Source organism: Agrococcus sp. SGAir0287 (genome assembly GCF_005484985.1).
Taxonomy (GTDB): domain Bacteria; phylum Actinomycetota; class Actinomycetes; order Actinomycetales; family Microbacteriaceae; genus Agrococcus.
This window is the reverse complement of sequence record NZ_CP027942.1, coordinates 617,756-675,426: the sequence shown is the minus strand read 5'-3', so window position 1 is coordinate 675,426 and position 57,671 is coordinate 617,756. Positions and strand designations below refer to the sequence as shown.

Annotated in this window: 42 protein-coding genes, 2 tRNA genes, 1 other RNA gene and 1 pseudogene (2 of these 46 running past the window's edge); 16 read left to right on the top strand and 30 right to left on the bottom strand. The window is 72.5% G+C overall.

The window, feature by feature from the left end; genetic code table 11:
- Both C1N71_RS03130 and C1N71_RS03125 read left to right on the top strand, forming a co-directional pair.
- Positions 1-243 carry the final stretch of a metallophosphoesterase gene (locus tag C1N71_RS03130; protein WP_254678076.1) on the top strand. 654 nt of this gene lie to the left of the window's left edge, so the window shows 243 of its 897 coding nt (coding positions 655-897); its start codon lies beyond the left edge, outside the window; the stop codon is at positions 241-243.
- 31 nt (positions 244-274) lie between these two features.
- Positions 275-351 (top strand) — tRNA-Pro (locus C1N71_RS03125).
- 73 nt (positions 352-424) lie between these two features.
- On the opposite strand, the gene C1N71_RS03120 is transcribed toward C1N71_RS03125, so the two are convergent.
- The 5 genes from C1N71_RS03120 to C1N71_RS03100 form a co-directional block, all read right to left on the bottom strand.
- Positions 425-1,024, bottom strand: a complete 600-nt coding sequence (locus C1N71_RS03120; protein ID WP_137755078.1) for a thymidine kinase — start codon at positions 1,022-1,024, stop codon at positions 425-427.
- An 11-nt stretch (positions 1,025-1,035) separates the two neighbouring features.
- Entirely contained in the window at positions 1,036-1,668 is a 633-nt protein-coding gene (locus C1N71_RS03115) for a sigma factor-like helix-turn-helix DNA-binding protein (RefSeq protein ID WP_137755077.1), read from the bottom strand.
- Between the two features lie 138 nt (positions 1,669-1,806).
- Positions 1,807-3,327 (bottom strand): malate:quinone oxidoreductase, encoded by a 1,521-nt coding sequence (locus C1N71_RS03110; RefSeq protein WP_137755076.1) that lies wholly within the window; start codon positions 3,325-3,327, stop codon positions 1,807-1,809.
- 132 nt (positions 3,328-3,459) lie between these two features.
- Entirely contained in the window at positions 3,460-4,503 is a 1,044-nt protein-coding gene (locus tag C1N71_RS03105) for an aspartate-semialdehyde dehydrogenase (protein WP_137755075.1), read from the bottom strand.
- The gene (locus tag C1N71_RS03100) at positions 4,500-5,771 is read right to left on the bottom strand and encodes an aspartate kinase (RefSeq protein WP_137755074.1); all 1,272 of its coding nucleotides are present in this window, start codon (positions 5,769-5,771) and stop codon (positions 4,500-4,502) included. Before C1N71_RS03100 ends, C1N71_RS03105 begins: the two co-directional genes overlap by 4 nt.
- A gap of 316 nt (positions 5,772-6,087) precedes the next feature.
- On the opposite strand from C1N71_RS03100, the gene C1N71_RS03095 reads away from it, so the two are divergent.
- Positions 6,088-7,455 carry an APC family permease gene (locus C1N71_RS03095; protein WP_137757167.1) on the top strand — a complete coding sequence of 456 codons (1,368 nt, stop codon included), beginning with the start codon at positions 6,088-6,090 and terminating at the stop codon, positions 7,453-7,455.
- A gap of 7 nt (positions 7,456-7,462) precedes the next feature.
- Here C1N71_RS03095 and recR read toward each other — a convergent pair whose 3' ends face one another.
- A complete protein-coding gene (gene recR / locus C1N71_RS03090) occupies positions 7,463-8,062 on the bottom strand; it encodes a recombination mediator RecR (protein ID WP_137755073.1) in 600 nt (199 codons plus the stop codon).
- Positions 8,062-10,350, bottom strand: coding sequence for a DNA polymerase III subunit gamma and tau (locus tag C1N71_RS03085; protein ID WP_137755072.1), 2,289 nt, complete (start codon positions 10,348-10,350; stop codon positions 8,062-8,064). The genes recR and C1N71_RS03085 overlap by 1 nt, the downstream gene beginning before the upstream one ends.
- Before the next feature lie 118 nt (positions 10,351-10,468).
- Here C1N71_RS03085 and C1N71_RS03080 point away from each other — a divergent pair, with 118 nt between their 5' ends.
- The 5 genes and pseudogenes from C1N71_RS03080 (at position 10,469) to C1N71_RS15230 (ending at position 12,881) form a co-directional block, all read left to right on the top strand.
- Positions 10,469-11,377, top strand: a complete 909-nt coding sequence (locus C1N71_RS03080; protein WP_137755071.1) for an aldo/keto reductase — start codon at positions 10,469-10,471, stop codon at positions 11,375-11,377.
- A 31-nt stretch (positions 11,378-11,408) separates the two neighbouring features.
- An RNA gene (gene ffs, locus C1N71_RS03075) (signal recognition particle sRNA small type) lies at positions 11,409-11,505 on the top strand.
- A gap of 80 nt (positions 11,506-11,585) precedes the next feature.
- Positions 11,586-12,146 carry an isochorismatase family protein gene (locus C1N71_RS03070; RefSeq protein ID WP_137755070.1) on the top strand — a complete coding sequence of 187 codons (561 nt, stop codon included), beginning with the start codon at positions 11,586-11,588 and terminating at the stop codon, positions 12,144-12,146.
- A pseudogene (locus tag C1N71_RS15480) lies at positions 12,077-12,406 on the top strand (class I SAM-dependent methyltransferase); the annotation flags it as partial. The gene C1N71_RS03070 and the pseudogene C1N71_RS15480, both read left to right, overlap by 70 nt.
- A gap of 70 nt (positions 12,407-12,476) precedes the next feature.
- Positions 12,477-12,881 carry a hypothetical protein gene (locus C1N71_RS15230; protein ID WP_254678185.1) on the top strand — a complete coding sequence of 135 codons (405 nt, stop codon included), beginning with the start codon at positions 12,477-12,479 and terminating at the stop codon, positions 12,879-12,881.
- Between the two features lie 9 nt (positions 12,882-12,890).
- Here C1N71_RS15230 and C1N71_RS14860 read toward each other — a convergent pair whose 3' ends face one another.
- Genes C1N71_RS14860 through pta form a run of 3 tightly spaced genes read right to left on the bottom strand, consistent with a single transcriptional unit; the run spans position 12,891 to position 16,357 of the window.
- Positions 12,891-13,064, bottom strand: a complete 174-nt coding sequence (locus C1N71_RS14860; RefSeq protein ID WP_175414072.1) for a hypothetical protein — start codon at positions 13,062-13,064, stop codon at positions 12,891-12,893.
- Between the two features lie 9 nt (positions 13,065-13,073).
- On the bottom strand, positions 13,074-14,261 hold the full coding sequence (locus C1N71_RS03060; RefSeq protein WP_137755069.1) for an acetate/propionate family kinase: 1,188 nt from the start codon (positions 14,259-14,261) through the stop codon (positions 13,074-13,076).
- Positions 14,258-16,357, bottom strand: a complete 2,100-nt coding sequence (gene pta, locus C1N71_RS03055; protein WP_137755068.1) for a phosphate acetyltransferase — start codon at positions 16,355-16,357, stop codon at positions 14,258-14,260. The genes C1N71_RS03060 and pta overlap by 4 nt, the downstream gene beginning before the upstream one ends.
- A 267-nt stretch (positions 16,358-16,624) precedes the next feature.
- On the opposite strand from pta, the gene C1N71_RS03050 reads away from it, so the two are divergent.
- From C1N71_RS03050 to C1N71_RS03040, 3 genes are all read left to right on the top strand, one after another.
- A complete protein-coding gene (locus C1N71_RS03050) occupies positions 16,625-20,515 on the top strand; it encodes a cell wall-binding repeat-containing protein (RefSeq protein WP_137755067.1) in 3,891 nt (1,296 codons plus the stop codon).
- Positions 20,516-20,848: 333 nt separating this feature from the next.
- Entirely contained in the window at positions 20,849-24,736 is a 3,888-nt protein-coding gene (locus C1N71_RS03045; protein ID WP_137755066.1) for a cell wall-binding repeat-containing protein, read from the top strand.
- A gap of 100 nt (positions 24,737-24,836) precedes the next feature.
- A tRNA-Ser gene (locus C1N71_RS03040) sits at positions 24,837-24,921 on the top strand.
- A 60-nt stretch (positions 24,922-24,981) separates the two neighbouring features.
- Here C1N71_RS03040 and C1N71_RS03035 read toward each other — a convergent pair.
- The gene (locus C1N71_RS03035; protein ID WP_137755065.1) at positions 24,982-26,829 is read right to left on the bottom strand and encodes a helicase HerA-like domain-containing protein; all 1,848 of its coding nucleotides are present in this window, start codon (positions 26,827-26,829) and stop codon (positions 24,982-24,984) included.
- Between the two features lie 324 nt (positions 26,830-27,153).
- Between C1N71_RS03035 and C1N71_RS03030 the strand changes: the two genes are divergently transcribed.
- Positions 27,154-29,394, top strand: a complete 2,241-nt coding sequence (locus C1N71_RS03030) for a hypothetical protein (protein WP_137755064.1) — start codon at positions 27,154-27,156, stop codon at positions 29,392-29,394.
- 62 nt (positions 29,395-29,456) lie between these two features.
- Here the strand turns inward: C1N71_RS03030 and C1N71_RS03025 are convergent, their stop codons facing one another.
- Positions 29,457-30,683 carry a multidrug effflux MFS transporter gene (locus tag C1N71_RS03025; protein WP_137755063.1) on the bottom strand — a complete coding sequence of 409 codons (1,227 nt, stop codon included), beginning with the start codon at positions 30,681-30,683 and terminating at the stop codon, positions 29,457-29,459.
- Positions 30,680-31,858 (bottom strand): amidohydrolase, encoded by a 1,179-nt coding sequence (locus C1N71_RS03020; RefSeq protein WP_137755062.1) that lies wholly within the window; start codon positions 31,856-31,858, stop codon positions 30,680-30,682. Before C1N71_RS03020 ends, C1N71_RS03025 begins: the two co-directional genes overlap by 4 nt.
- Before the next feature lie 173 nt (positions 31,859-32,031).
- Between C1N71_RS03020 and C1N71_RS03015 the strand changes: the two genes are divergently transcribed.
- Together C1N71_RS03015 and C1N71_RS15130 are read left to right on the top strand one after the other, a co-directional pair.
- Positions 32,032-33,369 carry an MFS transporter gene (locus C1N71_RS03015; protein WP_137755061.1) on the top strand — a complete coding sequence of 446 codons (1,338 nt, stop codon included), beginning with the start codon at positions 32,032-32,034 and terminating at the stop codon, positions 33,367-33,369.
- A 171-nt stretch (positions 33,370-33,540) separates the two neighbouring features.
- Positions 33,541-34,464 (top strand): hypothetical protein, encoded by a 924-nt coding sequence (locus C1N71_RS15130; RefSeq protein WP_137755060.1) that lies wholly within the window; start codon positions 33,541-33,543, stop codon positions 34,462-34,464.
- Between the two features lie 66 nt (positions 34,465-34,530).
- Here the strand turns inward: C1N71_RS15130 and C1N71_RS03005 are convergent, their stop codons facing one another.
- The 16 genes from C1N71_RS03005 to C1N71_RS02930 all read right to left on the bottom strand — a co-directional run bounded on the left by C1N71_RS03005 (position 34,531) and on the right by C1N71_RS02930 (position 55,655).
- A complete protein-coding gene (locus tag C1N71_RS03005; RefSeq protein WP_137755059.1) occupies positions 34,531-35,673 on the bottom strand; it encodes a cystathionine gamma-synthase in 1,143 nt (380 codons plus the stop codon).
- On the bottom strand, positions 35,670-37,040 hold the full coding sequence (locus C1N71_RS03000; protein WP_137755058.1) for a cystathionine beta-synthase: 1,371 nt from the start codon (positions 37,038-37,040) through the stop codon (positions 35,670-35,672). The genes C1N71_RS03005 and C1N71_RS03000 overlap by 4 nt, the downstream gene beginning before the upstream one ends.
- A gap of 115 nt (positions 37,041-37,155) precedes the next feature.
- A complete protein-coding gene (locus C1N71_RS02995) occupies positions 37,156-38,250 on the bottom strand; it encodes a substrate-binding domain-containing protein (protein ID WP_137755057.1) in 1,095 nt (364 codons plus the stop codon).
- Positions 38,251-38,294: 44 nt separating this feature from the next.
- A complete protein-coding gene (gene mmsB / locus C1N71_RS02990; RefSeq protein ID WP_175414070.1) occupies positions 38,295-39,566 on the bottom strand; it encodes a multiple monosaccharide ABC transporter permease in 1,272 nt (423 codons plus the stop codon).
- Entirely contained in the window at positions 39,563-41,080 is a 1,518-nt protein-coding gene (mmsA, locus tag C1N71_RS02985; protein WP_175414266.1) for a multiple monosaccharide ABC transporter ATP-binding protein, read from the bottom strand. Before mmsA ends, mmsB begins: the two co-directional genes overlap by 4 nt.
- Before the next feature lie 166 nt (positions 41,081-41,246).
- The gene (locus tag C1N71_RS02980) at positions 41,247-42,404 is read right to left on the bottom strand and encodes an ROK family transcriptional regulator (RefSeq protein ID WP_254678075.1); all 1,158 of its coding nucleotides are present in this window, start codon (positions 42,402-42,404) and stop codon (positions 41,247-41,249) included.
- 64 nt (positions 42,405-42,468) lie between these two features.
- On the bottom strand, positions 42,469-44,334 hold the full coding sequence (locus C1N71_RS02975; RefSeq protein WP_441297162.1) for an ABC transporter ATP-binding protein: 1,866 nt from the start codon (positions 44,332-44,334) through the stop codon (positions 42,469-42,471).
- Positions 44,335-44,601: 267 nt separating this feature from the next.
- Positions 44,602-46,047, bottom strand: coding sequence for a cryptochrome/photolyase family protein (locus C1N71_RS02970; protein ID WP_137755054.1), 1,446 nt, complete (start codon positions 46,045-46,047; stop codon positions 44,602-44,604).
- A 272-nt stretch (positions 46,048-46,319) separates the two neighbouring features.
- Positions 46,320-47,570 (bottom strand): kynureninase, encoded by a 1,251-nt coding sequence (locus C1N71_RS02965; protein WP_137755053.1) that lies wholly within the window; start codon positions 47,568-47,570, stop codon positions 46,320-46,322.
- A 34-nt stretch (positions 47,571-47,604) separates the two neighbouring features.
- Complete coding sequence (locus C1N71_RS02960) at positions 47,605-48,339, bottom strand: MBL fold metallo-hydrolase (protein WP_137755052.1); 735 nt, start codon at positions 48,337-48,339, stop codon at positions 47,605-47,607.
- 89 nt (positions 48,340-48,428) lie between these two features.
- Entirely contained in the window at positions 48,429-48,818 is a 390-nt protein-coding gene (rplL, locus tag C1N71_RS02955) for a 50S ribosomal protein L7/L12 (protein ID WP_137755051.1), read from the bottom strand.
- Positions 48,819-48,845: 27 nt separating this feature from the next.
- On the bottom strand, positions 48,846-49,364 hold the full coding sequence (gene rplJ, locus C1N71_RS02950) for a 50S ribosomal protein L10 (protein ID WP_137755050.1): 519 nt from the start codon (positions 49,362-49,364) through the stop codon (positions 48,846-48,848).
- Between the two features lie 248 nt (positions 49,365-49,612).
- A complete protein-coding gene (locus C1N71_RS02945) occupies positions 49,613-51,205 on the bottom strand; it encodes an LPXTG cell wall anchor domain-containing protein (protein WP_137755049.1) in 1,593 nt (530 codons plus the stop codon).
- Between the two features lie 194 nt (positions 51,206-51,399).
- Positions 51,400-53,229, bottom strand: a complete 1,830-nt coding sequence (locus C1N71_RS02940; RefSeq protein ID WP_137755048.1) for a cell wall-binding repeat-containing protein — start codon at positions 53,227-53,229, stop codon at positions 51,400-51,402.
- A gap of 115 nt (positions 53,230-53,344) precedes the next feature.
- The gene (locus C1N71_RS02935; RefSeq protein WP_217496032.1) at positions 53,345-54,898 is read right to left on the bottom strand and encodes a sensor histidine kinase; all 1,554 of its coding nucleotides are present in this window, start codon (positions 54,896-54,898) and stop codon (positions 53,345-53,347) included.
- Positions 54,899-54,911: 13 nt separating this feature from the next.
- Positions 54,912-55,655 (bottom strand): response regulator transcription factor, encoded by a 744-nt coding sequence (locus C1N71_RS02930; RefSeq protein WP_137755047.1) that lies wholly within the window; start codon positions 55,653-55,655, stop codon positions 54,912-54,914.
- A 142-nt stretch (positions 55,656-55,797) separates the two neighbouring features.
- Here C1N71_RS02930 and C1N71_RS02925 point away from each other — a divergent pair, with 142 nt between their 5' ends.
- Together C1N71_RS02925 and C1N71_RS02920 are read left to right on the top strand one after the other, a co-directional pair.
- Positions 55,798-56,406 carry a YqaJ viral recombinase family protein gene (locus tag C1N71_RS02925; RefSeq protein WP_175414068.1) on the top strand — a complete coding sequence of 203 codons (609 nt, stop codon included), beginning with the start codon at positions 55,798-55,800 and terminating at the stop codon, positions 56,404-56,406.
- 11 nt (positions 56,407-56,417) lie between these two features.
- Positions 56,418-57,158 carry an alpha/beta hydrolase gene (locus tag C1N71_RS02920; RefSeq protein WP_137755045.1) on the top strand — a complete coding sequence of 247 codons (741 nt, stop codon included), beginning with the start codon at positions 56,418-56,420 and terminating at the stop codon, positions 57,156-57,158.
- Positions 57,159-57,173: 15 nt separating this feature from the next.
- On the opposite strand, the gene C1N71_RS02915 is transcribed toward C1N71_RS02920, so the two are convergent.
- Positions 57,174-57,671 carry the 3' portion of a DUF998 domain-containing protein gene (locus tag C1N71_RS02915; RefSeq protein ID WP_137755044.1) on the bottom strand. Its footprint extends 189 nt past the window's final position, so the window shows 498 of its 687 coding nt (coding positions 190-687); its start codon lies off the right edge, out of view; its stop codon occupies positions 57,174-57,176.

Sequence of the window (57,671 nt, the reverse complement as noted above, 5' to 3'; positions counted from 1 at the left end):
GAGGTCCTCTTCGCCGGCCATACGCACGGCGGGCAGGTGCGCATCCCGGGCGGGCACGCGCTCGTCGCGAACTGCGACATCCCCCTCGAGCAGGCGTCGGGGCTGTCGACGTGGGAGCACGCGGGCGCCACGGCGGCCCTCGAGGTCTCGCAGGGTATCGGCACCTCGATCTACGCGCCGTTCCGGCTCGGCACGCCGCCGGAGGCCGTGCTCGTGTCGCTGGAGGCGCGCGCGATCGGCTAGCATGGACAGGTTGCCGCACACGCGGCAGCACCGGGGTGTGGCGCAGCTTGGTAGCGCGCGTCGTTCGGGACGACGAGGCCGCAGGTTCAAATCCTGTCACCCCGACCACGACGAGAGCCCCCTCCTTCATGGAGGGGGCTCTCGTGGTCCAGGCGCCCGTCGGGTCGCGTTCCGCCGCGGCTCAGGCCAGCACGCCGCCCGACTCCCGCAGGTAGCAGGAGGCGCACAGCGACTCGTACGCGACCGCCTCGCCGTCGATGGCGACCTGGTCGCCCTCGAAGACGAAGCGCTGCCCGACGCGACGGCCGTTGAAGAGCGCCTTGCGCCCGCAGCGGCAGATCGTCTTCAACTCCTCCAGCGAGTGCGCGATCTCCATGAGCCGCGCCGAGCCCGGGAAGGCGTGCGTGCGGAAGTCGGTGCGGATGCCGTAGGCGAGCACGGGCACGTCGTGCAGCACGGCGATGCGCAGCAGGTCGTCGACCTGCTCGGGCTGCAGGAACTGCGCCTCGTCCACGAGCAGGCACGCGACGTGGTCGCCGCCGGGATCGCCGCCTGCGGCGTGCACGAAGGCCGCGAGCATGGCGTCGTCCGGCGCGACGCAGAAGTCGGCCTCGCGCGTCACGCCGAGCCGCGACACGATCGCGCCGTCGCCCTTCGTGTCGGTCGACGGCTTCGCCAGCAGCACGCGCTGCCCGCGCTCCTCGTAGTTGAACGCCGCCTGCAGCAGCGCGGTGGACTTGCCCGAGTTCATCGCCCCGTAGCGGAAGTAGAGCTTGGCCACGAGGAACCAGGCTAGAGGATGCCGTCCTCCGTCGCGCGCACGATGAGGTCCGCACGCTTGCCCGCCGCACGGTCCACGGCGGCGTACTTCTGGCGCACGCGGCGCAGGAACGTCTTGGCCGTCTCGTACTTGACGTTCATCGCCGTCGCGACCTGCTGCGTCGAGTAGCCCTGCACGTAGTACGTGAGCGCCTGGCGCTCGCCGGGGCTGAGGCGCGGGCGCTCGAGCGGCACGGAGCGACGCACGGTCGGCAGCTGTCGCTGGCTGGCGCGCCGGATGGCCTGCACGATCTCGAGCATCGGCGTCTTGCGGGGCAGCGCCTCCGCAGCGCCCGCCTGCAGCGCCTGGTGGTGGTCGACGGATCGGTCATCGGCGACGATGACGACCTGCGACCCGGCTGCGACGCACGCCTTGATGCGCGACGCGATGGTGGTCGACTCGTGCCGCAGCTCGCCGATGAGCGTGACGTCCGGCGGGAACGACGGGTCCATGGCGAAGTCGCGGAAGGTCGACGCGCACACGACGACGTCGAGATCCGGCGCGTTGCGCTCCAGCCAGACGCGGAGCGACTCGAGCAGGATCGCGAAGTCGTCGATGATGCCGAGGGTGATCCGCCCCCGGGTCCGCACTGCATCCGCGCCCATGCCTGGATCGTACCCCAGGGAACTGAGCAAGCGTCAGAAACTAGGAGGAATGCAGCGCAGGACGCGCGAACGAGCCCATTCTCGCTCGCTTCGCGCAACGATCGCGCGCGCCGATGGACGCCTCACGCGTCTCGTGCGTCAGGCCGAGGCGGCCTCGACGGCCGTCACGGCCTCGGCAGCGCCGTTCGCGCCGCGATCCAGCCGCAGCACGCGCGTCGTGCGCGCGATGCTCGCGCGTGCGGCCTCGCGGTCGTCGTTGAGACGCGTGCCGAACGACGGGACGAGCCGCTCGACCTCGCCGCGCCATGCGGGGAAGCGGTCGGGGAAGCAGCGCTCGAGGATCGTCAGCATGATCGGCGCCGCGGTCGACGCCCCCGGCGACGCGCCGAGCAGTCCCGCGATCGTGCCGTCCGCGCCCGTGACGATCTCGGTGCCGAACTGCAGCACGCCACCCTTCTCGGGGTCCTTCTTCATGACCTGCACGCGCTGCCCCGCCTTCACGAGGTGCCAGTCGGCCGACCGCGCGTTCGGCATGAACTCGCGCAGCGTCTCCATCTGCTTCGCCTTCGTCGACAGCACCTCGCCGAAGAGGTACTTGACGAGGCCGAGGTTCGCCAGGCCCGCGCGCACCATCGGGTAGAGGTTGTGCGGACGGATCGTCGAGAAGAGGTCGAGATTCGAGCCCGTCTTCAGGTACTTGGGGCTGAAGCCGGCGTAGGGGCCGAAGAGGAGGCTCGTCGAGCCGTCGACGACGCGCGTGTCGAGGTGCGGCACCGACATCGGCGGGGCGCCGACGCTCGCCTTGCCGTAGACCTTCGCGTCGTGCCGATCGACGATCGACGGGTCGTCGCAGCGCAGCCACTCGCCCGTGATCGGGAAGCCGCCGTAGCCGTGCGCCTCCGGGATCCCCGACTTCTGCAGCAGCCGCAGGGCGCCGCCGCCGGCGCCGACGAACACGAAGCGCGCGCGGATGCTCGAGGGGGTCCTGCCGACCTCGTCGCGCAGGCGGATCGTCCAGATGCCGTCCTTGCCGCGCTTCAGGCCCGCGACCTTCTTCCCGGTGCGGATGCGCGCGCCGCCGCGCTCCATGCCCTCGAAGAGCGCGCGCGAGAGGGCGCCGAAGTCGACGTCGGTGCCGGACGTGATGCGGGTGGCGGCGATCGGCTGGTCCTTGCGGCGCCCGGGGATGAGCAACGGCGCCCACGAGCGGATCGTCGCGGCGTCGGTCGAGAACTCCATGCCCTCGAACAGCGGCTCGTCCTTGAGCGCCTCGTAGCGGCGGCGGAGGTAGTCGACGTTCGCCTCACCCCACACGAAGCTCATGTGCGGCGTCGGCGAGATGAAGGCGGTCGGGTCGGGCAGCACGCCGTCCTCGACGAACGACGCCCACAGCTGCCGCGACACCTGGAACTGCTCGTTGATCTCGATGGCCTTCGCCGGCGAGATGGTGCCGTCGGCGCCCTCGGGCGTGTAGTTGAGCTCGCACAGGGCCGCGTGACCCGTGCCGGCGTTGTTCCACGGGTTCGAGGACTCCTCCGCGACGCGCGAGAGTCGCTCGTAGACCTCGATGCTCCACTCGGGCTCGAGCCTCTGGAGGAGAGCGCCGAGCGTGGCGCTCATGATCCCACCGCCGATCAGGGCCACGTCGATCGTCTTCATCGACGTCCATGCTACCGGCGCGGCGCGGCGCGGCGACCACGCGAGCGTGCGAGGAACCGCGATTCTTCCGCGCCGTCGCCGGCGCGCGACGGGGCGGGACCCACCGGTCCCCGCCCCGTCGCGACGGCCTCGTCAGGCGGCGATGCGCGCCGCGAGCAGCTCGGCGATCTGCAGCGCGTTGAGCGCCGCGCCCTTGCGGAGGTTGTCGCTCGAGAGGAACAGCACGAGGCCGCGCCCCTCCGGCGCCGACTGATCGGCGCGGATGCGGCCGACGATCGTGGGGTCGGTGCCCGCCGCATCCTGCGGCGTCGGCACGTCGGCGAGGACGACGCCCGGTGCGTCCGCCAGCAGCTCGCGGGCGCGCTCGGGGCTGATCGGTCGGTCGAACTCGGCGTGGATCGACAGCGAGTGGCCGGTGAAGACCGGCACGCGCACGCAGGTGCCGGCGACGAGCAGGTCGGGGATCTCGAGGATCTTGCGGCTCTCGTTGCGGAGCTTCTTCTCCTCGTCGGTCTCGCCCTCGCCGTCGTCGACGATCGATCCCGCGAGCGGCAGGACGTTCATCGCGATCGGGGCGACGTACTTGACCGGCTCGGGCAGGTCGAGCGCGTGACCGTCGTGCGTCAGGCGCTCGGGATGCTGCGCGACCGCCGCCTGCAGCTGGCCCAGCAGCTCCTCCACGCCAGCGAGGCCCGTGCCGGAGACGGCCTGGTAGGTCGCGACGACGAGGCGGGCGAGCCCCGCCTCCGCGTGCAGCGGACGCAGCACGGGCATCGCGGCCATCGTCGTGCAGTTCGGATTCGCGACGATGCCCTTGGGGATCGTGTCGAGCGCGTGGGCGTTGACCTCGGAGACCACGAGCGGCACGTCCGGATCCATGCGCCACGCCGAGGAGTTGTCGACGACCGTGACGCCCGCGGCTGCGAAGCGCTCCGCCTGCGCACGCGACGTCGTCGCGCCCGCCGAGAAGATCGCGACGTCGAGGCCCGTCGGATCCGCCGTCGCCGCATCCTCGACCGTGATCCGCTCGCCGCCCACCACGAGCTGCGAGCCGGCGGAGCGCGAGGATGCGAACAGTCGCAGCTCGTCGACCGCGAGCCCGCGCTGCTCGATGAGCTCGATGACCTTGCCACCGACCTGGCCCGTGGCGCCGACGATGCCGAGCCGCAGGCTCATCGTCCGGTCCCCGCGTGCACGACGGCGTCCTCGTCGGCGTCGAGCCCGAAGGCCGAGTGCACGACGCGCACCGCGTCGTGGAGCTGGGCTGCGCTCGTCACGACCGAGATGCGGATCTCGCTCGTCGAGATGAGCTCGAGGTTGATGCCCGCGTCGGAGAGGGCCCGGAAGAGCTTCGCCGAGACGCCGACGTTCGTGCGCATGCCGGCGCCGACGAGCGCGAGCTTGCCGATCTGGTCGTCGTGCAGCACCTGCTCGAAGCCGACCTCGTCCTTCGCGGACTCGAGGGCCGCGATCGCGCGTGCTGCATCCGCCTTCGGCAGCGTGAACGTGATGTCCGTGCGACCGGTGGCGGCGGCCGAGACGTTCTGCACGATCATGTCGACGTTGGCCTCGGCCTCGGCGACGATCGTGAAGATCCGCGCCGCCGTGCCGGGCACGTCGGGCACGCCGACGATCGTGATCTTGGCCTCGCCGAGGTCGCTCGCGACGCCGACGATCTGGGCCTCTTCCATCGTCCCCTCCTTCTCGGGGTCGTAGACGATCGTGCCCTCCTGGTTCGTGAACGAGGAGCGCACGTGCAGGGTGACGCCGTGACGGCGCGCGTACTCGACGCTGCGGATGTGCAGCACCTTCGCGCCTGCCGACGCGAGCTCGAGCATCTCCTCGCTCGTGATGCGATCGACCTTGCGGGCGCGCGGCACGATGCGGGGGTCGGTGGTGAAGACGCCGTCGACGTCCGTGTAGATCTCGCAGACGTCCGCGCCGAGCGCAGCGGCGAGGGCGACGGCGCTCGTGTCGGAGCCGCCGCGGCCGAGGGTCGTGATGTCGCCCGTCACCTTGTTGAAGCCGGCGAAGCCCTGCACGATGACGATCTTGCCCTCGTCGAGCGCGTCGCGGACGCGGCCGGGCGTGACGGCGACGATGCGCGCGGAGCCGTGCGTCGCATCCGTGAGCATGCCGGCCTGGCTGCCGGTGAACGACAGCGCCTCGCCACCCATCGACGTGATCGCCATCGCGAGCAGCGCCATCGAGATGCGCTCGCCGGCCGTCAGCAGCATGTCGAGCTCGCGCCCGTGCTCCGGCAGCCCGGGCACGACCTCGTGGGCGAGGTCGAGCAGCTCGTCGGTCGTGTCGCCCATCGCCGAGACGACCACGACGACGTCGACGCCGCGCCTGCGGGTCTCGACGATGCGCTTCGCGACGCGCTTGATGCTCTCGGCGTCGGCGACGCTCGAGCCGCCGTACTTCTGCACGATGAGGCTCACGAGGACTCCTGGAGGGGTTGGGCGAGCATTCAGTCTACGGTCGCGGGCATGCGCGACCGGGCCGCATGACGCCGGGGTCCGGCGTCACCCGCACGCCGTCTTCCCGTCGCGTCGAGCGCGTCGGGCATCCCGAGCACGGCGTACGGTCGATCCACGCAGCCACCTGGGATGCCTCGACCGTCCCGAGAACGGATGCCGCGCCCCACCGCAGACGAGGAGCCCGCTCGTGACCACCGCATCCCCCGCCTCTGCAGGGCAGGCGACGCTCGCCCGCTCGCTCGGGCTCATCGCGATCGTCGGCCTGGGGCTCGGCTACATGACCCCCACCGTCGTCTTCGACACCTTCGGGCTCGTCGCCGACGGCACCGCGAACGTCGTGCCGGCCGCGTACGCCGTCGCCCTCGTCGTCATGGTCTTCACCGCGATCAGCTACGGGAAGATGGTCGGCGCGATCCCCAGCGCCGGATCGGCCTACACGTACGCGCGCGAGTCGATCCATCCGAACGTCGGCTTCGTCGTGGGGTGGACGGCGCTCATCGACTACATGCTGCTGCCGATGGTGAACGCGCTCATCCTGCGCAGCTACCTCGAGGCGCTGTTCCCGGCCGTGCCCGGCTGGATCTGGGTCGTCGCGTTCACGGCGCTCGTGACCGGCATCATCGCCCTCACGATGCGCGGCACGTCGAACGTCAACATGATCCTGCTCGTCTTCTCGATCGCCGTCATGACGGTCTTCGTCGTCATGGTCGTCGTCCAGCTCGCCGGTGGCGCCGGAGCGGGCACCGTCGTCTCGATCGCCCCCTTCGCGCACGACGGCGTCGCCTTCTCCGCCGTCCTCGCAGGCGCCACGATCGTCTGCTTCTCGTTCATCGGCTTCGACGCCGTGACGATGTACGCGGAGGAGGCGCGGAGCCCGAGGATCATGCCGCGGGCGATCGTGCTCACGGTCGTCGCGGGCGGCGCGATCTTCCTCGTCGCGTCCTACGTCACGCAGCTGCGATTCCCCGACTCGTCGGTCTTCCCGCAGGCCGCGATCGAGGACTCGACCCTGCCCGAGATCGGGGTGCAGGTCGGCGGCCCGGTGCTGCAGGCGGTGCTGACGGCGGCCGGCTTCGCCGCGACGCTCGCGTCGTGGCTCGCGTCGCACGCGTCCGTCTCGCGCATGCTCCTCGTCATGGGCCGGAACGCCGTGCTGCCGCGCCGACTCTTCGGCTTCGTCCACCCGCGCACGCGCACGCCGCTCTTCGCCGTCGTGCTGACGGGCCTCGTGAGCCTGCTCGCCATCGCCTTCACGCTCGAGCAGATCGCCGCGTACATCAACTACGGCGCGCTCGTCGCGTTCACGTTCGTGAACATCTCCGTCATCGCGTGGTTCGCGATCCGGAAGGGTCTGCGGCGCACGCCGCGCGACGTCGTCCGATACATCGTCATGCCGGCGATCGGCATGCTACTCACCGGGCTCCTGTGGGTGAACCTCGACGGCCACGCCCTCGTCGGCGGGCTCATCTGGACCGGGATCGGCGTCGTCTACCTCGCGATCATCACCCGCGGCTTCCGCCGCCGCGCGGCGTCGTTCGACGAGGGGCAGGACGTCACGGGCTTCGTCGACACCGTGCCCGGACCCCGCACGGTGCACCTCGACGACGGCACGCCGGGACGCGCCGCGCGCGACCGCGACGACTGATCGCGCGTCAGGTCGTGACCTGGCGGCGACCCTCGAAGGCCCGCCCGAGCGTCATCTCGTCCGCGAACTCGAGGTCGCCGCCCACGGGCAGGCCGCTCGCGAGGCGCGAGACGGTGATGCCCATCGGTGCGAGCGTGCGGATGAGGTAGGTCGCGGTCGCCTCGCCCTCGACGTTGGGGTCGGTGGCTATGATGACCTCCTGCACCGTGCCGTCCTGCAGGCGTCGCAGCAGCTGCGCGATGCGCAGCTGGTCGGGGCCGACGCCCTGCATCGGGTTCAGCGCGCCGCCGAGCACGTGGTACAGCCCACGGAACTCGCGGGTGCGCTCGATCGCCACGACGTCCTTCGGCTCCTCGACGACGCAGATCGTCGTCGGCACGCGGCGCGGGTCGCGGCAGATGGCGCAGCGCTCCTGCTCGCCGACGTTGCCGCAGATCTCGCAGAACCGCACGCGATCGCGCACCTCGGCGAGCACGCGCGACAGGCGCGACACGTCGAACGACTCGGTCTGGATGATGTGGAAGGCGATGCGCTGCGCCGACTTCGGCCCCACGCCCGGCAGCCTGCCCAGCTCGTCGATGAGCTCCTGCACGATGCCGTCGTACATCAGCGCACCTCCTCGCGGCCGTCGAGCACGATCTCCTCGAGGAACTCGGCGCCGAGCTCCTCGCGCACGACCGCCTCGCCGTAGCGGGCGTCGTCCATCGCCGCGCGGCGCCGATCCGTGGGCGTCGGGGCGGATGCGGGCGCGGAGCCCTCGGCCGTGGCGTGCGCGGCCGTCGTGGACGCGGCCGCCGGGGGCGCCGCGCCCATCGCAGCAGCCGTCGCCTCCACCGCCGCAGCGGCGGCCTCGTGGTCGACGACCTGCTCCTCGGGACCCCAGGGGTCGTCGGGCGCCTCGCCGTCCGGGACGCCGTCGGACGACGGCGTCGGTGCCGCCGGCGGCGCCGCGGTCGGGATGGGCGGCGCGGAGGTGGGCGCCTGGCGGATGGGCTGCGCGGGCTCCTCCGTCTCGGGCTGCGCGCTCGGGATCGGCGCGACGGCCCAGCCCGTCGCGACGCTCGCGGCGGCCCGCGGCGCCGTCGACGTCGGCCGCTGGCGCGCGACCGGCGAGGTCGCGGCGTCCGCCTGCTGCGCCGGAGCGGGCGCGGACGCGGGTGTTGACGCGACGGGCGCCGCGGACGCAGGCTCCGCATCGCCGTCGGTCGACGGCTGCGGCGCGCGGGCACGAGGACGCGCGCCCTCGGGCGCGCCGATGAGCGTGCGCAGGTACTTCACGGTGAAGCCGAGGACGTGCTCGATCGAGGCGCGCAGATGCTCCGCGGGGCTCGTCGCGCCGCCGGGCTTCGCCGGGAACGCCTCGAAGTCGCCCTGATTGCGGAATCCGAGCGTGAGGACCTCGTCCTGCAGCGAGACGATCTCGGTCTGCGAGACGAGGAGCCAGGCGGGTCGGCTGCGCTCGCCCAGGTGGGTGAGCACCTCGTCCCACGCGTCGCGCAGCTGCTCCACGGTCACGGCGCCGACGGCCGCTGCCGGTGCGGGCTGCGAGGGCGACGCATCGGGCGACGCCGCGACGGACGCCGCCGGAGCCGACGGCGCCGCGGCGACGGGCGCCGCGGGCTGCGTCGGCGCGGCGACGGGCTGCGCGGACGCCGCGACCTGCGAGGCGGGAGCCGCGCCGGCCTGCGCGGCCGCGGGCTGCGCGGGCGCGGCGGCCGCCTCGCTCGTGCCGCCTGCGACGCCGATGCGGCGCTCGAGGCGCTCGACCCGCGCGAGGGTGCCGAGCTCCTGGTCGCCTGCCGCGGGCACGAGCAGGCGGGCCGCCATGAGCTCGAGATGCACCTTGGGGCTCGTGGCGCCCGTCATGTCCGTGAGCGCCTTCGCGACGACGTCGGCGGCGCGCGAGAGCTCGACCGGTCCGAACGCGCGCACCTGGCGCAGCATGGCGTCGAGGTCCTCCTGCGGCACGCCGTGCAGCAGGGCGGCGGGATCGTGCGCCGCGCGCACCACGATGAGGTCGCGCAGCCGCTCGAGCAGATCCTCGACGAAGCGGCGCGGATCCTGCCCCGACTGGATGACCGCGTCGACGGCCGCGAACATCGCCGAGGCATCGCGAGCGCCGAGCGCGTCGACGGCGTCGTCGAGCAGGGCGGCGTGCGTGAAGCCGAGCAGCGCCACCGCCTGCTCGTAGGCGACGGTGGGCGTGTCCGAGCCGGCGATGAGCTGGTCGAGGATCGAGAGGGTGTCGCGGGCGGAGCCGCCGCCGGCGCGGATGACGAGCGGCAGCACGCCCGCCTCCGTCTGCACGCCCTCGCGCTGCGTGAGCTGCGAGACGTACTCGAGCATCGGCGCGGGCGGGATGAGGCGGAAGGGGTAGTGGTGCGTGCGCGAGCGGATGGTGCCGATGACCTTGTCGGGCTCCGTCGTCGCGAAGATGAACTTCACGTGGGGCGGCGGCTCCTCGACGATCTTCAGCAGCGCGTTGAAGCCCTGCGAGGTCACCATGTGCGCCTCGTCGAGGATGAAGATCTTGAAGCGGTCGCGCGCGGGCGCGAACGCGGCGCGCTCGCGCAGGTCGCGGGCGTCGTCGACGCCGTTGTGGCTCGCGGCGTCGATCTCGACGACGTCGAGCGACCCGCCGCCGTCGCGGCTGAGCTCGAGGCAGGAGTCGCACGTGCCGCAGGGCTCCGGCGTGGGGCCCGACGCGCAGTTGAGGCATCGGGCGAGGATCCGCGCGCTCGTCGTCTTGCCGCAGCCGCGCGGCCCGGAGAAGAGGTAGGCGTGCCCGACGCGGTCGCCGCGGATCGCGGCGCTGAGCGGATCGGTGACGTGCGCCTGCCCGATGAGCTCGGCGAACGTCTCCGGTCGATACCGGCGATAGAGGGCAGCGACCATGCACGCCAGGCTACCGGCGGCCACCCACGTGCGCGCACGCGCCTGCGGAGGCCCGCGCCCGGTTCCCCCCGGCGGACGCGTCGGGAATCCTGCAGCCCGTGACGCGTTGGACGCAGGCATGACCGCTCTCGACCACGGCCCCCTCATCCTCGGCGGCAACGCCTTCGGCTGGACGAGCGATCGCGACGAGTCCTTCGCGGTGCTCGACGCGTTCCTCGCGGCCGGCGGCACGTCGATCGACACGGCCGACGTCTACTCCGCGTGGGTCGACGGGCACGTCGGCGGCGAGTCCGAGACGATCCTCGGCGAGTGGATGGCGTCGCGCGGCGTGCGCGACCGCGTCGTCGTCGCGACGAAGGTCTTCTCGCACCCCGAGCGCCCGGGCCTGGCCGCCGCGAACGTGCGCGCCGCGGTCGACGACTCGCTGCGACGGCTGCAGACCGACCGCATCGACCTCTACTACGCGCACCGCGACGACCCCGAGGTGCCGCAGGAGGAGGTCGCGGCGGTCTTCGACGAGCTCGTGCGCGCCGGCAAGGTGCGCGAGGTCGGGGCGTCGAACTTCGAGCCGGCCCGTCTGCGCTCGCTCGTCGAGGTCGCCGAGTCCGCCGGGCTCGCGCGCCCGACGACGAGCCAGGACCGCTACAACCTCGTGTCCCGCGAGATCGAGGGCGAGCTCCTGCCGACGCTCGACGAGCTGGGCATCGTCGAGGCGCCCTACGTCTCCCTGGCGTCGGGCTTCCTCACGGGCAAGTACCGCCCGGGCGTGGAGGTCGACTCGCAGCGCGCGGGCATGGCCGGTCGCTACCTCGAGGATCCCGCGAACGTCGCGCTGCTCGACGTGCTCGACGACGTCGCCGCAGCGCACGGCACGACGGTCGCGGCCGTGTCGCTCGCCTGGCTGCGCCAGCAGCCCCTCGTCGCGGCGCCCCTCGCGAGCGCCCGCACCCCCCAGCAGCTCTCGGAGCTCCTCGCATCGGCCGACGTCGAGCTGACCGACGACGAGCTCGCGCGGCTCGCGGCGTAGCAGCGGGCGGCCGCGAGCCGGTATCGTGGTGGCCGGCTCCCCGCGTGGCGCCATCCAGGCCAACTCCCCCAGGGCGGAGACGCAGCAAGGGTAACCGGGCTCTGGCGGGTGCGCGGGGAGTCTTCGCATGTCGCGGCGCGGACGGCGCTTCCACACCGCGCTCGCCGGGCGTACCGTCGTCGCCAGGACGCCACGAAGGAGGCCGCCGATGTCGACGATCCCTGGACGCACCGGTCGGGCGCTGCTCGTGATCGACGTGCAGGAGGGCGTCTTCGCCACCGTGCACGATCGTGACGCCGTCGTCACGAGGATCGCCGGGCTCGTCGATCGCGCTCGCGCCGAGGGCACGCCGGTCGTCTGGATCCAGCAGGAGGACGAGGGCGACCTGCGGCACGGCAGCGACGGCTGGCGCATCGCCGCGCCCCTCGCGCCTGCCGACGGGGAAGCGGTCGTCGCGAAGACGTACGGCGATGCGTTCGACGCGACGAGCCTCGAGTCGGTGCTCGCCGACCTGGATGCGAGCGAGGTCGTCGTGTGCGGCGGGCAGACGGATGCCTGCGTGCGCTCGACCCTGCACGGCGCCTTCGTACGCGGCTACGACGTGACGCTCGTCGGCGACGCTCACACGACGGAGGACCTGCGCGAGTGGGACGCGAGCGTGCCGGGCCCCGCGGAGGTCATCGCGCACACGAACCTGTCGTGGCGCTACGAGGACGGCGCCGGCCGCGTAGCGCGCGTCGTCGACGCGGAGGAGGTCGTGCTCTCGTGACGAGCGCTGACGCGATCTTCGCCGAGCCGCGGCTCGCGGCCGTCTCCGACCCGCTCGATCCCGACCGCAGCGACCTCGACGCGTACGAGCGGCTCGTCGTCGACGAGCTGGGGGCGACGACGGCGCTCGACGTGGGATGCGGCACGGGCGAGCTCGCGATCCGGCTCGCACGACGCGGCGTGCGGGTGGTCGGCGTCGACCCGGCGGGCGCATCGGTCGACGTGGCACGGGGCAAGCCGGGAGCCGACGCCGTGACCTGGATCGTCGGCACCGCGGTGGACGCGCCCGCGATGCAGGTCGACGCCGCGACGATGACGGCGAACGTCGCAGGTGCTCCTCCACGACGACGCGTGGATCGCGACGCTCGCAGCGATCCGCGAACGGCTGCGCGACGGCGGGGTGCTCGCGTTCGAGACGCGCCGTCCGCATGTGCGCGCCTGGGAGGGGTGGACGCGCGAGGCGACCTTCCAGGTCGTCGACGTGCCCGGCGTCGGCGAGGTCGAGGACTGGGTCGAGGTCACGCGCGTCGACGGCGAGCTCGTGACCTTCGAGTCCCCGACGGTCTTCCGCGCGGACGGCGCGAGGTACGAGTCCACGAGCACGCTGCGCTTCCGCCCGCTCTCGGCCATCGTGCGCTCGCTCGAGGACACGGCATTCGCGGTGCGCGAGGTGCGCGACGCGCCCGATCGGCCGGGGCGCGAGTGGGTCGTCGTCGCCGAGGCGCTGCCGCGCTGAGGCGGCCGCCTACTCGGGGCGCCTGCGCGTGAGCATCCGCAGCACGAGGAAGACGACGACCGCGACGCCCGCGACGAGCGCGAGGCGGAAGCCGAACGCGAGCACGCGCAGCGCCACGTCGACGAGCACCCAGGCGATCACCACCGCGAGGACGACGCCGACGACGGTCCAGACGGTGCGCATGCCTTCAGGCTAGACGCCGACGACGCTCGCGGACTGCCTGGCGATCTCGAGCTCCTCGTCCGTCGGCACGATCCACACCGCGACGCGCGAGTCGTCGGTCGAGATGCGCCGCTCGCGCGGCCCCGCGGCGTTGCGCTCGGGATCGATGCGGACCCCGAGCTCCTCGAGCCCCGCGAGCGCAGCGGCGCGCACCTGGGCGACGTTCTCGCCGACGCCCGCCGTGAACGCGATGGCGTCCGCACCGCCGAGCACGGCCAGGTAGGCGCCGACGGTCGAGCGGAGCCGATGCGCGAGCACCTCGAGCGCCTCGACCGCGTGGTCGACGCCCGCCTCCGCCGCGCGCTGCACGTCGCGCATGTCGCCGGAGCCCGTGAGCCCGAGCAGGCCGGACCGCGTGTTGAGCAGGGCATCGAGCTCGTGGACGCCGAGGCCCGCGACGCGGTGCAGGTGCACGAGCACGCCGGGATCGACGTCGCCGGAGCGCGTGCCCATCACGAGGCCGGCGAGCGGCGTCATGCCCATCGACGTCTCGACCGAGCGACCTGAGTCGACGGCGCACGCAGAGGCCCCGTTGCCCAGGTGCAGGACGATCGTTCGCGTGTCCTCGAGCGGGCGGCCGAGCAACTGCGCCGTGCGGCGCGAGACGTACTGATGGCTCGTGCCATGGAAGCCGTACTTGCGCACGCGGTGCTCGTCGGCGACCGACCGGTCGATCGCGTAGCGCCAGGCGGCGCGCGGCAGCGTGCGATGGAAGGCCGTGTCGAACACGGCGACGTGCGGCAGCGACCCGAACGCGACGCGCGCCGCGCGGATGCCGAGGAGGTTCGCGGGGTTGTGGAGGGGCGCGAGCGGCGCGAGGTCGGCGATCTGCCCCTCGACGCGATCGTCGACGACGACGGGGCCGTCGAAGCGCGCCCCGCCCTGCACGACGCGGTGCCCGACCGCGACGATGCCCGCGTCGTCGAGCGCAGGACCGTGCTCGGCGAACGCCGCCAGCACCCAGCGGAACGCCTGCTCGTGGTCGCCCACATGCAGCTCGGCGTCGTGCCGCGCATCCTCCACGACGTGGCGGGCGCTCGAGCGCGCCTCGCCGATCCGCTCCACGAGCCCCGAGGCGAGCGCGGATCCCGACTCGAGGTCGACGAGCTGGTACTTGAGGCTCGAGGAGCCGGCGTTGACGACGAAGACGCTGCTCATGCGCCCGCCTGCGACGCCTGGCCCTGCGCCTGGATCGCCGTGATCGCGACCGTGTTGACGATGTCCTGCACGAGCGCCCCTCTCGAGAGGTCGTTGACCGGCTTGTTCAGGCCCTGGAGCACAGGACCGATCGCGAGCGCGCCCGCCGAGCGCTGCACCGCCTTGTACGTGTTGTTGCCCGTGTTGAGGTCGGGGAAGACGAACACGGTCGCGCGCCCGGCGACGTCGCTGCCCGGCATCTTCTTCGCGGCGACGACGGGGTCGGCCGCCGCGTCGTACTGGATGGGGCCCTCGACGAGCAGCTCGGGCGCGCGCTCGCGCACGAGCGCGGTCGCCGCGCGCACCTTGTCGACCTCCGCGCCGGATCCCGACTCCCCCGTCGAGTAGGACAGCATCGCGACGCGCGGCTCGATGCCGAAGTCGCGGGCGGTCTGCGCCGACGAGATCGCGATGTCGGCGAGCTCGGCGTCGGTGGGCTCGGGGACGACGGCGCAGTCGCCGTAGACGAGCACGCGGTCGGCGAGCGCCATGAGGAAGACGGAGGAGACCACGGAGACGCCCGGCTTCGTCTTCACCACCTCGAAGGACGGGCGGATGGTGTGGGCAGTCGTGTGCGCGGCGCCCGACACCATGCCGTCGGCGTCGCCGAGGTGCACCATCATCGTGCCGAAGTACGACACGTCGGTCACGCGCTCCCAGGCGTCCTCGAACGTCACGCCCTTGTGCGCGCGTGCCGCCGCGTACGCCTCCGCGTAGCGCGTCCTGAGCGCATGGTCGGTCGTCGCGACGACGCGCGCGTCGGCGAGGTCGAGGCCGAGCTCCGATGCGCGAGCGCGCACCGCCTGCTCGTCGCCGAGGATCGTGAGCCGGGCGACGCCGCGCTGCAGGATCGTGGAGGCCGCCTGCAGGATGCGGTCGTCATCGCCCTCGGGCAGCACGATGTGCCGCACGTCGGCGCGGGCGCGCTCGATGAGCCCCTGCTCGAACATGAGCGGCGTCACGACCGTCGAGCGCTGCAGCTCGAGCAGGTCGAGCAGCGCGTCGACCTCGACGTGGCTCTCGAACAGCGCGAGCGCCGTGTCCCGCTTGCGCTGCGTGCCCGTCGAGATGGCGCCGCGCGTGCCCGCGATGCGCCTGGCCGTCTCGTACGTGCCGTGCGGCGACCGGGCGATGGGCATCGTGAGGTCGAGACCGTCGATGAGCCGCTGCACCGAGGGCGCGAGGTCGAAGCCGCCGTTCAGGATGATGCCCGCGACGGTGGGGAACGCCTCCGACCGCTGCGCGAGCAGGGTCGCGACCACGACGTCGGAGCGGTCGCCGGGCACGACGACGATGCCGCCGTCGATGAGCCGGTCGAGCACGTGCTCCATCGACATGCCGGCGACGACGGTGCCGAGCGACTCGCGCTGCGCGAGCGCGGCATCGCCGCCGACGAGCGCCGCGTCGGTCGCGTCGAAGAGCTGCTGCACGGTCGGTGCGCCGAGGATGGGGTCCTCCGGGATGGCCCACACCGGCACCTCGATGCCGGCGGCGCGCGCCACGGCCTCGACGTCGGCGGCCGCGACGTCGCTGCGGTTCACGACGAGCGCCGCGAGCCGCGCGTGGCCGGCGCGCAGCTCCGGCAGCGTGAGCTCGCCGAGCTGACCGAGCGCCTCGACCGAGCGCGGCTGCCCGGTCTCGGGATCGCGGCCGCCCAAGACGAGCACGACGGGCGCGCCGAGGTTGGCGGCGACGCGCGCGTTGAAGCCGAGCTCGGTGGGGCTGCCCACGTCGGTGTAGTCGGAGCCGACGATCACGATGGCGTCGAAGCGGTCCTCAAGCAGGTGGAAGCGCGACACGATCGTCGCGAGCGCCGCCTCCGGGTCGTCGTGCACCGCCTCGTAGGTCGTGCCGATCGCGTCCTCGTACGGGAGGTGCACGGCGTCGTGGGCGAGGAGCAGCTCGAGCACGGCGTCCCGCTCGGTCGTGGAGCGCGACACCGGTCGGTAGACGCCGACGCGCCCGACCCGGCGCGAGAGCGCGTCGACGAGCCCGAGCGCCACGATGGACTTGCCCGCGTGCCCCTCGGGAGAGGCGATCATCATCCGTGAGGTCACGGATCCAGCCTAGGGACGGGCCCGCCCTGCATCGACGGGTTGCGGCCTCCGCCGGACGCCGCCGGCGGTCCTCGCTCACGACACGCCGAGTCGCGCGCCCCGCATCACGCTTCGGTAACGCTTCCCCATGCGTCGAGCAGGAGCGGCCTAGGTTGGCCCTCAACGCCCCGCCCGATCAGGCGGGGAACCCGTGACGAAGGACACCTTCCTGTGAGCACCGCACCATCTCGTGTCGCTCTCCGTCGCTGTCTCGCCTCGCTCGCCGCCGTGACCATCGGTCTCGGCGGCGTCGTCGTGAGCACGTCGGTGGCGAACGCAGCCCCGCCCAGCACACCCGCCGTCGATCTCAGCGGCTTCGTCGACGGACGCTACGTCGTCCAGCTCGTCGACGACAGCGCCGCCCTCTACACCGGTGGCATCCCGAACCTCCAGCGCACCTCGCCCACGGGCACGGACTCGCTCGACGACAGCGACCCGGCGGTCGTCGCGTACAGCGACTACCTCGAGTCCGAGCAGCAGGACGTCGCCGGCTCCGTCGGAGCCGCCGTCGAGACGAGCCTCACGCTCACGCTCAACGCCTTCGTCGCCGACCTGACGGTCGACCAGGCGATCGAGCTCTCGCTGGACCCGCGCGTCGCGGCCGTCACGCCCGACGAGATCCTCCAGATCGACGCCTCCCCCGCCAACGAGTACCTCGACGTCGAGGGCATGTGGAACCAGGTCGGTGGCGTCGAGGGCGCCGGGCAGGGCGTCGTCGTCGGCGTGCTCGACACGGGCATCGCGCCCGAGAACCCGCTCTTCGCGGGCGACGCGCTCGGCACGACCCAGGGTGCGGAGCCCTACTGGTCCGGCGACCAGATCCTGTACGTCAAGGGCGACGGACAGACGTTCACCGGCACGTGCCAGACGGGCCCGGGCTTCACGGTGGAGATGTGCTCGACGAAGATCGTCGGTGCGCAGTTCTTCGCCGAGGGCGCGATCGCCGACGGCTTCGAGTTCGGCACCGAGGACCAGGTCCCCGGCGAGTACCTCTCGCCGCGCGACGGCGACGGCCACGGCTCGCACACGGCCTCGACCGCAGCGGGCAACCACGACGTCGCGGTCACGACCGAGGGCGGCCAGGACATCGGCACGATGTCGGGCGTCGCACCCGAGGCGCGCATCGCCGCGTACAAGGTCTGCTGGTCGGGCACCGACCCGGCATCGACCGATGACGACGCGTGCTACGGCACGGACCTGCTCGCGGGCATCGAGGCCGCGACGTCCGACGGCGTCGACGTCATCAACTTCTCGATCGGTGGCGGCGCGGCCGACTCCGTGTTCAGCGCCTACGACCTGGCCTTCCTCGGCGCAGCGCAGGCGGGCATCTTCGTCTCGGCCTCGGCGGGCAACTCCGGGCCGAACCCGACGACGCTCGACCACGCCTCGCCGTGGTACGCGACCGTCGCGAACACGACGATCCCCAACTACGAGGCGACGATCGAGCTGCCGGACGGCTCGCTCATCCCCGGAGCGTCGATCACGGTCGACATGGCTGCGGACGCCGAGCCGTTCAGCGGCCCGCTCGTCTACGCGGGCGACATCGCCGCGGAGGGGGCCTCCACGGCCGACGCGGCGCTCTGCCTCCCCGGCTCGCTCGCCACGGTCGCCGAGGGCACGATCGTGCTCTGCGACCGCGGCAGCAACGCGCGCGTCGAGAAGTCGGACGTCGTCGCAGCAGCAGGTGGCGCAGGCATGATCCTCGGCAACCCGACGCCGAACTCGATCGACCTGGACGACCACGTCATCCCGACGGTGCACATCGACGCGGCCTACTACGCGCAGGTGCGAGCCGTCGCCCAGACGGTGCCGTCGCAGACGGTGACGTTCACCGCCGGCAACACGTCCGGCATCGAGACGCCGGCGCCCATCGTGGCCGCCTCCTCGTCGCGAGGCCCGGTCGAGGCCGACGGCAACGACGTCATCAAGCCCGACATCGCGGCGCCCGGCACCGGCATCATCGCCGCCGGTCCGAACGCGCCGGGCGCCGAGGGCAGCTTCATCTTCCTCAGCGGCACGTCGATGGCAGCGCCGCACGTCGCAGGTCTCGCCGCGGTCTACCTCGGCGACGACCCCTTCGCGACGCCTGCGGAGATCAAGTCGGCGCTCATGACGACGGCCACCGACACGGTCGACGCGAACGGCGACGCCGTGCAGGACTGGTTCGCCCAGGGCGCCGGCTTCGTGAACACGGCCGACTTCCTCGACGCGGGCGTGTACTACGCCAACGGCCAGAGCGACTGGTACGGCTACCTGCGCGGCATCGGCTACGAGCTGCCCTCCACGTGGGTGGGTGCGGCCATCGACCCGAGCGACCTGAACATCGCCTCGATCGGCATCGGCGCCCTCGCGGGCACGCAGACGATCACGAGGACGCTCACGGCGCTCGAGCCGGGCACCTACGACGTGTCGGTGGACACGCCCGAGGGCGTGACCGCGGTCGTCCAGCCGACGCAGCTGTCGTTCGCCGAGGCGGGCGACACCGGCACCTACTCGGTGACGTTCACGGTCGACGCCGGCGCGACGCTCGAGGCATGGACGCAGGGCTCGCTCACGTGGACGAGCGCCGAGCACACGGCACGATCGCCGATCGCCGTGTACCCGGTGATCGTCGACGCGCCGCAGTGGGTCGAGGGCACCGGCACGGCGGGCGCCACGCCCGTCACGGTGACGGCCGGGGCCACCACGTCGATCCCGCTCACCCCGCAGGGCCTCTTCCCGGTCGAGGAGTTCGACTCGGGCACGGGCTCCACGGGCCAGCAGCTGCCGTCGTCGACCTTCACGGTCGCCGAGGGCGAGACGGCGCGCTACTTCGCCCTCGACAGCCTCGACCCCGACTCGGACCTCGACCTCTACGCCGTGCGCATCGTGAACGGCCAGATCGTCGAGCAGCACGTCGCGGGCACCGAGGCCGCCTCCGAGACGCTCCTCGTCGAGGACCCGACGCCGGGCACGTGGGCGACGATCGTGTCGGTCTACTCCTCGAACGAGGCGACGACCGACTACGTGGTGCGCCAGGCGGCGATCACGTCGGCGCCGGGCCTCGGCTCGTTCACGACCGACCCGACGAGCATCGACGGCACGATCGCGCAGCAGGCGTCCTACACCGCCTCGTGGCGCGGGCTCCCGCTCGACGGCGACTTCGTCGGTGCGGTCGCCTACTCGGGCGAGTCGCGCACGTTCGTGCACGTCACGACCGGCGAGGCGAGCATCCCCGCTCCGGAGCGCATCTCGGGTGCCAACCGCTACGAGACCGCGGTCGCGGCCTCGCAGGCCGGCTACCCCGAGGGCGCAGGCGTGGTCTACGTCGCGAGCGGCGTGAACTACCCCGATGGCCTGACGGCCGGTCCTGCCGCGGCGGTCGAGGGCGGCCCGCTGCTCCTGACCGACCCGGCCCAGGCGCCGACGGTCGTGCTCGACGAGATCGAGCGGCTCTCGCCGAGCCGCATCGTGATCGTGGGCGGCACGGGTGCCATCTCCGCCGCGGTCGAGGACGCGATGGGCGACCTCGCCGAGACGGTGGATCGCATCTCGGGCGCGGACCGCTACGAGACGTCGCGGCTGATCGCGGAGTACGCGTTCGGCGAGGGAGCGGGCACGGCGTTCATCGCCACCGGCCGCTCGTTCCCCGACGCGCTGACCGCGGGTGCCGCCGGCGGAGCGATCGGTGCGCCGGTCCTGCTCGTGGACGGCCTCGCGACCAGCGTCGACGGTGCAACGTCGGAGACGCTCGACGAGCTCGGCGTCACGCAGACGCTCGTCGCGGGTGGCACGGCGGCGGTGTCGAACGGGATCTACGCGGATCTCATCGACGACGCCCGCAGCCCCCAGCGTCTCGCGGGAGCCGACCGGTTCCTCACGGGCGTCTACGTCAACCAGGCGATCTTCTCGCCGCCGGTGTCGTCGATGTACATCGCCAGCGGTCTGAACTTCCCCGACGCCCTGTCCGCCTCGGCCCTCGCCGGTGCCGACGAGTCCCCGCTGTACGTCGTCCAGACGAACTGCGTGAACTCGGAGATCATCAGCGAGAGCCTGCGACTCGGCCAGCCCGACGTCTACCTCATGGGCGGCACCGCCGCCCTGGGTGCCGGCGTCGAGGCGTACGCCATCTGCGGCTAGCCGCAGCGCACGTCGAGGGGGCGGGGTCCACGCGGATCCCGCCCCTTCGGCGTTCCACGGCAGTCGTGTCGCGGGTCGGCGTCGTAGACCGGAGCCACGAGCAGAACCGGCCTCTGACGGCCACTTTTCGTGAGCATCGCTCACGACACGCCGCAACGCGTCCCCCAGGATCACGCTTGGGTAACGCTTCCCGATGCGTCGCGCAGGAGCGGCCTAGGTTGGCCCTCAACGCCCCGCCCGATCAGGTGGGGAACCCGTGACGAAGGACACCTTCCTGTGAGCACCGCACCATCTCGTGTCGCTCTCCGTCGCTGTCTCGCCTCGCTCGCCGCCGTGACCATCGGTCTCGGCGGCGTCGTCGTGAGCACGTCGGTGGCGAACGCAGCACCCACGCCCTCCGTGCCGATCGACACCAGCCAGTTCGTCGACGGTCGCTACGTCGTCCAGCTGAAGGACGATGCCGCCGCGCTCTACACCGGCGGCATCCCGAACCTCCAGCGCACCTCGCCGACCGGCACGCAGAGCCTCGACGAGGACGCGGCGCCGGTCGTCGCGTACAGCGACTACCTCGAGAACGAGCAGCAGGAGGTCGCCGACTCCGTGGGCGCGGACATCGCCGCGAACCTCACGCTGTCGCTGAACGGCTTCGTCGCCGACCTCAGCGCCGACCAGGCGCTCGAGCTCGCTCGCGACGGCCGCGTGCTCAACCTCTTCCCCGAGGAGTTCCTCCAGGTCGACGGGTCGCCGTCGAACGAGTACCTGGACGTCGAGGGCATGTGGGACCAGGTCGGTGGCGAGGCCGACGCCGGCAGCGGCGTCGTCGTCGGCGTGCTCGACACCGGCATCGCCCCGGAGAACCCGCTGTTCGCCGGGGAGCCGCTCGGCACCGAGCCCGGCAGCGAGCCCTACCTCGACGGCGACACCATCACCTACACGCGCGGCGATGGCGGCACCTTCACCGGCACGTGCGAGACGGGTCCGCAGTTCACGTCGGACATGTGCTCGACGAAGATCATCGGCGCGCAGTTCTTCCTCGACGGCTTCGGCGCGACGAGGATCGCCGGCAGCGACCTCGAGGTCCCCTCCCCCCGCGACCTCGACGGCCACGGCTCGCACACGGCCTCGACCGCCGCGGGCAACTACGACGTGCCCGTCACGACGCAGGCGGGCCAGGACATCGGCACGATGTCGGGCGTCGCCCCCGAGGCGCGCATCGCCGTCTACAAGGTCTGCTGGACCGGCAACCCCGATGCGACGCCTCCGGTGCGCGACGGCTGCGCCGCGACCGACCTCGTCCAGGCCATCGAGGCCGCGACGGCCGACGGCGTCGACGTCATCAACTTCTCGATCGGCGGCGGTGCCGCGACGAGCGTCATCACGGCGTACGACGAGGCCTTCCTCGGCGCTGCGGCGGCGGGCATCTTCGTCTCCGCGTCGGCCGGCAACTCCGGCCCCGGCGCATCGACGCTCGACCACGCCTCCCCCTGGTACGCGACCGTCGCCAATACGACGATCCCGAACTACGAGGCGACCGCGACGTTCTCGGCGGGCTCCACGCCCATCCCGGGCGCATCGGTGACCGTCGACATGGATCCCGAGGCGACGCCGCTCTCCGGCGAGCTCGTCTACGCGGGCGACATCCCCGCGGAGGGTGCGAGCGTCGAGCAGGCCTCGCTCTGCTTCACGGGCGCCATCGACGCCGAGGCCGCCGCAGGCAAGATCGTCGTCTGCGACCGTGGCCAGAACGACCGCGTCGCGAAGTCGGCGACGGTCGCCGCTGCAGGCGGCATCGGCATGATCCTGACGAACGTCGTCGCCGGCTCGATCGACCTCGACGACCACTCGGTGCCGACGATCCACGTCGACGCGCAGTACCGCGCACAGGTGCTCGCCGCCGTCGCGGCCGGCGCGACCGTCACGTTCACGCCCGGCAACACGACCGGCATCGAGACCCCGGCTCCCATCGTCGCGGCCTCCTCGTCGCGCGGCCCCGCGCTCGCGGACGGCAGCGACGTCATCAAGCCCGACATCGCCGCGCCCGGCACCGGCATCATCGCAGCCGGCCCGAACGCCGAGGGAGAGGAGCCCGGGTTCATCTTCCTGTCCGGCACCTCGATGGCGGCACCGCACGTCGCCGGCCTCGCAGCCTTCTACCTCGGCGAGTTCCCGAACGCCACGCCGTCCGAGATCAAGTCGGCGCTCATGACGACCGCGACCGACACCGTGAACGCCGACGGCTCGACGTCGCAGGACTGGTGGGCGCAGGGCGCCGGCTTCGTGAACACCGCCGACCTCCTCGACGCGGGCGTCTACTACGCCAGCGGCACCGAGGACTGGTACGGCTACCTCCGCGGCCTCGGCTACGTGCTGCCCGACACGTGGGTGGGCGCGGCGATCGATCCGAGCGATCTCAACATCCCGTCCATCGGCGTCGGCGCGCTCCCGGGCTCGCAGACCGTCACGAGGACGCTGACCGCGCTCGAGCCGGGCTCGTACTCGGTGACGGTCGACGCTCCGGAGGGCACGACCGCCGTGGTCTCGCCCACCGTGCTCGACTTCACCGCCGCCGGCCAGGAGCTCTCGTACTCGGTCACGTTCACGACGACCACGGCGCCGCTGGGTGCCTGGACGACGGGCTCGCTGACCTGGACGAGCGCCGAGCACACCGCACGCTCGCCCATCGCCCTCTTCCCCGTCGCGCTCGACGCACCCACGTGGGTCGAGGGCACGGGCACGACGGGCTCGACGCCCGTGACGGTGCTGCCGGGCGAGACCGACCCGATCGGCATCGTCACGACGGGCCTCTCGCGCGTCACCGAGCTGCTCTCCGGCGAGGGCGTGGAAGGCGACGCCTTCGAGACCGCCGAGTCGTTCTCGGTGCCCGAGGGGTCGGCCGCGCTCTACTTCGAGCTCGACGGCGAGGACGGGGTCGCCGACCTCGACCTCCTGGTCGGCCGACTCGACGCGAACGGCAACGTCGTGCAGCTCTGGCAGGCGGCGACCCCCGCGGCCAGCGAGACGCTGCTCATCGAGAACCCGTCGGCCGGCGAGTACATCGCCGCAGTCGACTTCTACAGCGTGGAGGGCGACGCTCCGTCGCCGTTCACGCTCGACCAGGTCTCGATCGGCGGCACGAACGAGGGTCAGCTCACCGCGACGCCCTCGACGCTGCAGCCCACGATCGGCGTGCCCGAGACGTTCGAGCTGTCGTGGCGCGGACTGGATGTCGACGCGAGCTACATCGGCCTCGTGGAGTACTCGACCGACGACTCGCAGCAGACGTTCGTGCGCGTCACGACCGGCGACGCGACGATCCCCGCCCCGGAGCGCATCTCGGGCGCCAACCGCTACGAGACCGCCGTGGCGGCCTCGCAGCTCGGCTACCCCGAGGGTGCGGACGTGGTCTACGTCGCGAGCGGCGTGAACTACCCCGACGGCCTCGCCGCCGGTCCCGCCGCCGCGGTCGAGGGCGGTCCGCTGCTCCTCACCGACCCGGCTGCGTCGCCCGACGTGGTGGTCGACGAGATCGAGCGTCTCGCCCCGAGCCGCATCGTCATCGTCGGTGGCACCGGCGCGATCTCGGCCTCGGTCGAGACCGAGATGGAGGACCTGGCCGAGACCGTCGACCGGATCTCCGGCGCGGACCGCTACGAGACGTCGCGCCTCATCGCGGAGTACGCGTTCGGCGAGGGTGCGGGATCGGCGTTCATCGCCACCGGCCGCTCCTTCCCGGATGCGCTCACCGCGGGCGCGGCGGGTGGAGCGATCGGCGCTCCGGTGCTGCTCGTGGACGGCCTCTCGGCCGACCTCGACGCCGCGACCGGTGCGACGCTCGACGGCCTCGGCGTCACGAGCACGCTCGTCGCCGGTGGCACCGCGGCCGTGTCGAACGGGATCTACGCGGATCTCATCAACGACGCGCGCAGCCCGCAGCGTCTGTCGGGATCCGACCGGTTCCTGACGGGCGTCTACGTCAACCAGGCGATCTTCGGACCGCCCGTGTCGGGCATGTACATCGCGAGCGGGCTCAACTTCCCCGACGCGCTGTCCGCCTCCGCGCTCGCCGGCGCCGCCGAGTCCCCGCTGTACGTCGTCCAGACGAACTGCGTGAGCTCGGAGATCATCAGCGAGAGCCTGCGGCTGGGTCAGCCCGACGTCTACCTCATGGGCGGCACCGCCGCCCTCGGGGCCGGCGTCGAGTCGTACACCATCTGCGGCTAGCGGCGACCCAGGAGGGGCGGGATCGCGAGATCCCGCCCCTCCGGCGTCTGCACGGTCCCGGTGCGGGCTAGACTTGCCGAGTTGGCCTTCGCGGCCAGCTGGAGGATTCGCCTAGTGGCCTATGGCGCACGCTTGGAAAGCGTGTTGGGTGCAAGCCCTCGGGGGTTCGAATCCCCCATCCTCCGCTGCTCAGCACGATGCGCGGCACCCGAGCCGGGTGCCGCGCATCGTCGTCTCGACCGGGCTCAGCGCCTGCGCGTGCCGAAGATGCCGCGCACGATCTCGCGCACGATCGTCTGGCCCGTGCGCGATCGGATGGCCTGCACGACCGGGTTGTCCTTCGCCGCGCGCTCGGATGCAGCCCTGTTGCGGGTCGCCTCGCGCTCGAGCCTGCGGGCCTCGGCCTCGCGCTCCTTCGCATCCTTCGCGGCGCTCGCCTCGGCCCGGGCCTTCGCCTCGGCAGCCTGGGCGGCCTCGATCCGCCTCGCGAGGATCTCGGAGGCGGACTCGCGGTCGATGGCCTCGCCGTACCGCGCCTGCAGCGGCGACGCGGCGACCGCGCTGCGCATCTGCGTCTCGGGCGTCGGCTCCATCGAGCCCTGCGGCGCGCGCAGGCGCGTCCACGCGACCGGCGTCGGCACGCCGCGCTCGTCCATCACCGTCACGATCGCCTCGCCCGTGCCGAGGCTCGTGAGCACCTGCTGGAGGTCGTACTCGCTCGTGGGATACGTGCGCACGGTGGCGCGCAGCGCCTTCTCGTCGTCGGGCGTGTGCGCGCGCAGCTGGTGCTGCACGCGGGATCCGAGCTGCGCCAGCACGTCCGAGGGGACGTCCTTCGGCGTCTGCGTCACGAACACGATGCCCACGCCCTTCGAGCGGATGAGCCGCACCGTCTGCGTGATCGACGACAGGAACGCCTTCGACGCGTCGGCGAAGAGCAGATGCGCCTCGTCGAAGAAGAACACCAGGCGCGGCCGCTCGGGGTCGCCGACCTCGGGCAGCGTCTCGAAGAGCTCGGCGAGCAGCCACATGAGGAAGGTCGAGAAGAGCTGCGGTCGGTCGGCGACGCCGGGCACCTCGAGCAGGCTCACGACGCCGCGTCCGTCGGGCGTCGTGCGCAGCAGGTCGGCGACGTCGATCTCGGGCTCGCCGAAGAGGCGCTCCGCGCCCTGCTCGGCGAAGGCGGTGAGCGCACGGAGGATGACGCCGGCCGTCTGCGGCGAGATGCCGCCGAGCTCGCGCAGCCCGGCCTTCCCGTCGTCGCCCGTCAGCCACAGCAGCAGCTCGCGCAGGTCCTCGAGGTCGAGCAGCGGCAGCCCCTGCCGGTCGGCGTAGGCGAAGAGGATGCCGAGGCTCGACTCCTGCGTGTCGTTGAGACCGAGCACCTTCGACAGCATCGTCGGGCCGAAGCCCGTGACCGTCGCGCGGATCGGCACGCCGATGCCTTCGCCCCCGAGCGCGAAGTACTCGACGGGCGCGGCGAGCGGCTGCCAGTCCTGCCCGATGCCGGCCGTGCGCTCGAGCAGCTTCGGGCTCGACGCACCCGGCGTCGCGATGCCGGAGAGGTCGCCCTTGACGTCGGCCGCGAAGACGGGGACGCCCGCGGCCGAGAGCTGCTCGACGAGCACCTGCAGCGTCTTCGTCTTGCCCGTGCCCGTCGCGCCGGCGACGAGCCCATGCCGGTTCAGCATGCCGAGCGGGATGCGCACGGGCGTCGACGGGTCGGCGACGCCGTTGACGAGCGCGCCGAGCTCGAGGGCGGGACCCTCGAAGGCGTAGCCCGCGCGCACGGCGGCGACGGCCTCCGGCGAGAGCGGACCGACGGGTGCGACCGGCGCGGGATCCGATGCCGGTGCGGCGGTCGCGATGGGGTCGACGTCGGGCGTCGCGGCTGCGGCGGCGTCCGCGGCGGTCGGTGCGGCTGCCGTCGGCGGCGTGCTCGACGCCGAGTCCGCTGCGATCGGCGGCGCCGCATCCGGCCCCGGCGACGCCGCCGCACCCGCCTCCATCGCGCGCAGTCGCGCCTCCGCCTCGGCCTGGGCCCGTCTCGCGTCCTCGACCGCCTTGCGCGCGGCCTCCAGCTCGTCGCTCATGGGCCCATCCTCGCGCGGGCGGGCCCCGAGCGCACGCGTGTCGCGGCGACCGTCGCGCGTGCCGCAGGCTCATGGACGATGCATCGCTGGCGCATCGCTCGCTCGTGTACCCCAGCGGCAGAGGATTTCCTGCGATCTGCGGATATCCGCGCCCGACCGCAGTATCCTGCCCGAAGTCGAAGATTCTTCGACGGGTGCGAGCCCGGAGCGACGCGTCACCGACCCACCGATGCGGCCGATCCGACCGCATCGACGAGCGCAGTGACGGGAGCAGCGATGCGCACGGTAGACCCCCTGGGGCGACATGACGACTGCACACGCATCATGGAGGCCGTCGACGCCGGTCGACGCGTGGTCCTCGTCGGGCATCCCCTGCTCGGCTCGGAGGCCGTGCGCCGCCGCGTGACGCACACGATGCTGCGCACGACGGGCGCCACTCCCATCGCGTTCGAGCCCATGCGCTCCGCCGGCCCCGGCGCGGGGCTCACCACGGTGCTCTCGGACGACGAGTCGCTCGACACGCGACGCGACGTCGCCCTGCCCGAGCCCGACGAGCAGTCGGTCATGGTCGTGCGACTCGGCAGGCTCACGCGCCGCCAGTTCGACCGACTCGCCGACGACCGGCTGGCCCGTGCCGGTCTGCACCCCGACTGGCTCGGCGCGATCGGCCGCAGCATCATCCACGCGCAGTCGCGCGGCTATCCCCTGCTCGCCGCCGCGCTCCTCGACGACCGCCTGCGGCCCGAGCGCCCCCGCCGGGCGGCGGCTGCCGCCGCCGCCATCGTGCGCGCGCTCGAGCCCGAGCTGCGCAGCGCGGCCCAGGTCATCGCCGGCGTCCCCGGCATCCGCGTCGTGCGCGCCGTCGACCACCTCGGCCAGGACGCCGTCGACGCCCTGCTGCACGTGGGCATCGTCGACGAGGTCGCCGGAGCGCTCGTCGTGCCCGCGATCCTCAGGACGTCGCTCGCGCAGCGCTCCGGCGACCGCTGCCTCGCGATCCTCACCGAGATCGCGGAGGGCTGGTCGCGTCGCGACGCGGCCACCGCGAGCGAGTACATCGCGGCGCACCGCGCCGTCGAGGCCGGCAGGATCGCCGTGTCGACGAGCACGCGCGCGCGCCTGGCCGCCATCGCCGCCTGCACGCTCGTCGGGCGCAGCCTGACGACCTGCGCGCGCGACGCAGCGGCGGTCGCGCTCGAGCTCGACGCACGCACGCTCCCGACGATGCTCGCCGCGATCGCAGCGGGTGAGACGGCCATCGCTCCCGCGCTCCTCCGCGACGCCCACGCCGCCGGGTTCGACGACCTCTCGACTCGCCTGGTGAACTTCACCATCACCGCATCCGTGCTGACTCCGGAGTGGGCCGGCTCGGACCTCGCGGACCTGCTGCCGCCGCACGCGGAGCTCGGTGCCCGTCTCCGGCGCATCGGCGAGCTCGCGCGCGCCCAGGCCGCCCTCGAGTCCGGCGATCACGAGGCCGTGGCGCACGCCGCGCAAGCCGCGCTCGTCGGCGGCGACCCGCTCGTCGGCGTGCGCGCCTACGGGCTCCTGGCGTGCGATGCCGCGTTCCGCGGCGACGCGCAGGCCGTGCTCGACGCGGCCGACGGCGTGCACGGGGTGGTCGGGCACGTGCAGGACTGGACGCGCACGATGCTCGCCGCCGCCGGACGCGCGATCGCCGAGACGCGGATGGCTGCGCGCGCCGTCGCGCTGCCGCCGCTGCCGCTGCTCGACAGCGCGCTCGACCGCATCGTCGAGATCGCCGCGACGACCGACGACTCCGCGGCGATCGCCTACGGCCTGCTGTCGCGCGCCGCCGAGGACAGCCAGCCCCAGCACGCGGACATGGCCGAGGCCATGCTGCTCGACCTGCCCGACGAGGCACCCCGCCAGGTCGCGCTCGCGGCCATCCAGGCGCTGCACAGCGGCCCCGACGCCGCGCACGACGCCATCGGCGCCACGCTCATCGTCGTCTCGAGCCACGTCGCGGAGATCGTCGCCGCCGCCGAGCACGTCGAGGGGGCCGCCGCGCGCGCGACGCTCGGTCGATGCGCCGCGCTCGTCGACGCGCGCGTGCCGGCGCACGTGCCGCTGCGAGTCGCGGCGGCCGCGCTCCACGCGCGCCTCGGCGACACCGTGCCGGACGTGTCCGACATCGACGCGCGCCTCCTCTCCCCCGTCCTGCGCGCGCTGCTCGTGCTCGCGACCGCCGCGCGGCATCGCGACGCCGGCATGCTCATCGACGCCGCCGCCGGCATCGTCTCGGCGCGGCACGCGGCGCTGACGCGTCGACTGCTCGACGCGGCCATCGCGCTCGGCGGCGACGCCGCGGCCGCCCGCCTCGCCGAGGACCTCGAGACGAGCCTCGTCGCCTCGCGGCGCGCGCTGCGCGGCAGCCGCTCGTGGATCGACCGCGACATCCTCGGGCTCGCCGCCGCAGGGCTCACCGACCTGCAGATCTCGCAGCTGCTCGATCTCCCCCTCGGCACCGTGCGATCGCGCTCGCGCGCCATCATGGCCGATCTCGGCGTGCCGGAGCGATCGGGGCTCGCCGCCAGCCGGTGACCGCGCACGAGGCGCCCGCGACCGGACTCGGACGCCTCGTCGCGTGACGCCGGCTGCCGCCGTCAGTCGGCGAGCGGCGGCACCGAGCGCGGGCGCACGAGCAGCCACAGCGACGCCGTGGCGAGCAGCCCGCCGCCGAGCATCACCGATCCCATCGGCACGGCGTCGTGCACCGCGAAGTTCCCGATGACGCTGCCGACGATGCTCGCGAGCAGCATGTTCGAGGCACCGATGAGCGACGCCGCCGTGCCCGCCTCGCTGCCGTGGTCGACGAGCGCCAGCACCTGCACGCACGGCATCGTCAGGCCGAACGAGAGGGTGAAGGCCGCCATCGCCGGGATGAAGCCCGCGAGCCCCGCGCCCGATCGGTCGAGCAGGAGCATCGCGATCGCCGCGAGCGTCATGCCAGCCGTCGAGCCGACGAGCACCCACTGCGGGCCGAACCGCGTCGCGAGGCGCGACGAGGTCTGCACGCCGACGAAGACGCCGACCGAGCACAGCGCGAACACCGCGCCGAACTCGGTCGCGCTGAGCCCGTAGACCTCCTGCAGCAGGAGCGGCGACGTCGAGAGGTAGGAGAAGATGCCCGCGAAGCCCGACGAGCCGATGATCGCGACGCCGACGAAGCGGCGATCGCCGAGCACCCGGCCGTAGCTCGCGAGCGTGCCCGCCCCCATCCGCAGCCGGCGCTCGGGCGGCAGCGTCTCGCGCAGCAGCGTCGAGACGAGCAGGATGACGACGGCGCCGTAGACTGCGAGCACCCAGAAGATGCCGCGCCACTGCGTGACCTCGAGGAGCCACGAGCCGATGACCGGCGCCAGGATGGGCGCGAGCCCCATGATGAGGGCCAGACGCGACAGCGACCGGACGAGCGAGCGCCCGGAGAAGAGGTCGCGCACCATCGCCATCGCCACGACGGCGCCGCCTGCCGCGCCGAGGCCCTGCAGCACGCGGAGCACCGTGAGCACCTCGACGTCGGGCGCGACGGCGATGGCGATCGACGTGCCCACGTGCAGCGTCGACGTCGCCACGAGCGGCCAGCGCCTGCCCACGCGGTCGCTCAGGGGGCCGAGCACGAGCTGGCCCAGTGCGAAGCCGAGCGTCGTGGCGGCGAGCGTGAGCTGCACCTGCCCGTCCGTGGCGCCGAGGTCGTCGGCGAGGACGGGGAACGCGGGAAGGTAGAGGTCGATCGTGAAGGGCCCGAGCGCCGTGAGGAGCCCGAGCACGACGATCGTCGCGACGCGCCTGCGCCGCGTCAGCAGGTCGCCAGGATGCGTGACGGCCGTCACGAACGCGGTGCGATCGTCTCGACGCCCGCCTCGCGGCGGTACACCTCCGCGCCGTCGATGAGCACGAGCGAGGGCCGCGCCATCGGGTCCATCCAGTCGCCGTCCCACACGACGAGGTCGCCGCGCTTGCCGACCTCGAGCGATCCGACCTCGTGCGCGACGCCCAGCGCCCTCGAGGGGTTGATCGTGATGGCACGCAGCGCGGTGTCGCGATCGAGCCCCTCGCGCACGGCGAGGGATGCCTGGTGCACGAGGAAGGAGATGGGGATGACCGGGTGGTCGGTGATGATCGAGATCTCGACGCCCGCCTTCGCGAGCCTGCCGGGGTTCGCGATCGAGCGTCCGCGCAGCTCCATCTTCGACTTCGTCGTGAAGAGCGGCCCGATGAGCACGGGGATGCCGCGCTCGGCGAGCAGGTCGGCGACGACGTGCGCCTCCGTGCCGTGGTCGATGACGAGGTCGTAGCCGAACTCCTCGGCGATGCGCACCGCCGTGACGATGTCGTCGGCGCGGTGGGCGTGCTGGCGCCACGGGATCTCGCGGCGCAGCACCTTCGCGATCGCCTCGTGCGTGAGGTCGACGTCGGCCGTCGAGTCAGGGTCGGCGTGCCTGCGCAGGTAGTTCTGGGCGTCGACGAACGCCTCGCGGATGACCTTCGCCGTGCCGAGCCGCGTCGACGGCGTCTGCTTGCGCTCGCCGTAGACGCGCTTGGGGTTCTCGCCGAGCGCGGACTTCAGGCCTGCGGGCTCGCGCAGCACCATGCGGTCGACGATGCGGCCGTGCGTGTGCAGCGTGGTCGCGAGGCCGCCGATCGGATTGCCGGAGCCCGGGTTCACGTTGACGGTCGTGACCCCGCCTGCGAGGGCGACGTCGAAGCCCTCGTCGAACGGGTCGATCGCGTCGATCGTGCGCACGGCCGCCTGGTTGACGCCCGTCATCTCGTTCGTGTCGCTCGCGCCCGAGCCGTCGCCCTCCGGGTGCACGCCCAGGTGCACGTGCGCGTCGACGAGACCCGGCGTCACCTGCGCGCCCGCGACGTCGATCGACTCTGCGCCCTCGGGCACGACGACGTCGGGGCCGAGCGCCTCGATGCGGCCGTCGCGGAGGACGATGGTGCCGTGGAACGGCTCGCCCTCCACCGGGATGACGTGGGCGTCGACGATTGCGCGCAGCATGCTCTCTCCAAGTTCCGTGGCGGTGCCACCAGCCTACGACCGGCCTGCGACGCGCGCCGGGCCTGGCGCCCGGCACCCGCGCATGCTCCCGCAGCGGCACGCGCGCGCGACTACTGTGGTCGCATCCCATGATCGGCCGCGCCGCGCCGGCGCTCGCACAGACAGGTCTCGGCATGCGCGCTTCCGCCACCGACCTCACGCGCTCGCAGCGACTCGATCGCCTGCCCTTCACCCGGCGCCACGGCCGGCTGCTCGTCGGCTCGGGCATCGGCTGGGCGCTCGACGCCATGGACGTCGGCCTCATCTCCTTCGTCATGGCGGCGCTCGCCGTGCAGTGGCGACTCGACGGCACGACCCTCGGCTGGATCGGCTCGATCGGCTTCGTGGGCATGGCGGTCGGCGCGACGCTCGGCGGGCTCGTCGCCGACCGCGTCGGCCGTCGGCAGGTCTTCGCGATCACGCTGCTCGTCTACGGCCTCGCGACGGGCGCCGCCGCCCTGTCGACGGGCGTCGCGATGCTCATCGCGCTGCGCTTCGTCATCGGCCTCGGGCTCGGCGCCGAGCTGCCCGTCGCCTCCACGCTCGTGTCCGAGTTCGCGCCGCGCCGCATCCGAGGCCGCGTCGTGGTGTGGCTCGAGTCCTTCTGGGCCGTCGGCTGGATCGCGGCCGCCGCGATCGGCGCGTTCGTCATCCCGCTCTCCGACGACGGCTGGCGCTGGGCGCTCGCCGTGGGCATCGTGCCGACGCTCTACGCCGTCGTCGTGCGGATGGGGCTGCCGGAGTCGGTGCGGTTCCTCGAGTCGAAGGGGCGCGTCGACGAGGCCGAGCGCATCGTGCGCGACTTCGAGGCCGCGGCGGGCGACGCGCGGCACGACCTTCCCCCGGGCACGCCCCGGGTGCTGGCGGGCGTCGAGGCCGACTCGGCGCAGTCGATCTGGAGCCCGGCGGTGCGACGCCGCACGATCGGGCTGTGGATCGTGTGGTTCTGCATCAACCTGTCGTACTACGGCGCCTTCATCTGGATCCCGTCGCTGCTCGTCGCGCAGGGCTTCGACCTCGTGCGCTCGTTCCAGTTCACGCTCGTCATCACGCTCGCGCAGCTGCCCGGCTACGCGGTCGCCGCGTGGCTCATCGAGGTGATCGGCCGACGTGCGACCCTCGCGATCTTCCTCGCTGGATCGGCGGCGGCCGCGCTCGCGTACGGGCTCGCCTCCGCGGACTGGCAGATCATCGCCGCCGGCTGCGCGCTGTCGTTCGCGAACCTCGGCGCGTGGGGCGCGCTGTACGCGATCGGCCCCGAGCTGTACCCGACGACGGTGCGGGGCACGGGCACGGGCGCCGCGGCGGGCTTCGGCCGCATCGCCTCGATCATCGCGCCCCTCATCGTGACGCCGCTCGTGGCGCTCGGCGGCACACCTCTGCTCTTCGCGGTCTTCGCGGCGTCGTTCGCCCTCGCGGCGATCGCGGCCTTCGCGCTCCTCCCCGAGCAGCGCGGCGCCCCCCTCGCCTAGCTCTCGCGCGAACCCGCCGACTTTCTGAGGTTTTCGGCCCTTTCTGACGCCAGAAGGGGCCGAAAATCTCAGAACGTCCGTCTCCACAGGAATCCGCCGTCCACAGGGTGGCGCGACTCGGGGCTGTGCGTCCGCGCGGTGATGCATCCTGCGGGGATGCGACAGGACGGGATGCCGGAGCTCGACGAGCCCATGGCCGTCGGCGTCGGTGCGGCGATGCGGGCGGGGGTGTCGCAGAAGGCCCTCCGCAATCGTTCGCTGCGACGGCCGTTCTGGGGCGTGCGCTCGCTCGAGCCACCGAGGGATGCGCTCGAGCTCGCCCAGATGTACGCCCCCAGGCTGCGCCCTGGTCAGCTCGTGAGCGAGACGTCGGCGGCCCGCCTCCACGGTCTGCCACTGCCCAGCGGAGCGTTCGGTGGGATCCAGGTGCTCGTCCCGGAGGGAGCCTACCGTCCATCGACTCGCGGGGTCACGAGCCGCGCGATCGCAGGCGAGCGGATCCGTTCGACGGTGGTCGGCGGCGTCCCTGTGACGGATCCGGTGCTGACGTGGCTGCTGCTCGGGCGCGCGCTCGACGTCCCCTCGCTCGTCATGATCGGCGATGCGCTCGTCTCCACTGCCGACAACTACCCGGGCCTTCGCGGCGCGCGCCCGATGGCGACGCTCCACGACCTGGAGCGAGCCGTCGCCGGGTGGACGAGCATGCACGGCATCGGGCGCTTGCGCCTCGCGCAGCCGCTGGTACGGGCTGGAGTCGAGTCGCCGATGGAGACTCCGACACGCCTGGCGCTGCTCGACCATGGCTTGCCGGAGCCGGAGATCAACGGCGAGATCCTGCATGCCGGCGAGCTCATCGCGCGTGCGGATCTACTGTATCGCGACGAGCGCGTGGCGATCGAGTACGAGGGCGATGGGCACCGCACCGACCGAGCGCAGTGGCAACGCGACGTCGACCGCGTCGAGCGCCTCCACGCTGCCGGGTGGCGGGTGGTCCGCGTCACTCGCACCACGCTCGAGCACCCGGAGATGCTCGCGGGATCGGTCCGGGCGCTGCTCGCGACGCGCCCACCTGAGCCCATCCGCCGGGCGTTCTGAGGTTTTCGGCCCCTTCTGACATCAGAAGGGGCCGAAAGCCTCAGAAGGTTCGTGAGCGAGTCCCCGTCACGAGGCGAGGGCGGTGGTGATGTCGGCGATGAGGTCGTCGACGTCCTCGATGCCCACCGAGAGGCGCACGAGGTTCGTCGGCACCGCGAGCTCCGTGCCCTTGACCGACGCGTGCGTCATCTCGGAGGGGTAGCAGATGAGGCTCTCGACGCCGCCGAGCGACTCGGCGAGCTGGAAGAGCTCCGTGCGGCGCACGAGCGCGAGCGCCGCCTCGGCGCCGCCGCGCACCTGGATCGACACCATGCCGGCGAAGCCGGACATCTGCCGCGCCGCGATCTCGTGCCCCGGATGCGTCGGCAGGCCCGGGTAGTGCACCGCCTCGAGCGCGGGATGCCCCACGAGCGCCTCCGCGATCGCCTGCGCGTTCGACGAGTGCCGCTCCATGCGGATCGCGAGCGTCTTCAGCGACCTCGTGGTGAGCCACGCGTCGAACGGCGAGTTCACCGCGCCGACGCCGAACTGCACGAAGCCGACCGCCTCGGCGAGCTCGGCGTCCGCCGTGACGACCGCGCCGCCGACGAGGTCGGAGTGGCCGCCGACGTACTTCGTCGTCGAGTGCACGACGACGTCGGCGCCGAGCGACAGCGGCTGCTGCAGGAACGGCGACGCGAACGTGTTGTCGGCGACGACGACCGCACCGGCGGCGTGCCCGATCTCGGCGAGCGCGGCGAGGTCGGTGATCTTCATGAGCGGGTTCGAGGGCGTCTCGACCCACAGCATGCGCGTCGTCGGCCGCATCGCCGCGCGCACGGCGTCGAGGTCGGCGAAGTCGGCCGTCGAGAGCTCCACGCCCCACGGCACGAACATGCGCGCGACGAGGCGATGCGTGCCGCCGTAGACGTCGTTGGCCATGAGGATGTGGTCGCCGGGGCGCAGCACGGCGCGCAGCAGGGCGTCCTCGGCGGCGAGCCCCGAGCCGAACGCGTACGCGTGCGTGCCGCCCTCGAGCGACGCGAGCTGCTCCTGCAGCTGGTCGCGCGTGGGGTTGCCGCCGCGGGCGTACTCGTAGCCGTCGCGGAAGCCGCCCACGCCGTCCTGCACGAACGTCGACGTGAGGAAGACCGGCGGCACGACGGCGCCGGTGCGCGGGTCGAACGGCTGGCCGTCGTGGATGGCCCTCGTCGAGAACCCGGTCATCATGCCTCCTTCGCGAGGTACGTCAGCAGGTCGGTGCGCGTGACGACGCCGATGGGTCGCGCCTCGTCGAGCACGAGGATCGCGTCGGCCTCGCGCAGCGCGGCGCGCAGATCGTCGGCGCTCTCGCCCGCGCCGATGCGCGGCAGCTGCGGCCCGACGTGGTCGCCGACGGGGTCGCCGAGCCGCGCGGCGCCCGTGAAGACGGCGTCGAGCAGGTGCCGCTCGTCGACGGAGCCCGCGACCTCGCCGAGCACGACGGGCGGCTCGGCGCGCAGCACGGGCAGCTGGCTGACGCCGAACTCGTGCATGATCTCGATCGCGTCGTGCACGGTGTCGGTCGGATGTGCATGCACGAGGGCGGGCGCGTTGCCACCCTTCACCATGAGCACGTCGCGCACGGTCGTGCCCTCGTCGGCGCTCGCGAAGCCGTGCGCGCGCATCCACGCGTCCGAGTAGACCTTCTGCAGGTAGCCGCGGCCGGAGTCGGGCAGCACGACGACGACGACGGCATCGGCGGGCAGCGTGCGCGCGAGGTCGAGGGCGACGACGGTCGCCAGTCCGCTGGAGCCGCCGACGAGCAGCCCCTCCTCGCGGGCGAGCCTGCGGGTCATGGCGAACGACGCTGCGTCGTCGACCGCGACGACGTCGTCGATCACCGACGGGTCGTAGTTGCCCGGCCACATGTCCTCGCCGACGCCCTCGACGAGGTAGGGCCGACCCGTGCCGCCCGAGTAGATGGAGCCGAGCGGATCCGCCGCGACGACGCGCACGGCGCCGTCGGAGACGCGCTTGAGGTACCGGCCCGTGCCCGTGATCGTGCCGCCCGTGCCGGCGGAGGCGACGAGGTGCGTGACGCGGCCGTCGGTGTCGCGCCAGATCTCGGGGCCGGTCGTCGCCTCGTGGGCGGCGGGCGCCGCGGGGTTGAAGAACTGGTTCGGCTGGAACGCGCCGTCGATCTCCTCGGTGAGTCGGTTCGCGACGCCGTAGTACGACTCAGGGCTGTCGGGCGCGACGGCGGTCGGCGTCACGACGACCTCGGCGCCGTACGCGCGCAGGGTCGCCCGCTTGTCCTCCGCGACCTTGTCGGGGCAGACGAAGATGCAGCGGTAGCCGCGCTGCTGCGCGACGAGCGCGAGGCCGACGCCCGTGTTGCCGCTCGTCGGCTCGACGATCGTCCCGCCGGGGCGCAGCAGGCCCCGCTGCTCGGCGTCGTCGATCATCGAGCGCGCGATGCGGTCCTTCACCGACCCGCCGGGGTTCAGGAACTCGACCTTCGCGAGCACCGTGGCTGCGATGCCCTCGGTGACGTGGTTCAGCCGCACGAGCGGCGTGTCCCCGATCGTGTCGAGGATGGTCTCTGCGAAGCGCATCGCTCCCCTTCCGTGACCGATCCACGCTACCGCGCAGCGCGGCGTCGTCTGCGCCGCATGACGACGGCGGGCGACGCTCCCGAGGGAGCGCCGCCCGCCGGCGTGGATGGATGGACTACGGCTGCGTGAGCGGCTCGAGGTCCGGGTTGTCGGCGTACGCCTCCGCAGCGTTCTCCTGCGTGACGATGACCGGCTCCAGCAGGTTCGACGGGACCTCGGTCGCACCGTTGTCCTGCTCACCCGTCGTGGTGACCTCCTCGCCCGCCTGCAGCTGCGAGACCATGTCGATGGTCGCGGCCACGAGCGCGCGGGTGTCCTTGTAGATCGTCGAGTACTGCTCGCCAGCGACGATCGACTCGACCGAGGCGACCTCCGAGTCCTGACCGGTCACGACCGGCACGGGGAAGCCCGCACCCGTGGCCGACGCGATGATCGCGCGAGCGAGGTTGTCGTTCGGCGAGAGCACGCCGTGCAGCTCGACGCCCTGGTAGGACGACGTGATGATCGTGTCCATGCGGTTCTGGGCGTTCTCCGCTGCCCAGTCCTCGGTCGCCGTCTGCTGCACCGTGGTCTGACCCGACACGACGTTGAGCGTGCCGTCGTCGATCGCGGGCTGGAGGACGCTCATCGCGCCGTCGAAGAACACGGCCGAGTTCGAGTCGTCCGACGAGCCGGAGAAGAGCTCGATGTTCCACGGCTCCTGGCCGGGGAAGCGCTCCTCGAGGCCCTGCAGCAGCGACTCCGCCTGCAGCTCGCCCACGTGGAAGTTGTCGAACGCGACGTAGTAGTCGACGAGGTCCGAGTTCTGGATGAGACGGTCGTAGGCGATGACGGTGATGCCGGCCGCGTCGGCAGCCTCGAGCTGCGTCGCGAGCTGGTTCGTGTCGGCAGCGCCGATGACGATGACCTCGGCGCCGCCGTCGATCATCTGCTGGATCTGCTGCTGCTGGTCGCCCACGGCGTTCGACGAGCCGGCGTACTGCACGTCGCCCGTGAAGCCCGCCTCCTCGAGGCCGTTCTCGAACAGGTCGCCCGCGAGCACCCAGTTCTCGGAGGTGCGGTCGGGCAGCGCGACGCCGATGGTCGCGTCCGACGCGAAGCCGGCGGCGTCGCCGTCGCCCTCCGCGGTCGGCTCGGAGCGGCCGCAGCCGGTGAGCGCGACGCTGACGGCGGCGATGCCGGCCAGCGCCACGAGTGCGGACTTCTTCATGGGTTCTCCTTGTGTGTGGGTGTGGGAGTCGTGAGGGACGGTGGTCAGGCGAGCTCGCTCGAGCGGTCACGGCGCAGGCCGCGCAGCAGCAGCGCGATGATCGAGAAGCGGCCCTGCTGCTTGTTGATGACGTCGATCGCGACGGCGACGAGCAGCACGAGGCCCTTGATGACGGGGATCCAGTCGGAGCCGACGCCGATCGCGAAGAGGCCGTTCGTGAGCACCGCCATGACGAGACCACCGATGATGGATCCGGCCACCGTGCCGATGCCGCCGGCGACGGCGGCGCCGCCGATGAAGACGGCCGCGATGGCGTCGAGCTCCCAGCCGCCGCCGTCCGCGGGGCCGGATGCCTGGGCCCGAGCGATCCAGAGCATGCCCGCGACCGAGGCGAGCACGGACATGTTCGCCATGACGAAGAAGTCGACCCAGCGCGAGCGCACGCCCGACAGCTCGGCGGCGCGGCGGTTGCCGCCGACGGCGTAGACGTGCCGACCGAGCGACGTGTTGCGCGTCACGAAGGCGTAGCCGAGGGCGATGAGGGCGAAGAGGATGCCGGCGTTCGGGAAGCTCGTGCCCTCGCGGCCGCTCGCGAACAGCAGTGCGGCGACGATGATGACGACGGCGACGAGCACGAGGCGCGTGATGGCGACCCACATGGGCGGCACGGCGGCGCCGAGTCGCTGTCGACGTGCGCGGCCGCGCAGCTCGAGCATCACGACGGCGACGACGGCGACGAGTCCGAGCAGCAGCGTGAGGTTGTTGTACCCGGTGAACGGCCCGACCTCGGGCAGGTACCCCGCGAGCAGGTTCACGAACTCCCGGTCGACGGGGATGCCGCGCGACTGACCGACGATCTGGTTGAGGCCGCGGAACATGAGCATGCCCGCGAGCGTCACGATGAAGGCCGGCACGCCGATGAAGGCGACCCAGAAGCCCTGCCAGGCGCCGACGAGCACGCCGAGGCCGAGGCCGATGAGGATGGTGAGGTACCAGGGCAGACCCCAGTCGTTCATCGCGATGGCGACCACGACGCCGACGAACGCGGCCACGGAGCCCACGCTGAGGTCGATGTGCCCGGCGATGATCACCATGACCATGCCCACGGCGAGGATGAGGATGTACGACTGCGACTGGATGATGTTGATGAGGTTGTTCGACGAGAGCGTCGTCCCCTCGGTCACGATCTGGAACGCGACGACGATCACCACGAGCGCGCCGAGGATGCCGAACTCCTTGAGCGACCCCTTCTTCCCGAAGAGCATCGAGAGGTCGGAGGCGCGGAAGCGCTGCTGCTCCTGCACACCGTCGGTCATGCTGCGTCACCCTTCGTCGGCGCCATCCGGCGCATGAGCGTCTCCTGGTCGGCGTCGGCAGCACGGATCTCGCCCGTGATGCGACCCTCGAAGATCGTGTAGATGCGGTCAGCGAGGCCGAGCAGCTCGGGCAGCTCGCTGGAGATGAGGATCACGCCCTTGCCCGCATCCGCGAGCTCGCGCACGATCTGGTAGATCTCGGTCTTGGCCCCGACGTCGATGCCGCGCGTGGGCTCGTCGAGGATGAGCAGGTCGGGGTCGGTGAACATCCACTTCGACAGCACGACCTTCTGCTGGTTGCCGCCGGAGAGCGTGTCGACGCCCATCTCGACCGACGGCGCCTTGATGCGGAGCTGCTGTCGGTACTCCTCGGCGATGCGCGACTCGGCGAGCGCGTCCACGACGCCGCCGCGCGAGATCTTGCCGAGCTTCGCGGACACGATGGACCGCTTGATGGAGTCGAGCAGGTTGAGGCCGAGCGCCTTCCGATCCTCGCTGACGTAGGCGAGGCCGTGCGCGATCGCCTCCGGCACCGAGCGGACCTGGATCTCTTGGCCGTCCTTGAGGATCTGCCCGCCGAGCCACGTGCCGTACTGCCTGCCGAAGATGCTCATCGCGAGCTCGGTGCGGCCCGCCCCCATGAGTCCCGCGAATCCGACGACCTCGCCGCGGCGCACGGTGAACGACGACTGCTTCGCGACGAGGCGCTCGGCGGTGAGCGGGTGCTGCACCGTCCAGTCGCGCACCTCGAAGAAGACCTCGCCCGCGTGCCCGGCGCGGTCGGGGAAGCGATTGCCGAGCGTGCGCCCGACCATGCCGCGGATGATGCGGTCCTCGTCGACGTCGCCGTCGGCGATGTCGAGGGTCTCGATGACCTTGCCGTCGCGGATGATCGTGATGGCGTCGGAGATCGCCTCGATCTCGTTGAGCTTGTGGCTGATCATGATCGACGTGACGCCCTTGGAGCGCAGGCCGACGAGCAGGTCGAGCAGGTGGCGCGAGTCGCCCTCGTTGAGCGCGGCGGTCGGCTCGTCGAGGATGAGCAGCCGCACGTCCTTCTCGAGCGCCTTCGCGATCTCGACGAGCTGCTGCTTGCCGACGCCGATGTTCTTGATCTGCGTGTCGGGATCCTCCTCGAGCCCGACGCGGGCGAGCAGCTCGATCGTGCGCATGCGCACCGTGTCCCAGTCGATGCCGACGCCCTTGCGCGGCTCGTTGCCGAGGAAGATGTTCTCCGCGATCGAGAGCTCGGGGATGAGCGCGAGCTCCTGGTGGATGATCACGATGCCCGCGCGCTCGGAGTCGTTGATGCGGCCGAAGGCCACGGGCTCGCCCTGGTAGACGATCTCGCCGTCGAAGGAGCCGTGCGGGTAGACGCCCGAGAGCACCTTCATGAGCGTGGACTTGCCCGCGCCGTTCTCGCCGCAGATCGCGTGGATGGTGCCGGCGCGGACCTCGAGGCTGACGTCGTCGAGCGCGCGGACGCCGGGGAACTCCTTGGTGATGTGGCGCATCGACAGGATCACCGGCTTCGCCTGGGCCACGCTCGCTCCTCGCTGGTCCAGCACCGTCGGCGGACCTCGGCTCACGATACGAGCGCCGTCGGCTTGTCGTCAAGTCGTGAACGCAGTGGACGCCAACCTTGTCGCTGCTTGAACGCAACGATTCGGTCACGACGCCCTATGCGAGGGCCGGGATGCGCACGGCGTCGCGCGCGATCGCGAGCGCGCCGAGCACCTCCGCCCGCTCCCCCAGCGACGTCGCCACGACCTCCGTCGACGAGGCGAGCGCATGGATCGCGAAGCGCCGGAAGCCGTCGCGCACGGGCTCGAGCAGCAGCTCGCCGACCTCCGACAGCGGGCCGCCGACGACGACGACCGCGGGCGCGAGCAGGTTCGCCGCGTTCGCGACGGCGCGGCCGATCGCGACGCCCGCATCCTCGATCACGCGACGCGTGACGGGATCGCCGGCGAGCGCGGACGAGACGATGTCGGCGGTCGAGACCGGGCGTCGGAGGGCAGCGGAGAGCTCCTGCGTCATGACGCGCACGGAGGCGAGCGTCTCGAGGCAGCCGCGATTGCCGCACACGCACAGCGGCCCCTGCGGGTCGACCTGCACGTGCCCGAGCTCGCCGGCGATGCCGATGGCGCCGCGGTGCAGGCGTCCGCCGAGCACGAGGCCCGTGCCGATGCCCGTGCCGACCTTGACGAACATGAGCTCGTCGACGCCGCGATGCGCACCGACGGTGCGCTCGGCCGTCGCGCCGAGGTCGGCGTCGTTCCCCACCTCGACGGGCATGCCGAAGGCCTCCGAGATCGCGTCGCGCGAGACGCCCACCCACTCGGGCAGGATCGTGTGGCCCGCGATGGTGCCCGTGCGCAGGTCGAAGGGCCCGGGCACGCCGACGCACATCGCGGCGACGTCGCGCAGGCCGCAGCCGTCGAGCATCTCGGCGAGCGCGTGCGCGGCGACCGCGAGGCTCTCGGAGGCGTGGTGCCCGGCGGGCAGCTCGACGTGCTGCTCGGCGATGGGCTGCAGGTCGGTGCGCGCGACGGCGATGCGTACGTGGCGCCTGCCGAAGTCGACGCCGACGACGACGGGGCCGGCGCCCGCCTCGATCGTCACGAGCGTGGCGCGCCTGCCCTGATGGATCGTGGGGCTCGTGGTGACGGCGCCGCGCTCGCGCAGGTCGCGCACGATGTTCGAGACCGTCGCGTTCGCCAGGCCCGTGCGCTCGGCGAGCTCGGACTGCGTCGCAGGGCCGTCGCGCAGCACCTCGGCGACGCGCGCCTCGTTCGCTGCACGCAGCGCACCTTGGGACCCCGGGCGTCGCTGCATGTGCTCATCGTCGCGGGACGGCACCATTGTTGTCAACTAGTGAACACAAGAGCGGGCTGCGACGTCATGCGATGGCACGTTGCTCGGAGTGCAGCAGCGCGTACGCGCCGCCCGCCGCGAGCAGCTCGTCGTGCGTGCCGCGCTCGACGATGCGCCCGTGGTCGAGCACGACGATGACGTCGGCGTCCCGGATCGTCGAGAGGCGGTGCGCGATCGCCACGACCGTGCGTCCGCGGGATGCCGCGTCGAGCGCCTGCTGCACGATGCGCTCGGAGACGGTGTCGAGCGCGCTCGTCGCCTCGTCGAGGATGAGCACGGCGGGATCCTTGAGCAGCACGCGTGCGATGGCGATGCGCTGCTGCTCGCCGCCGGAGAGCCGGTAGCCCCGCTCCCCCACCACGGTGTTGAAGCCCAGCGGGAAGGAGTGGATGGTGTCGAGGATGTTCGCGCCGCGCGCGGCCTCCTCGAGCTCCGCATCCGTCGCGTCGGGCTTCGCGTACCGCAGGTTCTCGGCGATCGTCGCGTGGAAGAGGTACGCGTCCTGGCTCACGATGCCGATCGCGTCGACGAGCGAGGCCTGGTCGAGGTCGCGCACGTCGACGCCCGCGAAGCGCACGGTGCCGCTCGTCGCCTCGTAGAGGCGCGGCACGAGGTACCCGATCGTCGTCTTGCCCGCGCCGGATGCGCCGACGAACGCGACGAACGTGCCCGGCTCGACCTCGAACGACACGTGGTCGAGCGTCGGCGGCTCCGACGACTGCGCGTCGGGGTAGCGGAAGACGACGTCCTCGAAGGCGATCGCGCCGAGCCGATCGGCGGGGGCGGGCACGGCATCCGGCCGGTCCACGATCTGCGGTCGCAGGTCGAGGTACTCGAAGATGCGGGCGAAGAGCGCGCCGGAGGTCTGCAGGTCGAGCGCGACGCGCAGCAGGCCCATGAGGGGCATGAGCAGCCTGGCCTGCACCGTCGTGAAGGCCACGAGGGTGCCCGCCGTGACGTCCTGCGCGCCACCCGTGATGAGGAAGGCCGCGATGACGTAGACGACGGCGGGCAGCACCGACACGAAGATCGACACGACGGCGAAGAACGTCTGCCCCGTCATCTGCTGCCGCACCTGCAGGTCGATCTGGCGCTCGTTCTCGTCGGCGTAGCGCCGCGACTCGTCGCCCTGCCGCCCGAACGCCTTCGCGAGGAGGATGCCGGAGACCGACAGCGACTCCTGCGTGATCGCCGTCATCTCCGACAGCGACTCCTGCGTGCGCGTCGCGATGCGCGCGCGGATCTGGCCGACGCGGCGCTGCGCGATCACGAGGATGGGCGTCAGCAGCACCGCGACGATCGTGAGCTGCCACGACAGGATGAGCATCGTCACGAGGCTCGAGATGACGGTGACGGTGTTGCCGACGATCGACGAGACGGTGTTCTGCAGCACGGTCGCGACGCCGCCGACGTCGTTCTGCAGCCGCGACTGGATGACGCCCGTCTTCGTGCGGGTGAAGAACGCGAGCTCCATGCGCTGCAGATGGTCGAAGAGCCGCGTGCGCAGCGCGCCCATGACGCGGTTGCCGACGCGGGCGGTGAGGTACGTCTGCCAGATGCCGAGGAGGCTCGAGAGCACCCACAGCCCGACCATCGTGCCCACGAGCATCCAGAGCAGCGGCATGTCCACGCCGCCCGAGGCGGGGAAGAGCGCGCGGTCGAACACCTGCTGGGTGAGCAGCGGCGGGAAGACGCCGATCGCCGCGACGACGAGCACGAGCACGATCGTGAGCGCGATCTGCGCACGGTGCGGTCGGAACAGCTCGAGGATGCGGCCCATGAGGTTCGGGATGCGCGGCGCGTCGGCGTTGGCCGCGCGCTGCGCCGACTCGTCGCGACCCGACACGCGCATCCCGCCGCGCGGACCGCCGCCGCCCATCCCCATGGTCATGGGCCAACGCTACGCCCGGGCGGCGACGCCGCCGTGCCGCGTCCGCCGCAGGCGCAGCGCCCGACCGCGATCCCGCACCTGTCCTTCGCCTACGCTGGTCGTGGTGGGGCCGAGCGTCGCCGCGGCCGGGGACGCCGAGCCCTGACGCCGGCATCGGCGGCCCGCGGCCTCGTGCTCGGACCCGATCCGGGTGCGATGTGCGCGGATCCGGGGCCTCGTGGCGCGCAGCGTCAGGAGGGGCTGGATGCGCGCACCGTCCACCGGCGATCAGCCGCGCGCGGCCCGGCGCTGCCGCATCTGCGCGAGCGGTCTCGACAGCCTGTGGTTGCCGGCGAGCGCATCCTCGTGCCGCTCGAGGAAGGTCCAGTACGCGTCGGTGAAGGCCGACTCGCGCGCCGCCGTGTCGGACGACCACCACCGCCCCATGCGCTGCAGGTACGCGCCGCCCGACACGTACGGCTTCGTGCCGACGAGGCCGCCGTCGGCGAACTGGCTCATGCCCATGACGTTCGGCACCATGACCCACGGGTACGCGTCGACGAAGAGCGAGAGGAACCAGCGGTTGACCGCCGACGGCGCGTAGCCCTGCATGAGCATCCAGCTGCCGAGCACCATGAGCCGCTCGATGTGGTGCGCGTACGCCAGCGCATGCACGCGCTGCAGCACGACCCGCACGGGCTCGGGCAGCGTGAGCGGCACGTCGTCGAGCGTGTACCACCAATCCTCGAGCTCGCGGTTGAGCTCGAGCGCGTTCGCGTGCTCGAGCTCGGGATGCGCCCGGTACATGCCGCGCATGTGCTCGCGCCAGCCGACGATCTGCCGCACGAATCCCTCGAGCGACGCGAGCGGCACGTCGCCGCCGCGCTCGACGACCGCGTCGACGACCTCCTGCGGGTGCAGCAGGCCGACGTTCAGCATGGGCGTCAGCACCGAGTGCAGCAGCACGGGCTCGTCGCGGTGCATCGCATCCTCGTAGCGGCCGAAGTCGTGCAGGCGCTCGTCGACGAAGCGCTGCAGCCAGTGCAACGCGCTGCGCCGCGTGACCGGCAGCCACAGGTCGCGTGCGTCGCCCGGGTGGTTCGGGAACCGCTCGCGCACCTCGTCGATCGTCGCGCGCGTGAGGTCGTCGTGGCGCGGCTCGGGCAGCGGCGGGATCGCGATGCCGCCCTTCGGCAGCGGCTCGCGGTTGTCGTGGTCGTAGTTCCACTGCCCGCCCGCGGGGGTGTCGCCGTGCATGAGGATGCCGGTGCGGCGACGCTGCCAGCGGTAGAAGTCCTCCATGCGGGCGTGCTCGTGCTCGGCGTACCAGGCGTCGAGCTCGTCCTCCGGCGTGAGGAACGCCGCGTCGGCCACCGTCTCGTGCGCGATGCCGAGCCGCTCGCACGTCCGGCGGATGCGGTCGTCGGTGCCGCGATCGGCGGCGCGCATCCAGACGAGCTCGGTGACGCCGTGGCGCTCGACGAGGGCGGCGATGCCGTCGGCGAACGAGAGCCCCTCGTCGAGCGCGACGGTCTCGACGCGGACGCCGCGCGCCTCGAGGTCGCGCACGTGGTGCCGCATGGCGGCGAGCAGGAAGGCGATCTTGATCTGGTGGTACGGCAGCCGCTCGAAGAGCGCCGCCGACTCGACCATGAGCACGAGGTCCGTCGCCGGGTCGTCGACGAGCGGATGCCGCGGCAGCAGCTGCGCGCCGAGCACGAGCGCCGCCCTCATCGACCCGACCCTGTCCCGCGCATCCGCATGCTCCGATCCTGGCAAGCCGCGTCGGGTGCCGCAGCGGCTTGCGCGTCGCCCGGATCCGCATCCCGCGATGCCAGCCGCGCATCCCTTCGGCGTCGAAGGACGCTCGCCTCCCCGATCGGCCGCGTCCGGCGCCGATCGCCCACGTCCTGCGCCGATCGGTCGCGTTCCGTAGGCGTGCACCCGTCGAGTGGTCCAGAGCTGGACCTCTCGGCACCCGGAGCGCGACTCCCGACGCCGATCCCTCACGTCACGCGGCCGCGCTCCGTCGGGTACGCGAGGTGCCGGCCCTCGGCGACGATCGCGCGCAGCCGGTCGAGGCCGACCCAGACGTCCTCGAACGACGTCGTGAGCGCCGCGAGACCGATGCGCAGCCGATCGGGCGTGCGGAAGTCCGGCACCACGCCCGCGTCGATCCACGCCTGGCACGCCCGCCACGCCTCGGGATGCTCGAGCACGACGTGCGAGCCGCGCATCGCCGCGTCGCGCGGGCTCGCGACACGGAACCCCAGCGGCGCGAGCCACGCGTCGGCGAGCGCGATCGTCCAGTCCCCGAGCGCGGCGCCCTTCGCGCGCACGGCCGGCAGCCCCGCGGCCTCGATGGTCCGAACGCCCTCGCGCACGGCGGCGATGCCGCGCACGTCGGGCGTCCCGGCAGCGATGCGGTCGATGCCCGCGACGGGGTCGTAGTCGGGCGCCATCGCGAACTGGTCGGCCTGCGAGAACCAGCCCTGGATCGGCGAGCGCACCTCGGGCAGCAGGTCGGCCCGCACGTACGAGAAGGCGGGTGCGCCCGGCCCCGCGTTGAGGTGCTTGTACGTGCAGCCGACGGCGAGGTCGGCGCCGGACGCGGCGAGCGGCACCTCGACGGAGCCTGCGGAGTGGCACAGGTCCCACAGCGTCAGCGCGCCGACCTCGTGCGCCATCGAGGTCAGCCCGGCGAGGTCGAGCAGGGCGCCCGAGCGGTAGTGCACGTGGGTGAGGCACACGAGCGCCACCGACTCGTCCAGCAGCGGCGCGAGATGCTCTGCCCGGACGCCGTCGTCGATCGGCGCGGGGATGCGCGTCACCTCGAGCCCCTGGTCGCGCGCGACGCCGTCCAGCACGTACAGGTCGGTCGGGAAGGCATCCGCCTCGACGAGGATGCGCGTGCGGCCGGGCCGCATCCGCACGGCAGCCACGGCGAGGCGGTACAGGCTCACGGTCGTCGAGTCGCCGACGTGCACCTGCCCCGGCTCGACGCCGAGCACGACGCGCCCCAGCAGATCCGCCGTCTCCCGCGCGTCCTCGAGCCACCGCGGCCACGAGCCGATGAGCCCCGCGCCCCACTGCCGCTCGACGACGTCGGCGATCGCAGGCACCGTCGCGCGCGGCAGCCGCCCGAGGGAGTTGCCGTCGAGGTAGATGCGGTCGTCGGCGTGCACGAAGCGGTCGCGGTGCGAGGCGAGCGGGTCGGCGGCGTCGCGGGCGCGCGCGTGCGCGAGCGTGAGGTCCATGCGTCGATCCTGCCCTGCGCGACGCGCAGGCGCGTCAGCCGGGCAGCTGCTCGAGGTCGAGTCCCTCGGGCGCCTGCCCCTCGCCGCGAAGGTGCGCGAGCCCAGCGGCGAGCACGTCGCGCTGCTCGGCGACGAACGACGGCGTCGTCGCCGCACCGTGCCCGGGGATCACGATCGGCTGCAGGTCGGGCCCGATCCGATCGAGGGCGGCGACCCAGCCGGCGAGGTCGGCGTCGTGCAGCTGCGGTGCATCGCCGACCTCGACGAGGTCGCCGAGCACGCTCACGCCCACCGCAGGCACGTGCAGCACGAGGTCGCCGACCGTGTGCGCATGGCCGACCGGGTCGAGCCGGACGTCGAGCGCGCCGACGCGCAGCGTGGTGCGCTCGGCGACCGGATGCGTCGGCAGCGGGGGCACGAGCGTGCGCAGCCCGTCCGGCACCGCGCCCTCGAGGTGCGCGACCACCGCGTCGCGCTGCAGCGTCCCCGTGTCGCGCAGGTCGTCGATCGTCGCCGGATGCGCGTGGCCGGGCACGTCGGCGAACGCGTCGAGCCCGAATGCGTGGTCCCAATGCGAATGGGTGACGACGACCGCCACGACGCGCCCGTGCCGCTCGGCGAGCGCGCGCAGCTGCGCGCCGCGCGTCGGCGTCGCGCCGACGTCGACGACGAGCACCTCGCCGCCGTCGACCACGAGCACCGCGTTCATCGCCGCCTCCGGCAGCGTCACGACGAGCACCCCGGGCGCGACGTCGGTCTCGGCGAGCATGCCCCGAGCATCCCACGCGTCCGTCCGCGCCGAGCACGCACGAAGCCCCGCACCACGGATGGTGCGGGGCTTCGCGATGGAGCGGGTGACTACTTGAGGGTCACCGTCGCGCCGGCCTCCTCGAGGTCGGCCTTGGCCTTCTCGGCGTCCTCCTTCTTCGCGCCCTCGAGCACGTTGGAGGGGGCACCGTCGACGAGCGCCTTGGCCTCGCCGAGGCCGAGCGACGTGAGCGAGCGCACGACCTTGATGACCTGGATCTTGGCCGAGCCGGCGGACTCGAGGACGACGTCGAACTCGTCCTTCTCCTCCTCGGCGGGGGCGTCGCCCGCGCCACCGGCGGCGGGCGCAGCGGCCACGGCCATGGGGGCGGCGGCGGTGACCTCGAAGGTCTCCTCGAACGCCTTGACGAACTCGCTCAGCTCGATGAGCGTGAGGCCCTTGAACTGCTCGAGCAGCTCCTCGGTGGACAGCTTTGCCATCTCTTCTCCTGTGATTCAGCCACAGCCCTACTCGGCTGCGGACTCCTGCTTGGCCCGGAGCGCGTCGACGGTGCGAGCCGCCTGCGCGAGGGGCGCCTGGAACATGTACGCCGCACCGAACAGCGAGGCCTTGAAGGCACCGGCCAGCTTCGCCAGCAGCACCTCCCGCGACTCGAGCTCGGCGAGCTTGGTGACGTCCTCCGCGGTGAGCGGGCTACCGTCGAAGTAGCCGTTCTTCACCACGAGCTGAGGGTTCGCCTTGGCGAAGTCACGCAGCGACTTCGCGACGGCGACGGGGTCGCCGTGCACGAAGGCGATCGCCGACGGCCCCTGGAGGCTGTCGTCGAACGCCGAGATGCCGGCCTTGTTGGCGGCGATCTTCGTGAGCGTGTTCTTCACCACGGCGTAGGTTGCGTGCTCGGCGATCGATCGACGCAGCGTCTTCAGCTGCGCGACCGTGAGCCCGCGATACTCGGTGAGCAGGACAGCCTCCGAGGTCTCGAACAGGTTCGAGAGCTCGGCGACCGCAGTCTCCTTGTTCGCCATGGTGCTCCTTGATCGGATGCTGGTCCGACGGAGAAAACGAAAGGAGCTCCGGCGCATGCGCACGGAGCTCGTCCCACTGCGGGGAGTTCACACCTGCGCGGGCCGGGATCCTCTCGGATCCACCTTCGTCGTCGAGCGCTCGCGCGCACGCCGATGACCAGCGGTCTTGGGTATGCGCCCAGACTAGACGGACGGGGCCGGTCGCCGCAACTCGTGCGGCGACCGGCCCCGTGCCGGCGATGGATGCGTCAGCTGCGCGCGGTCGCGCGTCGGACCGTGACGGCACCCGTGGCGACGAGCAGCAGCGCCGCGATGGCGAGCAGCCAGCCCGGTGCGCCACCCGTCTGGGGCAGCGTGCCGCCTGAGGCCGGCGGCGTCGAGGGCGCAGGTGCGCTCGGCGACGGCGCGACGACCGGTGCGTAGGTCACCTCGTTGTCGACCGAGGTCGACGCCGTGTTCCCGACGAGCGCCTGGTTCACGACGGCGCCGGCCGGGATCGACACCGTGATGGTGCCGGCCTGCGCGGCGTCGGTCACGAGCACGCGGTACGCGGTGTTCGGCGCGTCGCCGGGCAGCGACTCGATGGAGACGGTCGTGGATCCGGCAGTCCCGCCGAGCACGACGTCGGCGGGCTCCAGGGCGTCGATGGGCTCGGAGAAGACGACGTCGAAGGCGACGGGCAGCGTCGCGGTCGGGTCGGCCTGGCCCGCGGCCTGCTCGACGGTCACGCTCGGGCCGGCGGGCGCGAACGCGACCGAGGCCGTGTTCGACGCGGCGTTCGGGATCCGCGCGGCGCCCCCCTCGCCGAACGGGGCGACGAAGAGCGCCGCGAACTCGGGCACCCGGAGCTCGACCGTGCCGGGGTTCGCCGGGGTCACCGTCACGCGGTAGGTGTCGCCCTCGCCCGAGAACTCGACGAGCGAGGCCTCGGCAGTGCCGGAGACCACGAGGTCCTCGACCGTGAGACCCTCCACGGCGTCGCCGAAGACCACGTCGAAGGCCACCGGGCTCGTCGACGTCGTCGACTCGGCGGCGGTCACCGTCACCGGCACGCCGGTGAAGACGTCGAAGTAGGTGGACGGGAGCGTCGTGAGCCCGCCGTCGGTCACGGCCGCACCCTCCTCGACGGCGACGAAGTAGCGCTCGTACTCGTCGCTCGGGCCGAGCTCCACGACGTAGCTCGCGCCGGACCCGGTGAGGGTGACGTCCGGCGTCGGACCGAAGTCCGTCTCGACGTCGAGGTCGTCGACGTCGAAGCCCGTCACGGGGGCGCTGAACGTCACTGCGATGCGCGCCGGCGTGCCGGGCGCGACGACGCGGGGCTGCCCGTCCGGGAGCCCGAGCGTCACGGTCGGGAGGAGTCCGGAGACGGTCGTCGTGTACGAGAAGACGACGCCCTCCGCCGGCAGCTGCGAGTACTGCGTCGTGACGAGGGTGTACTGCTGGCCGGCGACGAGCTGCCGATTGATGCGCGGCAGCACGCCCGCGCCGCCGTCGTCGTCGTAGTCGATGCAGTTCGACGTCGGAGCAGCCGGGTCGAAGGCGCCCTCGTAGAGGTAGAAGTAGCCGTCGCCGTCGCCAGCGGTCATCTCGATCGCGTAGCCGCCCGTCTCGGGCACCGTGAAGGGCTGCGCGTCGTAGTTCTGGCTGCCGACGAAGCCGACATCCGGGAGCGTGCAGCCGTCGGGCCGCTCCCAGGTCGGGTCGTCGATCTGCAGCGTGCCCGAGAAGGTCTGCGTGGAGTCGGCCGTCGCGGCGGACGCGCCGAGGCCGACGACGCCCGCGGTCGCGAGGAGGGTGACGAGGCCGGCGGAGATCGCACGGCGCAGGGGACGGGGCATGGCATCGCCTCTGGGTCGGATGGCGCGCACGGCATCGCCGGTACGCGGTGCCGACGGCATCGGCCTAGGTGGAGCATAGGGGTCTGCTCAGGGCTGAGCAACACTCACGTCTCTCGCGTCGATCGCGCCGGTGCGAAGGAGGGGTGCGACCCCCGTCCGGGTGGCGCTCGCACCCCTCCTGCCCGGCGGTTCGCTCAGCCGCAGGACGCGTACGCGGCGACCGCCGGCGACACCGCGGCAGTGCCGCCCAGGATGGTCACCGCCGGGCTGCCGACGCGGCGGATGTCGTCGATGACCGCCTGCGGCATGCAGCCCGACTGCGTCAGGTACATCGGCGCGCCCTGCGCACCGGCGATCGCAGCCCCGGCGAGGGCGTCCGGGAACGCCAGTCCGGACGCGACGTACGCGCGCTCGACCGCATCGAACGCCCGGTTCACCTGCACGGCGGTCTCGAAGCGCGTCGGGCCCGACAGCCGATCGACGGATGCGCCCGTGTCCTCGATCGACTCCGCCATCGCTGGCGACACCGATGCCGTGCCGCCGACGACGCGGACCGCGTCGACGCCCAGGGAGCCCAGCGCACCCGTGGTCGCCGCAGGCAGCGAGTCGCCGTAGACGAGCAGGATGGGAGCCCCGAAGGCGCCTGCGGCCGCGCCACCCGCGAGGGCATCCGGGAAGTTCGCGCCGGAGGCGACGTAGGCGAGGTCGGCGGTGCCGAAGACGGTCTGCGCGACGAGGGCGCTCGTCGCATACCGGTCGGGTCCCGACAGACGCTCGACCGAGATCGGGTCGGCATCCTGACCCGCGCCGATGGCCTCGACCGCCGCTGCGACGCCGTCGCCGACCGCAGCCCTTCCGCCGACGATCACGACACGGCTCGGGGCGAGACGCTCGAGCTCGGCCGCGACCTCGCCGGGCAGCGAGTCGCGCATGGTGAGCAGCACCGGGGCGCCCTCGTGCGCGGCGGCCGGACCGGCCGACAGCGCGTCGGGGAAGGACTCCCCCGAGACGAGGTAGACCGTGCCGGCACCCTCCGGGAAGGCATCCTGCACGATCGCGACCGCCGTCGCGAAGCGGTTCGCGCCCGACAGCCGCGTCGGCGTCTGGAGCGCAGGCTCCTCGGGCTCGTCGACGACGGTGCCCGCCCAGTCCCACGCGACGGCCGTGAAGGCGACGCTCGCGTTCGACCCGTCGCGCTGCGCCTGCAGCACCTGCACGGGCTGCTCCGAGGTGTCGCCCGCGCACGGGTGGATGCGCGGTTGGGCGTCGCGCACGAAGAGCACCTCCTCGCCGTCGGGCGAGAAGACGGCGGAGTGGTCGGTGGCGGACTGGGCGAACGGGGCGGCGCCCGTGCCGTCGACGTCGACGATCGACGATGGCTGGGGCGCACCGCAAGCGGACACGGTCGAGTACTGCACGGTGCCGTCGTAGGAGACGGTCTCCGGCGTGACCCATTCGGATCCGACCGCGGGGACGACGACGCGCACGGCGCCCGTGGCGACGTCGACGGCGTCGAGCGATCGTGCGATGCCCTGGCCGCCGTTGACCGCGGCGACGATCTCGCCGCCGTCGGGCGTGAAGCCGGTCGGGTAGCGCACGGCGTCGAAGCCGAGGCCGGGCAGCGGCGTCCGCGTGCCCGTCGCGATCGACTCCGTCCACGCACCGCCACCGCCCGCCATCAGCAGCTGCGAGCCATCGGGCGAGATGTCGACGAGGTACCCGCCGGTCGTCCAGTCGGCCTCACGATCGAGCGCGATCTCGCCCGACTCGACGTCGACGACGACCGTGCGATAGTCGCCCCCGGAGCGGAAGTCGAGGGTCTGGAAGGCCAGTCGGCCGCCGTCGGCGGACAGCGCGAGATCCATGAGGTGCTCGCCGGCGCCACCCGCATGGTCGTAGGTGATCAGCGTGTCGCTCGCCCCCGCCGTCTCCACGGTGATCGCGCCACCCGATCCGTAAGCGATGACGCCCCCGTCCACGACCTCCGCGGATGCGACCGTGGGCGCCGACAGTCCCGCCAGCACGATCGCTCCGACTCCGACGACTCCCCAGGCAGCGCGCACGCGGTTCTCCCTCGACTCGATGGGTGGATGCGTCGATCCTCTCCACCGAGCCTGAGCGTCACCTGCTTCGCCGGTGTCAGTCGCCGGAGGCCGCGGGTCCCGAGTCCGATGCGGCGAGCGGCAGCCGGATCGTGAAGACGGTGTCGCCCGGAGCGCTGCGCACGTCGATCGCGCCGCCGTGAGCGGTCATGATCGCGCGCACGATCGCGAGGCCGAGGCCGCTCGAGCCCGCGGCACGTGAGCGCGACGCGTCACCGCGCACGAATCGCTCGAACAGCGTCGCCTGCAGCTCGGGCGGCACGCCGGGGCCGTCGTCGGCGATCTCGAGCACCGCCTCGTCGCCGTCTGTGGCGAGGCGCGCCTCCACGTGGGTGCCGGGCGGCGTGTGGATGCGCGCGTTGGCGAGCAGGTTCGCCACGACCTGCTGCAGCCGCAGCAGATCGCCGACGACCTCCACCGGCTCCTCCGGCAGCTCGAGCGCGACGGGATGCTCGGGCCCGGCGGCCTGCGCATCCGCCACGGCGTCGATGACGAGCAGCGACAGGTCGACGGTGCCGCGCTCGATCTCGGTGCCCTCGTCGAGCCTGGCGAGCAGCAGCAGGTCGTTCACGAGCGACGCCATCCGCGCGGCCGCGGCCTCGATGCGGCCGAGCGACTCGCGGGCGTCGTCGGACAGCGAGTCGTCGTGCTTGCGGGTGATCTCGGCGTAGCCCTGCACGGCGGCGAGCGGCGTGCGCAGCTCGTGCGACGCGTCCGCGACGAACTGGCGCACCTTGCGCTCGGAGGCGGCGCGCGCCTCGAGCGACGACTCGATGTGCTCGAGCATGCGGTTGACGCTCTCGGTCACGCGGCCGACCTCGGTCGCCGGATCGGAGACGCGCACGCGGTTCGACAGCTGCACCTCGCCCGAGTCGAGCGGCAGCTGCGAGATGCGCTCCGTCGTCGCGATGACCGAGGTGAGCGGACGCAGCGCGCGGCGGATGAGCACGTCGCCGAGCGCGACGAGCGCGAGCGCGGCGACGAACACCGACACGGCGATGACGAACGAGAGCGCGAGGAGGGTCTGATACGTGCCGCGCAGCGGCAGCGCGACGGCGAGGTCGCCGAGCGGCTGGCCGTTCACGAACGCCGTGGACGTGCACACCCGCTGGTCGCCCATCCCGTCCGTGAGCGACACGGTCTGGCAGGTGCCGACCGTGGACGCTGCCACGAGCCGGTCCATGTTCTCGTCCGAGAGCGTCTCCGTGCTGGTGGCGCCCAGGGTCGCCGCTCGCACGGCCTCGCCGTTCTGGATGAACACGAAGCTGGTGCCGGCGTAGACCTGGTTGTTCTCCGGGCTGGCCTGCGCGTCCGGGAGATCGGCGTTGCCGGTCGTGACGTAGCCGAGCAGCACCGCCCGCATCGATCCCTTGATCTGGTCGTCCAGCTGGCCCGTCAGCACTCCGCGCATCGCGAGCACGCTCGCGACGGCGATGCAGGACGTCAGCAGCACGAAGGCGGCGACGACCGCCACGAGCAGTCGTCGCCGCAGCGACCAGCGGGAGGTGACGCGACGCGCGACCGGCAGGTCGGGCCCCGACGCGTCCGCAGCCGACGCGTCCGAGGCCGACCGGGTCGGCGTCGACGTCACCGCGCTGCCAGGATCACTGGGGTGCGCGCAGCTGGTAGCCGACGCCGCGCACCGTGTGGATCATCGGCTCGCCAAGCGTGTCGATCTTCTTGCGCAGGTACGAGATGTAGAGCTCGACGACGCTCGCGCGGCCGCCGAAGTCGTACGACCACACGCGGTCGAGGATCTGCGCCTTCGACAGCACGCGGCGCGGGTTGCGCATGAGGTACCGCAGCAGCTCGAACTCCGTCGCGGTGAGGTCGATGGGCGTGCCGCCGCGCTGCACCTCGTAGGAGTCCTCGTCCATCATGAGGTCGCCGACCCAGAGCACGCTCGACTCCTCGGCGGTCGCAGCCGTGCGACGGATGAGGCCGCGCAGGCGAGCGACGACCTCCTCGAGCCCGAACGGCTTCGTGACGTAGTCGTCGCCGCCGGCGGTGAGGCCCGCGACGCGGTCGTCGAGCGAGTCCTTCGCCGTGAGGAAGAGGACGGGCACGTCGAAGCCGGCCGACCGCATGCGCTGCAGCACGGTGAGGCCGTCGAAGTCCGGCAGCATGATGTCGAGCACGACGGCGTCGGGGCGGAACTCGCGCACGGCCTGCAGCGCCTGCTGGCCGTTGGCGGCGGTCTTGATCTCCCAGCCCTCGTACTTGAGGCCCATGGCGACCAGGTCGGCGAGCGACTGCTCGTCGTCGACGACGAGGACGCGGATGGGGGATCCATCCGGCCTCGTGAGGCGCGGCTGCGCCCGGAGCTGCTGCTGAGCGGTGTCCATCATGCTCTCCATCCAGCCAGAGACGCCTATGCGCGGAGCACGAGTCACCCTATGCCATTCCTATGCGGAACGGATGGAACGCGCCCGCTCGGTCGGTCGGCGCGTTCGACGCGCGAGGTCGGTCGTCGGTGCCACGATGGACTCCATGGACCACCCCGTGCTCGACCTCTTCGACGAGGTCGTCGCGGCGCCGCCTCCCTCCCACCTCGACCGCATCCTGTGCCGCTCGAGCGATCGGATCGCCTGGCTGCGGGCGCGCGCCAGGGGCGTCACCGCCACCGACGTCGCCCGCATGACCTCCGAGCGATCCATCGCGGCCGTAGTGCTCGAGAAGCAGGGGCGGGGCCCGTGGTTCTCGGGGAACGCGGCGACGCAGCACGGGCGCGACCGCGAGCCCCACATCGCACGGTGGGTGGCCGACCACTTCTCGATCGCGCCGTCGAACGCGCTCTTCCACGCCGTCGACGACCGCCGGCATCTCGCGACGCCCGACGGCGTCGCCGACGACGGGCTCGTGCTCGCCGAGATCAAGACGTCGGCGAAGGACCTCACGCGCATCCCCAAGCCCTACCTGCGGCAGATCTGGTGGCAGCAGCACGTGCTCGGCGCCGAGCGCACGCTCTTCGTGTGGGAGCAGCACGACGAGTACGTGCCCGTCGGGCCGCCGCGCTACCAGTGGGTCGAGCGCGACGACGCCGAGATCGCGCGGCTCGTGCGCACCGCGGATCGGCTCTTCGAACTGCTCGCCGCCTGAGCACACCGTCGATGACGATCCTCGCCCTGCACGGCCTCGGCGGCTCGAGCGCCAGCATCCTCTCGTATCTGCCGAAGGACCTGCGCAGTCGCGTCGTCGCGCCCGACGTGCGCGCGCACGGGGCGAGCCCGCTGCTGGGCGCAGGCGACGACTTCGCCCTCGAGGCGCTCGCCGCCGAGTGCGCGGATGCGCTCGCCGCGGAGCACGACGGCTCCCCCGTCACCATCGTGGGCGTCTCCATGGGTGCGGCGATCGGACTGCGCGTCGCGCTCTCGGGGCGCTTCCGCATCGACCGGCTCGCGGCGCTGCGACCGTCGTTCACGCTTGAGTCGCTGCCTGCGAACCTCGCCGTCTTCCCCGTCATCGCCGAGCTGCTCGAACGGCACGGCGCGAAGGGCGCGCTCGCCGCGCTCCGTGCATCCGGCCCCTACGACGCCGTCCGCAGCATCTCCCCCGTCGGCGCGACGGCGCTCGAGTCGCAGGTGACGCAGCAGCTCGCGTGGGAGCGCCGCGTGCGGCTGCTCGAGATCCCGCGGAATCGCGCCTACCGGCCCGGGGAGCTCGGCGCGCTGGGCGCGGCGTCCGTCGTGCTCGCGAGCCCTCGCGACCCCGTGCATCCGCTCCACGTCGCCGAGGAGTGGGCCGCGGGGCTCGGCTGCCGCATGCTCGTGTCGCCCGCGCGCGACGACGGCGCGGCAGCCGTCATGGCCTGGTACCGCGAGCAGCTCGGGTCGTTCCTCACCGGGCTCTGAGGCGACGGCGTCGCGTCAGGTCGCCTCGACGCGGTCGCGCGGGTGCTCCGCGTCGTCGACCGGCTCCTCGCTGGGCCTCTGCACGAGGTGCACGATCGTGAGCGTCACCAGCCATGCGACGCCGATGGCCGCGGCCACGTACTCGAGCGTGGAGCCGACGTCGGTGTTCGCTCGTGCGAGCGAGATGAGGCCACCCGTCGCCGCGATGGAGGCGACGAGGACGCCGCCCACCGCGGACAGCCGCCGCATCCATCGGTCGGTCGCGGTCGCGAGCTGCAGCATGGCCCATGCACCGGCGGCGAAGCCCAGCACGGCGGCGGAGATGTGGACGGCGTCGCGCGGCGTCGCGTTCGGCATCGTCGGCGCCGGGCAGCCGTCGGTGCAGTTCACCTGCGACGCCACGAGGAACCAGGCCGCCGAGACGACGAGCGAGAGGCTCGGGCGCCAACGGTCGAGCACCCGGCCCCGCGAGCGCACGTCGCGCACGATCCAGCCGACGAGCGCGATCCCGAC

Excerpts from the sequence above, each read along its gene's own strand:
- C1N71_RS03105 (WP_137755075.1), bottom strand. The coding sequence starts at position 4,503 with ATGAGCCTGCGGCTCGGCATCGTCGGCGCCACGGGCCAGGTCGGTGGC.
- C1N71_RS03030 (WP_137755064.1), top strand. The coding sequence starts at position 27,154 with ATGGAGGCCGTCGACGCCGGTCGACGCGTGGTCCTCGTCGGGCATCCC.
- recR (WP_137755073.1), bottom strand. The coding sequence starts at position 8,062 with ATGTACGACGGCATCGTGCAGGAGCTCATCGACGAGCTGGGCAGGCTG.
- C1N71_RS03015 (WP_137755061.1), top strand. The coding sequence starts at position 32,032 with ATGCGCGCTTCCGCCACCGACCTCACGCGCTCGCAGCGACTCGATCGC.
- rplL (WP_137755051.1), bottom strand. The coding sequence starts at position 48,818 with ATGGCAAAGCTGTCCACCGAGGAGCTGCTCGAGCAGTTCAAGGGCCTC.
- C1N71_RS03080 (WP_137755071.1), top strand. The coding sequence starts at position 10,469 with ATGACCGCTCTCGACCACGGCCCCCTCATCCTCGGCGGCAACGCCTTC.
- C1N71_RS02970 (WP_137755054.1), bottom strand. The coding sequence starts at position 46,047 with ATGAGGGCGGCGCTCGTGCTCGGCGCGCAGCTGCTGCCGCGGCATCCG.
- C1N71_RS03035 (WP_137755065.1), bottom strand. The coding sequence starts at position 26,829 with ATGAGCGACGAGCTGGAGGCCGCGCGCAAGGCGGTCGAGGACGCGAGA.
- C1N71_RS02920 (WP_137755045.1), top strand. The coding sequence starts at position 56,418 with ATGACGATCCTCGCCCTGCACGGCCTCGGCGGCTCGAGCGCCAGCATC.
- C1N71_RS15130 (WP_137755060.1), top strand. The coding sequence starts at position 33,541 with ATGCCGGAGCTCGACGAGCCCATGGCCGTCGGCGTCGGTGCGGCGATG.
- C1N71_RS02975 (WP_441297162.1), bottom strand. The coding sequence starts at position 44,334 with ATGACCATGGGGATGGGCGGCGGCGGTCCGCGCGGCGGGATGCGCGTG.
- C1N71_RS02960 (WP_137755052.1), bottom strand. The coding sequence starts at position 48,339 with ATGCTCGCCGAGACCGACGTCGCGCCCGGGGTGCTCGTCGTGACGCTG.
- mmsB (WP_175414070.1), bottom strand. The coding sequence starts at position 39,566 with ATGACCGACGGTGTGCAGGAGCAGCAGCGCTTCCGCGCCTCCGACCTC.
- C1N71_RS03085 (WP_137755072.1), bottom strand. The coding sequence starts at position 10,350 with ATGGTCGCTGCCCTCTATCGCCGGTATCGACCGGAGACGTTCGCCGAG.
- C1N71_RS02925 (WP_175414068.1), top strand. The coding sequence starts at position 55,798 with ATGGACCACCCCGTGCTCGACCTCTTCGACGAGGTCGTCGCGGCGCCG.
- C1N71_RS03070 (WP_137755070.1), top strand. The coding sequence starts at position 11,586 with ATGTCGACGATCCCTGGACGCACCGGTCGGGCGCTGCTCGTGATCGAC.
- C1N71_RS03060 (WP_137755069.1), bottom strand. The coding sequence starts at position 14,261 with ATGAGCAGCGTCTTCGTCGTCAACGCCGGCTCCTCGAGCCTCAAGTAC.
- C1N71_RS02965 (WP_137755053.1), bottom strand. The coding sequence starts at position 47,570 with ATGGACCTCACGCTCGCGCACGCGCGCGCCCGCGACGCCGCCGACCCG.
- C1N71_RS02980 (WP_254678075.1), bottom strand. The coding sequence starts at position 42,404 with ATGCAGCGACGCCCGGGGTCCCAAGGTGCGCTGCGTGCAGCGAACGAG.
- mmsA (WP_175414266.1), bottom strand. The coding sequence starts at position 41,080 with ATGCGCCACATCACCAAGGAGTTCCCCGGCGTCCGCGCGCTCGACGAC.
- C1N71_RS02945 (WP_137755049.1), bottom strand. The coding sequence starts at position 51,205 with ATGCCCCGTCCCCTGCGCCGTGCGATCTCCGCCGGCCTCGTCACCCTC.
- rplJ (WP_137755050.1), bottom strand. The coding sequence starts at position 49,364 with ATGGCGAACAAGGAGACTGCGGTCGCCGAGCTCTCGAACCTGTTCGAG.
- C1N71_RS02930 (WP_137755047.1), bottom strand. The coding sequence starts at position 55,655 with ATGATGGACACCGCTCAGCAGCAGCTCCGGGCGCAGCCGCGCCTCACG.
- C1N71_RS14860 (WP_175414072.1), bottom strand. The coding sequence starts at position 13,064 with ATGCGCACCGTCTGGACCGTCGTCGGCGTCGTCCTCGCGGTGGTGATC.
- C1N71_RS03005 (WP_137755059.1), bottom strand. The coding sequence starts at position 35,673 with ATGATGACCGGGTTCTCGACGAGGGCCATCCACGACGGCCAGCCGTTC.
- C1N71_RS03020 (WP_137755062.1), bottom strand. The coding sequence starts at position 31,858 with ATGCTGCGCGCAATCGTCGACGCCCACGTCATCCCGGTGGAGGGCGAG.
- C1N71_RS03115 (WP_137755077.1), bottom strand. The coding sequence starts at position 1,668 with ATGGGCGCGGATGCAGTGCGGACCCGGGGGCGGATCACCCTCGGCATC.
- C1N71_RS03000 (WP_137755058.1), bottom strand. The coding sequence starts at position 37,040 with ATGCGCTTCGCAGAGACCATCCTCGACACGATCGGGGACACGCCGCTC.
- C1N71_RS03110 (WP_137755076.1), bottom strand. The coding sequence starts at position 3,327 with ATGAAGACGATCGACGTGGCCCTGATCGGCGGTGGGATCATGAGCGCC.
- C1N71_RS02995 (WP_137755057.1), bottom strand. The coding sequence starts at position 38,250 with ATGAAGAAGTCCGCACTCGTGGCGCTGGCCGGCATCGCCGCCGTCAGC.
- C1N71_RS03095 (WP_137757167.1), top strand. The coding sequence starts at position 6,088 with ATGACCCCCACCGTCGTCTTCGACACCTTCGGGCTCGTCGCCGACGGC.